This is a genomic window from Streptomyces sp. NPDC050448 (assembly GCF_040655295.1).
Lineage (GTDB): Bacteria > Actinomycetota > Actinomycetes > Streptomycetales > Streptomycetaceae > Streptomyces.
This window is the reverse complement of the sequence record NZ_JBFAJR010000023.1, coordinates 1-54,436: the sequence shown is the minus strand read 5'-3', so window position 1 is coordinate 54,436 and position 54,436 is coordinate 1. Positions and strand designations below refer to the sequence as shown.

The window sequence follows — 54,436 nt, the reverse complement described above, 5'->3', positions numbered from 1 at the left end:
GGGCCGGTTGGCGGGCATATGCTCGCCCCGACAACCGCAGACATGAGACGGCCCCCGGCGGGACTGGCATCCCGGTCGAGGGCCTGACCATCTAAGGAAGTGACTGCTTCCCCATGGCTCCTCAGCACCCTAGCGCGCCCTCGCGCGCCTCGTCCCGAGTTCGTACCGGGACCCCCCGATCCGGTGTCATCCACGTCAACACGTGGCACGCCAGTCACTACACCGTGATCGGCAACCACCTCCTCCAGCACCGCGAGCTGTCGGCGACGGCCATCGGGGTCGCGGCGTACATCCAGTCGCTGCCCGACGGGGCGCCGGTCGGCGTCAAGGCGCTCACCGAGCGGTTCCCGGAGGGCGAGCGCCGGATCGGTTCCGCCCTGCGGGAGCTGGAGCGGCACGGGTACCTGGAGCGGCGCCTCGAGCGGCTGGAGGCCGGGCGGGTGGTGACCCGGACGTACTCGTACAACAAGCCGCTGACCACCCCGGACGGCCCGCCTCCGCCGGAGCCGGACCGGGAGCCGGATCCGGACCGGGAGCCCGTACCGGAGCCGCCGCCGGACCGGGAGCCCGTACCGGGCCCGGACCGGGATCGCGACCCGGACCCGGAATCCGATCCGGAGCCGGGCCCGGAGCCCGATCCGGAGCCGGAGCCCGATCCGGAGCCGGACCCGGCTCCGGAGGCCGGTGCGCAGCGGGTCCCCGAGCCCGAGCCCGCGCCGCGGCAGCTGCACCCCGGGGCCGCCGATCTGCTCGCCGGGCTGCGGCGGTACGACCCGCGGCTGCTGCTGGCCGAGCGGGACGTACAGCGGCTCGCGCCGAAGGCGTCGGCCTGGCTGGAGCGCGGGGTCGATCCCGAGGCCGTCGCGCTGGCCCTGACCGGGAACCTGCCCGAGCCGATGCGCAGCCCCGCCTCCGTACTCGCCTACCGGCTGGAGGCGCTGCTGCCGCCGCACCTGCCGGCGCCCCCAGCGGCCAGGCCGGTCAAACGGCCGCACCCGTTCCAGACCTGCGACGGCTGTGAACGCGCCTTCCGGGCCCCGCAACCGGGCCGCTGCGGTGACTGCCCGCTGCCCGGCGGCCTCTCCGCGGCTGCCTAGGGGACGTCCCGTAAATGATCACCGAGTTGCTCCGGGTGCGGTCGAGTGCGGACTGGCTGCTCGTCTACCGGGAGAGGGGAAGACGCCACGGCCGGCTCCTGCGCACCGCGTCCACGCCGAGTGGCGACATCGGGCTGGTGAGGGGACTCGGCGACGCGGTGACGCGTGCGGACGAGCGTCCGGAGCATCGCCGCGCCCGCCACCACGGCGCAGAGATGCAGGAGCACCGCGACGACGGGGTTCTCAGGCGGCCTGGCGCCGACCGGCTCCGCCCACGCTATGTACAACGTGATGGGCAGCTTCCAGCCGCTCCACGCGAACAGCGAGCCCGACCCGACCCACCCGAACACCAGAGGCAGCCAGCGGGGCAACCGGGCAGGTCGCGCCCAGGCGGCCATCGCGACGGCGGCGGATCCGGCGAGCGCCCAGAAACCGGAGATGGCTCCCAGCGCGTACCAGTCGGTGATCCGCTCGGCCGGGTGCGTGATTCCCGCGGTGCCGCCGACCGCCCAGTAGAGCCAGACCAGCCCGACCACCGCACCGACGGCAGCCGCCCATGGCGGTGCCGTGCGCGGGCCGTCGCCGACTCGCCCAGCGAACCCTTCTGGCCAGCGGCGCCTCAGATACGCGGGAACCGCAAGGGCCAGCCCCAGCCCCATCCCCAGAAAGCTGAACTGGACCAGTACGCCTTCCCAGAACGGCATGGCCGGATCCTCGCCGCCGCCCTGTGAGCCGCCGCCCGCATCCAGGAGTGCACCGAGCACGGCGAACGGCAGTATCGAGACGAGGAACCCCGACCCCACCCAGGCGCAGAACACGACCAGCGCCCCTGGTATCCGCATCCCCCACGGCCGCACCAGAGCGAGCGCCAACGCGATCCCGATCGCGGCCATACCGATCGTGACGGTGTTGAGGACCACCCACTCCGCCATGCCGAACCCGTTGCCGACCGGCAGCAACCCCATGAGCGAGCCGGCCACCCACGAAACCTTGAGCAGCAAGTACGGCGACAGCGCCAAAGCAGCCCCATAAGCCGCTCTCCGCCCGACCCGATCCCACCGTTGCATCCGGACTCCCCTTCCACCAGCAGGAATCCCATCCTGGAAGGTCACCCCGACCGGCCACATCCCCCGCTGGCCGCACCCGCCTCCCCCGTCCGGGGGAGGCGACTGAATACCACGAGGCCACCACGACGAGCCCTTGCGCAGCCGTGATCGAGCCCTACGGCGAGTGCCGCGCCGGTGGGGGTGTCCGTGCACGCCGCCTCGGTGCCGGGTGGCGCACGCCGGATCTCGGCGCCGACTGCACTCTCGATGCCGACCCGCAGGTCGTCCGGCACCTGCGCGGCACCGTCCACCGCACCCTGCGCGCCACGGACCGACCCCGCTTCCGCGCTCCGTCGCAGCGGGGCGAATGGGTGAGATGGTGCTAGTGTCATTGGCATCATGTTGCTGAGGCTGAACACCGCAGACAGCCGGCCCCTGCACGAGCAGGTGGCGGGCGCCATCCGGCGTGCCATCGCCGAGGGGGAGTGCGGTCCGGGGGACCGGCTGCCATCCGCGCGCGAGCTCGCGCAGGCGCTGGACGTGAACGCCAACACCGTCCTGCGCGGGCTGCGCGCCCTGCGCGACGAGGGGCTGCTCGAGTTCCGGCGGGGCCGCGGCGTGTCGGTGGCCGTCGGGGCGGAGGCGCGGTCGGTGCTGGTGGAGCGCGTGCGCGAGCTGGTGGCGGATGCGGCGCGCCGGGGGTACAGCAAGGCGGATCTCATAGAAATGATCAAGGAGGCGCCGTGAACGGCCGTGCGGGGGCAAGGGGTGGATCGGTGTGGGGGGCGGCCGGCTGGGTGGCCGGGGTCCTCGTCCTACTCGTGGCGCTGCCCCTGGCGGCGAGCGGGCGGCTGCCGGACCGCCTGGCGACCCACTTCGACGACGCCGGAAGGCCCGACGGCTCCATGCCGCTGTGGGCGGCCGTGCTGTTTCCGGCGCTGATCTGGGCCGGGCTCGCCGCGGGCTCCGTCTACCTGCGGCGCGGGGCGGCGGCGGGGCTGCTGTGCGGTGGGGTGTTCCTGGCCGGAGCCCAGGTGTCGATCGTGCGGGCGAACCTGGACCACGCGGACTGGCGGGACGCGGACTCGGTGAACGCCGGGGTCGCGGTGACCTTCGCGGTGGCGGCGCTGGCGGGTCTCGGCGGGTGGCTGGTGAGCCGCCGGCTCCCGTCGCCGGTGGGGGAGTCGGCGCACGAGGAGCCCGTCATGGACATCCCGGCCGGTGAGCGGCGCGTATGGCTCTCCCGTGCGTCGAATCCGTGGCTCCAGCTGACGGCGGCCGCCACGGGGATCGTGGTGCTGGCCGCCGTCCTGGCCGCTGTGGGCGGTCTGATCGACCTCCCGTGGACGCTGGTCGTCCCCTTCTCCCTCGTGTCGGTCGCGGCGCTGACCTGCTCGTCGGTCCGGGCCCGGGTCACCGCGGAGGGCCTGGAGGTGGCCTTCGGCCCGCTCGGCCTGCCCGTACGCCGCTGGGCCGCCGAGGACGTCGAATGGGCCCGCGCCGAACACCGCACCCCGGCGCAGGCCGGCGGCTGGGGCTACCGGGTCGGCCGGACGGGCACGACGGTGATGCTGCGGAGCGGCACCTGCCTGGTCGTCCGGTCCGGGGGGAAGGACTTCGCGATATCGGTGGACGACGCAGCCCGCGGCGCAGCCCTCCTGAACACCCTGGCCCCGCGCCGCCCGCGCTGAAGCCCCGCGGGTCGGTGGTGCGGGTGGTGTGGAGGAGTCGGGTGGGTTCGGGCTTGCCTGGTCGGAGGGGTGGTCAGCGGGAATACCCGTGCGTAGATTACCGGCGGTAACTCCCGAGTCGAGCCGAGGAGAGCGCCGTGGAAGCCGTGGGAGCCGAGCCGAGGCCGGTACCGCCCGTGTTGACCGTCGTCGACGGGGTGGTGCGGGAGGTGGAGGTGCCCGCGCTGGTCGGGGTGCCGGGGAGCGGATCGCTCGGGGACATCCCGTTCCAGAACGCCCGGGAGGCCCCCGGCGAGGTGGTGCTCGCCCGCAAGGAGCGGGACGGCAGCTGGCGGGACGTCACCGCCGCCGAGTTCGCGGGCGAGGTGATGGCCGTCGCCAAGGGGCTGATCGCCGAGGGGCTGCGCGAGGGGGACCGGCTGGCGATCATGGCCCGGACCACCTACGAGTGGACCCTGCTGGACTTCGCGGGCTGGGCCGCCGGGCTGGTCACCGTCCCCATCTACCCGACCTCCTCCGCGCTCCAGGCCCGCTGGATCATCCAGGACTCCGGCGCCGTGGCCTGCGCCGTCGAGGACACCGCGCAGGCCCGCATCATCAGCGCCGAGCGGGCCCACCTGCCCTGGCTGGCGCACCTGTGGGAATTCGACACCGGCGCGGTGTCGCGGCTGGTCAAGGCCGGCGAGGACCTGCCCGACGCCGTGGTGCACGCGCGCCGGTCCCTCCGTACGCCGGACTCCGCGGCCACCCTCATCTACACCTCCGGCACGACCGGACAGCCCAAGGGCTGCGTGATCACGCACGCCAACTTCTTCGCCGAGGCCGACAACGCGGTCGAACTGCTGCACCCCGTCTTCAAATCCGTCAGCAAGGACCCCGCCTCCACCCTGCTCTTCCTGCCGCTCTCGCACGTCTTCGGGCGGATGGTGGCCGTGGGCTGCATGCGGGCGCGGGTGAAGCTCGGGCATGCGCCGAGCATTCAGACCGAGGACCTCCTCGCCGATCTCGCCGGCTTCCAGCCGACGTTCCTGCTGGCCATCCCGTACGTGCTGGAGAAGGTGTACAACACCGCGCGGGCCACCGCCGAGCGGATGGGCCGGGCCTCGTCCTTCGACCGGGCGGCGCGGATCGCGCAGCGGTACGGGGAGATCGTCGAGGGCAGGACACCGGGCCTGGGCCTGCGGGCGGCACGGGCGCTGTACGACCCGCTCGTCTACCGGCGGATCCGGGCGGCGCTCGGCGGGCGCGTGCGGTACATCCTGAGCGGGGGCTCGCCGCTCGGGCGACGGCTCGCGGCCTTCTACACCGGCGCCGGGATCGAGGTCTTCGAGGGGTACGGGCTCACGGAGACGACCGGGGCCAGCACCGTGACCCCGCCGCTGAAGCCGAGGCTCGGGACGGTGGGGTGGCCGCTGCCGGGCACGGCGGTGCGGATCGCGGACGACGGGGAGGTCCTGCTGCGGGGGCGGCACGTGTTCGCGGGGTACTGGAACACGGCGTACGGGGCCGTGGGGGACGGGGGCTGGCTCGCCACCGGGGACATCGGGGAGCTGGACGGGGAGGGGTACCTGACGATCACGGGCCGGAAGAAGGACCTGATCATCACCTCCGGGGGCAAGAACGTGGCCCCGGCCCCGCTGGAGGACTGGCTGCGGGCCCACCCGCTGGTCGGCCAGTGCATGGTGATCGGCGACAACCGGCCGTACGTCACGGCCCTGATCACCCTGGAGCCGGAGGGGCTGGCGCACTGGCGGCAGATGCGGAAGAAGGTGGGGGTGCCGATCAGGGAGCTGGTGCGGGATGAGGAACTGCGGGCGGATATCCAGCGGGCGGTGGACGAGGCGAACCGGCTGGTGTCGCGGGCGGAGTCGATCCGGCGGTTCGCGGTGCTGGCGGGGGAGTTCACGGAGGCGCGGGGGCATGTGACGCCGTCGATGAAGCTGAAGCGGGGGGTGATTGCGCGGGACTACGAGCGGGAGATCGAGGATCTGTACCGCAAGGACTGACCCCCAAGCGAGCGGCGGCGGCAACGACCGCATGTTCGGCGGCGACGGCGACGACGAGCACATGACCGGCGACAGCGTCGCCCTCGGGGGCGACGCCACGGGCGGCGGCAACGACCTGCTGGAGGGCGGCAACGGCGACGACGGCCTGCTCGGCGACTCGGCGGCGCCCTTCCGGGGCACGGGAACCGGCGCGGGCAACGACATCCTGCGCGCCGGCCTGGGCACCGGAGACAACATCATCGGCGACAGCGAGGGCTCGCGGGGGCCGTCGGCAGCGGCGGCAACGACCTGCTCGACATGGGGGCCGACGGCGGCGTCTTCGCCCTGGGCGACCACAACATCGGCGACCCCGACGGCGGGCAGGCCCGGGGCGCGGGCAACGACACGATCATCGGCGGTTCCGCTGCCGAGTTCCTCGTCGGCGACAGCTCCGTCGGGGACGCCTCCGTCACCTCGGCCGGCAACGACCAGATCGACGGCGGGGGCGGCGACGACTTCCTCTTCGGCGACAACGCCAACTTCGACGTGGACGCGAGCGCCGGCACCGCGGGCGGCCGGGACCGGCTCCGCGGCCAGGCCGGCAACGACTCGATCTTCGCCGGACCCGCCGACGACTTCCTCGACGGCGGCCCGAACACCGACGCCTGCGACGGCCAGGCCGGCACCGACATCGCCGTCAACTGCGAGTCGACCGCCAACATCCCGTAGGCCGCCCGCCCGACGCGGCCGAGGGGCGTTGTCAGTGGGGCCCGTTACGGTGCCGCCATGGCGAACTACGTGCTCATCGCAGGGGCATGGCTCGGCTCGTGGGCGTGGGAGGAGGTGGCCGCGCACCTGCGCGCGGCAGGGCACAGCACCCACCCGCTGACGCTGTCCGGCCTGGCCGAGCGGCAGGGCGTACCGGCGGGGCAGCAGACCCACGTCCGGGACATCGTGGACGAGGTCGAGCGCCTCGACCTCCGCGACGTGGTCCTGGTCGGCCACAGCTACTCGGGCATCCCGGTCGGCCAGGCGGCCCAGCGGATCGGCGACCGGCTGGCCCGGGTCGTATTCGTGGACGCCAACGTCCCGGTGGACGGCGGGTCGTTCGTATCGGGCTGGCCGGACGGCCGGGCGATGGTGGAAGGCGCGATCGCCGCCCACGACGGCTTCTGGCCACCGCTGACCGCGGCCGACTACGCGGGCCAGGGCCTGGACGCGGAGCAGATCAGCCGCATCGTGGCGGGCTCGACCCCCCACCCGGGCGCCACCCTGACGGAACCGGCGGAGCTCACCGGCCCGCTCTCCGAGCTCCCGGCGGTGTACGTGAAGTGCCTGCTGGACGGTGAGGACCCGGGCCCGGAGGCGGCCGCGCTCCTGAAGGGCGAGCGGTGGAGCCTGGTGCGGATGCAGACGGGCCACTGGCCGATGTTCTCGCAGCCGGCGGAGCTGGCGCAGGTGCTGGCGGGCTGAGGCCTCAGCCGCGTGCGTAGGACCCGAGGCCGACGAGGCAGTACACGTACTGGTTGATGGTGACCCCGCCCCGGCTGTAGCGGTACGAGAAGGCGTACTGCGTCTTCGGATTGTCGTTGCAGCGGTTCAGGTCAGACGTCAGCGGGATGCTCTCGATCACCTTGTAGTGCGCGTCGGACGCCGAGCAGGAGACCTCCTCCACGCCGGTGACCTTCTGTGCGGTGGTCGAGTCCGGCAGGGTCCCGTTGAGGCAGGTGCCCCGGTCGAACGGGCTGGGGGCCGCCTCGGTGGGAGAGGCGACGGGATCGGTCGCGCTGCCCACCGGGGGCGGGGCCGGGGCAGGCGACCAGGAACTGTACGAGGGCGTGGGCGTGGGGGCGGCGGTCTTGCCCTTGTCGTCGTCCCCGCTGTTCAGCAGGATCGCGCCGATGACCACGGCGACGACCACCCCGAGCGCCACCAGGCATCCCCGCGAGCTCGAAGCGGGCGCCGGCCCCGGGGCGACCCGGATGCGCAGCAGCACCTCGTCCTCGCCGAGACGGGCCCGCACGAGGTCGCCGTCGCGGGCGGGCGGGATCCTGAGCCGGGCCGTGCCGGTGGGCAGCGGCACGGTCAGAATCACGCCGTGGGCGGCCTGCTGCGGGGTGATCGTGATCGGGATCTCCTGAGATTCCACCGGCTGCTCCCTGGTTGCCTGATGAATCGTCATGAAGTGTGCAGTAAGCCCAAGTCGGGACGCAGCGGTTCCGCCGGATGGCTCGGAGGCAAAGCCTCCACATCAAGATCGAAGTCTGAGGAACCCCTGAGCCGGAAGGATTTCGTCCGCTGGTTGACGGGCCGCACCAAGCCACCCCCCAACCCGGGAGGGCTAGTTAGGGCTCGCCATCGAGGTCGACAAGCGGCACCAGGCCAAGGCCGACGCCTACGGGTTCAAGAGCGGCTACCTGGAGAACATCCAAGCCCCGAGGGGCCTGTGGCTCGGCCCCGGCTCCGATATCCCCCCGGCCGGAACACGAACCTCCCGGCCATCCTTCGGGGGCTTCCCGACAGTCTTCGTCTTTCCGGGGCGGGCCGGGCAGTCAAGGGTGGAGCGCAGCGACATCGCGAAGCGACGCGACGAAGGAGCGCCCTTGACGGCCCGGACCGACACGGAAGGACAGTGGACTGACGGGACGCCCCCGGACACTCCTCCGACGCTGCGTACGGGAATCCCGCTAGCGGGATACCCCGCCCAGGAACGAGGCCCAGGCCTGCGGCGAGACGGCCAACTCGGGGCCGGCCGTCAGCTTCGAGTCCCGGACGTGGACGGTGTCGGTGCAGGTGGCCACCTCGACGCACTGGCCGCCTTCGCCGGAGCTGTAGCTCGACTTCCGCCAGGTGTAGGCGACTTCGAGGCACTGGCCGCCCTCGCCGTCGCTGTAGCTGCTCTTGAACCAGGCCAGGTTCGTGGTGTTCATCTCTCTCCCAGCGTCTTCTCGATCAAGGTCAGGGACTCGTCCGGCGTGAGCGCCTGTGCCCGGATGATCCCATAGCGTTCGGCGAAGATCCTTACCTGTTCAGGGTCGGTGATAGGCTCGGGCGGGCATAGGCCTCGTGGTAGGCCACCTGTTGGCGGCCCTTTGGGTGGAGCAGGCTGAACGACCCGCCCATGGCGGCGTGTTCACCCCGACTGAAGGGCATCACCTGGAGTTCCACGGTCCGCAGGCTGCCGATCTCGATGAGGCGGCGCAGCTGCTCCTCGTGCACCGCTCGGCCGCCCACGGGGCGCATCAGCAGGCTGTGGTCGAGGACGAAGCTGAAGGTGGGCGAGGGCCAGCGTTCGAAGATCTGTTGGCGGGCCATCCGGTCGGCCACCCGCTTCTCGATCGTCGCCTCGTCTAGCAGCGGTCGGCGTTTGGCGAAAACGGCCCGTGCGTGCCCCTCCGTCTGGAGGAGGCCCATGATGCCCTGGTAGCTGTAGTCGTGGATCGCGTTGGAGGCCGCCTCCGCCTTCGCGTAATCCTGGAACCAATCGGGATGGCGCGTCCTGGCCCGCTTCAGGGCCTCCTTGACGTCCGGGATCGCCGCCCTCAGGACGCCACCGGCGCCCAGCGCGCGGTCGGCGTTCTCCAGGAAGTCCGGCTGGGGGATGCGTACCCCTCGTTCGATCGAGGACACCAGGTCCTCGCCCACATGCACCAGCGCGGCCAGCTCCTTCTGCTGAAGGCCCGCCGCTTCTCTCAGCACCTTGATGATTTTGCCGAGCGCCTTGAAGAGGTACGCGGTGCCGTCGACCTCCACGGGTCGCTCCGGCTGTTCCTCGCGGTCTGACAGGTCGTTCATAGGCTGAACCGCCCTCGTCCGTACGGGCCGTACACGCAACTGGGGCCGGCCCTACGGGACTCCGCCGTAGCGCCGCGCTCCCGGCAAGCCTACGACGCTCCGGACACGCTCGGTGAGGTGACGACCGAAATCAGTGACATTGCATGCGAGCGGCACGAGACCCGGAAGCTACCGCCAACGCCGTGGTGCACGGGCACGTTCCCGGGCGGGGTTTCGGGGTCCTGCTGAGCTTCGACGGGCGGCGGGTGCGGTTGGAGGTCGGCGACGCGCGGGGCGAGCAGCGGCCGCCGGAGGTGCCCGCGCCCCGGCCGATCCGTGGTCGGCCGAGGGCGGGCGCGGGCTCGTGCTGGTGAAAGCCGTGGCCCGGGACTGGGGGGTGCGGGGCCGTCCGCCGGGGCATCCGCGGAAGGCGGTGTGGGTCTGCTTGTGACGACCGCGGGCCGCCGGTCAGGACTTCAGGCTGAAGCCGCCCTTGACGACCTCACTGGAGGGCGCCGGGGCCATGCACTTCGACAGAGTCTTGTCCGCCACCCCGGAGAGTCCGACCCGCGACGGGCCGCCGCCCTTGCCGGCGACGTAGAAGCTCATGCCCAGGCGGACGTGGTCCTTCAGCATCGACTGGAAGGGGTCGGCCGGAAAGGTGGCGTCCGCGGGATTGTTGCTGGCGGCCACGATCCGCCCGGTCACGGTCGCGTTGGGGCCGCCCTTGGTCATGCAGTCGACCTCCATGTACGCCCAGTAGGTCCGCGAGGCCCCGTCCGGCCCGGTCATCTTGTGGGAGAGGCGGAGGGTGCCCTCGGAACGGGTGGGAAACGCGCCGTCCTTGGCGAAGGTGGCGCGGGCGTCGACGGCGACCTGGATGTCATTGCCGGCGATCGGGTAGTCCAGGCGGCCCCAGCCCTTGATGGAGGCGGTGGTCTCCGCGGCCGGAGGCGGCGGCTGGGTCGCGGCCGAGGCGGCGGCCATCGGGACGGTCAGGGCGGTGGCCAGGGCGAGCAAGGCGGCGATCCGCAGGGTCCTGTTGCGCATGGCGGTGATGCTCCGATCGAGGAGAGGCCGGTCCGTGTGTCGGCCGTGTGCTTCCCCTCGATCCTTGCGAGCGGCGGCGCCGCGCACGTCGCCCTCGGGAGCGAGGTGCCTCCCCCATCCGGTGGAGACGGCAGCGACCAACGGCGGAGTCCTCGGCGAGTCCTCGGCGGAGGCCGTCGGCCGGGGTCCTCGGCGAGTCCCTGGCGGAGACCGTCAGCCGGAGTCCTCGGCGGCGCCGCGCACGTCGCCCTCGCCCGCGTCCTCGCCCGCGTCCTCGGCCGCGTCCTCGGCGGAGACGCCGAGGACCTCGTCCTGGTTCGCCAGGACCTGCTGCCAGGCCGACTCGTGGTTGTCGCGGGCGGCCTCGTCGTAGAACCCGGCGTGGGTCAGCCGCAGGTGCGTGCCGATCGGGTGGGGGAGGAGCTCGACGGTGACCACCGTCTCGTCGCCCGCCGTGCCGGCCCGGCCCGTCACCCAGGTCAGTTCCACCAGCCGGTCGGGCACCAGCCTCAGGAAGCGCCCGTAGTGCGGATGCCTGGTCAGGGGAGCCCCCGGCTCCTTCGTGAACTCCGTTTCGAAGAAGAACGGGGCGTTCACCTCGGCCGTCATCACGACCGAGCCCGGCGCCGCGAACCAGCGGTCGAACTCCTCGGTCCACGCCGTGTACAGCGTGTGCTCGCAGGCCAGCATCGTGCGGTCGACGATCAGCCGGTGGGGGCGCTCCGTCAGGTCGGGGACGCGGATCGGATCGGTGCTCATGGCACTTCACCCTAGTGACCGCGAGCCCGGGTGCCCGGGTGCAACGCGTGGCGGTGGGCGGCCGTGCTCAGTACGACTGGAGCTCCCACAGGTTGCCCTCGGGGTCGCGGACATGGGCGCTGCGCAGGGTCGGGCCCCATTCCGGGCGGTCGGCCGGCGGGCCCGCCGGGGTGGTGCCGCGGGCCAGGCAGGCGGCGTAGGCGGCGTCCACGTCCGGGACGCGGCTGACCAGCATGGTCCGTTCATCGGGGCCGGCAAGGCCATCAGAGCCAGCAAGGCCAGCAAGGCCAGCAAGGCCGGCAGGGCCATCAGGGCCGGCGGGGCCTGCAGAGGTAGCAGGGCCATCAGGGCCGACCGGGTTCCGTGACGCCACCGTGGCGGCCATCGCCGTGCGGTCGAACAGCGCCAGTACGCCCTGGCCGTTCACGTCCCACGAGGCGTACGGGCCCTGCTCGGCGCCGCGCGTGCGCGTCGCGCCGAGCAGGGCCGGGAGCAGGGCGTCGTAGAAGCGGAAGGTCTCGCCGAAGCGGGCGACGAGCAGGCGGGGGTGCAGGGCGTCCATGCGGGCTCCGTTCAACGCAATCAATAGGGTAATACCAATGATTGGTGTCACCCTACAATGTGCCCATGGTTGCGCCCTCGACGCCCCGACTGACCGCCCTCACCCCCTACTTGCTCTCCAGGGTGGGCAAGGCCGCCCGCACCCTCGTCGGCGACCGGCTCGCCGCGCGCGGTCTGCGGCTGTGGGACATGGCCGTGCTCGCCGCCCTCGCCGATCACGGACCGCAGCCGCAGCGCGATCTCGCCGAGCGGCTCGACGTGCACCCGAGCGACGTGGTCAAGGTCCTCGACGGCCTCGACCGGCTCGGATGCGTCGACCGGGAGCGCGACACGGCCGACCGGCGCCGGGTTCTCGCGAGCATCACCGAGCCGGGCCGGCGGCTCCTGGACGAGCTGACCGCGGAGGCCGGGGCCGTCCGCGACGAGCTGCTCGCCCCTCTCGGCGAGGCCGAACAGGCCACCCTGCACGCGCTTCTGCTCCGCGTGCACACGCACGCGGCGAGCCGGTGACTCAGGGCCTGGGCGGCAGGGCCTTGAGCACGGTCAGTTCCTCGGTGTGGCGGCGCGCGGCCAGGGCCACGGTGCCCGAGGTGTACTGGAAGACGCCGACGGTCGCGAGGGGCAGGGAGACCACGAGCAGGCCGAGCAGGTCGGCCGAGTCCCGCGCGACGGCGCAGCGGTCGCCCTCGGCTTCGGCGTAGCCGTGCTTCCCGGAGCTTCCTTCGTCGTAGAACACGGGGGAGGCGCACGTCGTGCTGCTGTGCGAGCCGTAGTCGAGGCTGAAGGGCGCGAACAACTCGTAGGCGAGCCAGAGCCAGATGCCGCCCGCCGCGATGAGCAGGAGGACCCCCAGGGTCCGCTTGCGTTCCGCCCGCTCGCGGAAGGCCATCTCGTATTCCTCGGCATTCATGGGCGCCGAATCTAGCAGCGTGATCCGCTCGCCGGTCCGGCTGTTCCGCGCGGGCCTCGCGCATCGGCGTGTGCGAGGGGCTTCAGCGGTGGCAGGAAGCAAGAACGGTCAAACTAGAGGACATTGGGGCTTTTCCGGCATGTGCTCAGGGTCTTTGTTCGTTCGGTCGTGAGGGCCCGGTGAAGCTGAGACGAATGGTGTGTCACATCTCCCGGGGTCGCGGCGAGTCGCATCCGAATACCTGATAGACAGTGAATATCCACGGCTTGACTCGCCGTACACCCTGTCGGCCGCCTTGGGGGGATCGCCGCACTGTGAAGCCGCTTCACCGTCACCTCGTCAACACCTCGCGCAAGGTCCTGTGCACGGCCGCGCTCGCGGCCAGCCTGACGACCGCCGCCGTGGTGACCAACACGTCCACCGCCGACGCGGGCGAGTCCGAGCCCACCCCGGACAGCCCCCAGGCCACCGACCGCGGCGACGCACGCCTCGACCTGCCCGGCCCGGTCGCGGACCCGGCCGTACCGCCCGCCGCCGGTGCGGGTGAGGGGGCCGGCGGGGCCAGCGGCATACCCGGGACCGCCCTCGACGCCTACAAGCGCGCCGAGACCGCGGTGGCCGCCGCGCTCCCCGGCTGCAAGCTGCCCTGGCAACTGCTCGCCGGCATAGGCCGGGTCGAGTCCGTGCACGCCTCCGGCTACGGGCTCAAGGCCGACGGCTACACCGAGAAGCCGATCCGCGGACCGCGCCTCGACGGCAACGGCTTCGCCGAGGTCAAGGACACCGACAAGGGCGAGTTCGACGGGGACGCCGTCTACGACCGCGCCGTCGGCCCGCTGCAGTTCATCCCCTCCACCTGGGCCAGGTGGGGCGCCGACGGCAACGGCGACGGCAAGCGCGACCCGAACAACATCTACGACGCGGCGCTGGGCGCGGGCCTCTACCTGTGCGCGGGCGACCGGAACCTCTCGGACCAGGCGCAGCTCGACCGGGCGATCCTCAGCTACAACAGCTCCCGCGAGTACGTGAACACCGTGATCGGGTACATGCACCAGTACCAGAACGGTGCTACCGGGGTGCCGAACCCGCCCGTCGGGAACTACCCGACGCCGCCCACGACGACGCTGCCCACGCCGAGCCCGACCACGCCGACGCACACGTCGAAGCCGACGCCCACCCCGTCGAAGCCGGCCGAGCCGCAGAAGCCGACGCCGGCCCCGACCCTGGCCAAGCTGGAGCTGCTCGGCAGCCCGGAACTCAAGGCCGAGGCCGGGTCCGCGTTCACCACGGTCCCGCGGATCAAGGCGGTGCTCAGCGACGGCAAGCCGGCCGCCGCCAAGCCGATCCTCTTCGAGCTCAAGGACGACACCACGGGCACCTTCATCGGTGCGGAGGGCAAGACCTTCCTCGTGGTCGAGACCGACTCCGAGGGCGTCGCGGCCCTGCCCGGCCTGAAGGCCGGTGCCAAGACGGGCGGGTTCACCCTGCGGGTGGCGGCCTACAACACCGAGGCCCAGCTCACGGTGAACTTCACCGGCACCGTCACGGCGAAGCCGGCCCCGGTCGCGGACAAGATCACCCGTACCGACGCCGACGCGGCCAAGCCGCTGGAGGTCGTGGCGGGGACCAGCTTCAAGGGTGTGGAACTGACGGCCACCGCCCAGGGCAAGGCGGTGGAGGGTACGCAGGTCACCGCCGGGCTGGTCGAGCAGAACAAGGCCGGCGAGTGGGTGCCGGTGGACCCGGCGACGGCCAAGGGGCCGTGGTTCAAGGACAAGGACGGCGCGAAGGCGACCAGCCTGCTCCTGGCCCCGACCGGCGCCGACGGCAAGATCGCGCTGCCTGAGCTGTTCACCACGGACGTCGCCCCGGGCACGTACCGCCTCCGCCTGATCACGAAGGACAACGTGGTCCTGATCCTGGACCTCAAGATCACGGCAGCCCCGACGACGCCCCCGACGACGCCTCCGACCACGCCCCCGGCGACGCCCAAGCCGTAACCGTCCGGCCCCGCGGGCCCACCCGCAAACGCCGCCGCCCCGGTCACCGTGTCAACGGTGCCCGGGGCGGCGGCGTTTGCCCCGTCCCCCACCCGGGAGGGGTGCAACGTCCAGACAAAAGGCAGGAGCCCCGCTTCCTCCGCTCGCACGGAGGAGGCAGGGCTCCTTGGGTACTGCTATCCAACCGCGATGTGGTTGGCCCAGGCGACTAGGCCGGGGTGACGTTCTCCGCCTGCGGGCCCTTCGGACCCTGCGTGACGTCGAAGTTCACCATCTGGTTCTCCTCGAGGGAGCGGAAGCCAGAGGCGTTGATCGCGGAGTAGTGGACGAAGACATCCGGGCCGCCGCCGTCCTGGGCGATGAAGCCGAAGCCCTTTTCAGCGTTGAACCACTTCACGGTTCCGGTAGCCATGAGCCCTCCTATGGGCCAAAGGGTCGCCCTGCTCCAGAACCTGCTAAGAAGTCTGAAAACTACAAAAGCCTGCGGGTCACATTCTCCGCAGGCCTCGTACTGCAAGGGAAACCAAACTGCAACTTGCGTCGAGCCTAGCACGCACCGTGCGGCGGAGACCAGAGGGAAAGATCACGTCACCCGGACGTTTGAGGCCCGCCCGAAGGCTGACGGAGACCCGGGGGCTAGTCTCGCGATGTGGACGCCTATCGCAGCCGGCCCCGTGTCGGCCACATTCAGTTCCTGAACTGCCTTCCCCTCTACTGGGGACTGGCCAGAACCGGCACGCTGCTGGACCTGGAGCTGACCAAGGACACCCCCGAGAAGCTCAGCGAGCGGCTCGTCCAGGGGGACCTGGACATGGGCCCGATCACCCTCGTGGAGTTCCTCCGCAACGCCGACCAGCTCGTCGCGTTCCCCGATCTCGCGGTCGGCTGCGACGGCCCGGTCATGTCCTGCGTGATCGTCTCGCAGGTGCCGCTGGGGCAGTTGGACGGGGCCCGGGTCGCCCTCGGCTCGACCTCCCGTACGTCCGTACGCCTCGCCCAGCTGCTGCTTTCCGAGCGGTACGGGGTCCAGCCGGACTACTACACCTGCCCGCCCGACCTGGGTCTGATGATGCAGGAGGCCGACGCGGCCGTGCTGATCGGCGACACCGCGCTGCGCGCCTCGCTGCACGATGCGCCCCGGCTCGGCCTCGACGTGCACGACCTGGGGCTGATGTGGAAGGAGTGGACCGGACTGCCGTTCGTCTTCGCCGTCTGGGCCGCCCGCAAGGACTACCTCGCCCGCGAGCCGCTCGTCGTGCGCAAGGTCCACGAGGCCTTCCTCGACTCCCGCGACCTCTCCCTCGAAGAGGTCGCCAAGGTCGCCGAGCAGGCGGCCCGCTGGGAGGCCTTCGACGCCGATCTGCTCCGGCGGTACTTCACGACGCTCGACTTCCGCTTCGGGCCCGAACAGTTGGCCGGTGTAAGGGAATTCGCCCGGCGTACGGGACCGACCACGGGCTATCCCGCGGATGTCGCCGTGGAGCTGCTGAACGGGGACGGCGCCCGCCTCTGATCCATCCGGTGATCGGTTTTACCGGGCGGTAGCCCGGGTTCCGGTCAGGGGGATATGCCGTTTCCCGGGAATTCCCCCTCTTTTCGCTTTCCTGTTCGCCGCACGGGAATGCGCGGAGCCCGAATCGCGAGGCCCCCGCGCACATGCGGGGCCGCGGCGGGCAGGCCCTCGAGCGGACGCGCGCCGGGTCCGGGGCCCACGGGATCCGCCCCGGCGGGCCGGTGCCCCCTCTAAGGTGCTTCTGGCGATCAGGACCAAACGGGGGAGGGGGACGCGATGCAGCCGCTCGAAACCGGCGAACCGCGGACCATAGGTGCGTACCGGCTGCTCGGCCGGCTCGGCTCGGGTGGCATGGGGCGGGTCTACCTGGGCCGCAGCGCGGGCGGCCGGACGGTGGCCGTCAAGATCGTGCACCCGCATTTCGCCTCCGACGAGGAGTTCCGCGCCCGGTTCCGCCGCGAGGTCGAGGCCGCACGGCGGGTCGGCGGCGAGTGGACCGCGCCCGTACTGGACGCCGACCCGGAGGCGCCGGTGCCGTGGGTGGCCACCGGGTATGTGGCGGGCCCCTCCCTGGGCGGCGCGGTCGCCGCGCACGGGCCCCTTCCGGAGGCCTCCGTACGGGCCGTCGGCGAAGGCCTGGCCCGCGCGCTGGTGGCCGTGCACGGGCTGGGGCTCGTCCACCGGGACGTGAAGCCGTCGAACGTGATGCTGAGCCTCGACGGCCCGCGGCTGATCGACTTCGGCATCGCGCGGGCCACGGACGGGACCGCCTCGCTCACCTCCACCGGCGTCTCCATAGGTTCGCCCGGCTACATGTCCCCCGAGCAGATCCTCGGCAAGGGGATCACCGGAGCGGCCGACGTCTTCTCGCTCGGCGCCGTGCTGGCCTTCGCGGCGACCGGGCGGCCGCCGTTCAGCGGGGACAACTCGGCGACCCTCCTCTACAAGGTGGTCCACGAACCACCGGACCTCGACGCGGTCCCGGCCGGCGGGCTGCGCGAGCTGATCGCCGCCTGCCTGGCCAAGGCCGCCGCCGACCGGCCCGTCCCGGCGGCGATTGCGCAGGCGCTCGCGGGCGCCCTGCACGCCCCCGGATGGCTGCCCGCGCCCCTGGTCGAGGAGGCCAGCCGCGCGGCGGTGGCCCTGCTGGACCTGGAGGCCGCACCCGCCGGTCCCTCCAGGGACGCCGCGGAGGCCTCGTCGGGCCCCGCGCCCTTCACGAACCCGTCGTACGGGGGCGGTCCGGCGGGCGGCTTCGGCCCGGCGGGTTCCGGCTCCGTCGCCGCCGACACGCCGTACCCGCCGACGGGTTCGCCGGCGGGCGGGTCATACGGGCCGTACGGGCCGTACGGTTCGGCCGCCGGCCGGCATGCGGGCGCCGGCTTCCCGACCCCGGGCTCCGACACCTTCGGCGCCGCCCGGGCGCAGACCCCGTACGGTCCCTACGGGGCGCCGCCCGCCGCCGTCCACGGGAGTCCCACCGAGACCGCCGGCGCCGGTGTGCCGCAGCCGCGGACCGCCCCCGACCAGGCGCGCCAGGTCGCCTTCAGCGCGTCCGGGCGGCGCTTCAGCTGCTCGCTGGTCCTCGCGACGGCGGCCGTACTCGCCGTGCTGTCGGGCGGCGGGCTGTACGGGATGGGGCTGCTGCCGGGCCTGGGCGGCGACCAGGACCGGCCGTCGGGGGCCGCCGCCACGCCCCCGAAGAGCTCGGCCGCACCCCCGGCGGCGACGCCGAACGGCACCCCGACCCCGACCGCCACGGACGGTTCGGCTCCGCCCCAGGGCAACCGGGGTGACGTTCCCAAGGAGTTCACCGGCACCTGGAAGGGCACGCTCATCACCGCCCGCGCGGGGGTCTCCAGCGAGTTCGAGATCACCATCAAGGGCGGCAAGGTCGGCGAGGTCGTCGCCCGGGACAAATCGATCCTCCCGCTCTTCGGCACCGACTGCAGCGGCGACTGGAAGCTCGCCTCCGCCACCGACCGCTCCCTCGTCCTGAACTCCGCGGGCGGCCCCAACCCGGCCCCCGGCATCTGCTCCAACGGGTCGGCCAACGAGCGCTTCACCCTCAACGCCAACGGGACGCTCCACTACAAGTCGGGCGACGGCCCGGCCGGAAACCCCGAAGGCGACCTGACCCGTATCCCCTGAAATCCGTGGACGGCCCCTGGCGTAGGCTGGATCGGTCCGTACCTCTTGACACACCGCCGAAAGGTGACGCACCGGTGACCGACCAGGCCGTTCTCCAGTCTGTCCTCGACCGCGCCGCCGCAGGGGGCCGGATCACCAAGGAAGAGGCGCTCGACCTCTACCGGCACGCCCCGCTGCACGCGCTCGGCCAGGCGGCCGACGCGGTGCGCCGCCGCCGCTACGCCGGTACCGAGCACATCGCGACGTACATCATCGAGCGCAACATCAACTACACCAACGTGTGCGTCACGGCATGCAAGTTCTGCGCCTTCTACGCGGCCCCGAAGGACACCAAGAAGGGCTGGTCCCGCGACCTCGACGACATCCTGCGCCGCTGCGCGGAGACCGTGGAACTCGGCGGCACGCAGATCATGTTCCAGGGCGGGCACCACCCGGACTACGGCGTGGAGTACTACGAGGAGCACTTCTCCGCCATCAAGAAGGCGTTCCCGCAGCTGGTCATCCACTCCCTCGGCGCGTCCGAGGTCGACCACATGGCCCGCATCTCCGGCGTCTCCGCGGAAGAGGCCATCCGCCGCATCCACGCGGCCGGCCTCGACTCGTTCGCGGGCGCCGGCGCCGAACTCCTGCCGGAGCGGCCGCGCAAGGCGATCGCCCCGCTGAAGGAGTCGGGCGAGCGCTGGCTGGAAATCATGGAGATCGCCCACAAGCTGGGCGTGGAGTCCACCTCCACCATGCTGATGGGCACCGGCGAGACCAACGCCGAGCGCATCGAGCACATCGCGATGATCCGCGACACGCAGGACCGCACGGGCGGCTTCCGCGCCTTCATCCCGTACACGTACCAGCCCGAGAACAACCACCTCAAGGGCCGGACCCAGGCGACGGTCTTCGAGTACCTGCGCATGATCGCGATCGCGCGGCTCTTCCTCGACAACATCGCCCACATCCAGGGCTCCTGGCTCACCGTGGGCAAGGAGGCGGGCCAGCTCTCGCTGCACTACGGCGCGGACGACCTCGGCTCCATCATGCTCGAGGAGAACGTGGTCTCCTCGGCCGGCGCCAGGCACCGCTCCAACCGCCAGGAGATCATCGACCTGATCCGCAAGGCGGGCCGCGTCCCCGCGCAGCGGGCGACGACGTACGAGCACCTCCTCGTGCACGACGACCCGGCGAACGACCCGGTCGACGACCGCGTGGTCTCGCACATCTCCTCCACCGCGATCGAGGGCGGCACGGCGCACCCCGAGCTGAAGCTCATCTCGACCAAGTGACCGCGCCTTGCTGACGCTCCACACCGCCGAACTCCTCCTCGCCGGGCCGGGGGCCGCGCCGCAGCCCGGCGGGGCGGTGCTCGTCGAGGGCGACCGGATCAGCCGCGTGGGCCCGCACGCGGAGCTCGGCGCGGACTTCCCGCACGCGCGGGTGCGGCGCTGGCCCGGGGTGCTGACCCCGGGACTGCTGGTGCGCGGGGCGGACGTGCTGCTGGAGCGCACGTACTACCCGGACGACCCGTACGAGACCATCGAGCTCGGGGCCGAGCCCATCAGCGGGGCCGAGGCTCTGGCCGCCCTGAAGATGACCGAGTCCCGCTGGGGCAACAGCGCCCGCCGGGCCACGCAGAAGCTGCTGGCCCGCGGGGTGGTGGCGGTGGCCGGGCGGCTCACGGTCCCGGCGGTGCGCACGGCGGTGGTCCGCTCGGGGCTGACGCTGCTCCCGGCGGCGGCCACGCCTTCGGACCCGCCGTCCCTGGACCCGTTCGCCGGGCGGGACGCGGCCGAGCAGGCCTTCTTCGGCATCCTGGAACCGGGCGTTCCGGCCCGCTTCGCGGTGTTCGCGGTGCCCGACGCCCGGGCGCTGCTCGATCAGGGCGCAACCAGCTGCGTGGCCACGGTCATCGGAGGCCGGCTCCTGCACCGGCGCCGCTGACGGGTTCTGAGACAAGCCTGGGCCCGGGGTGTCCCGGTAGGCCTTGTCGGGCCGTACGAGCCGGTCAACGCGGATGCACGGGCCCCGCGTCACTGTCCTGCGGGCCGGTTGTGCCCCCGGCGGTGGGGCGTGGAGGCGCCTGCGAGAATGGCCCGGTATCCGCCCACCCGTACCGCACCGCACCTGAGGGGCCAACGCCAGTGACCCGCGCTTCCCTGGACAAGCAGCCGCACGAAGTCGCCTCCATGTTCGACGGTGTCGCGGCGAACTACGACCTCACCAACGACGTGCTCTCCCTCGGCCAGGCCCGCCTGTGGCGCAAGGAGGTCGCCAAGGCGGTCGGTGCGCGCCCCGGGCACAAGGTGCTGGACCTGGCCGCCGGAACCGCGACCTCCTCACTGCCGTTCGCCGCGACCGGCGCGTACGTCGTCCCCTGCGACTTCTCCCTCGGCATGCTCCGCGAGGGCAAGAAGCGCCACGCCTGGCTGCCGCTGACCGCCGGCGACGCGACGAAGCTGCCGTTCAAGGACGACGTCTTCGACACCGTGACGATCTCCTTCGGCCTGCGCAACGTGCACGACACCGAGGCCGCGCTGCGCGAGCTGTACCGGGTGACCAAGCCCGGCGGCCAGGTCGTCATCTGCGAGTTCTCGCAGCCCACCTGGGCGCCGTTCCGTACCGTCTACACGGAGTACCTGATGCGCGCCCTGCCGCCGGTGGCCCGCGCCGTGTCCTCCAACCCCGACGCGTACGTGTACCTCGCCGAGTCGATCCGCGCGTGGCCGGACCAGCCGGAGCTGGCCGGGCTGCTCCGGAAGGCCGGCTGGTCCAAGGTGGCCTGGCGCAACCTGAGCGGCGGCATCGTCGCGCTGCACCGCGGCTTCAAGGCCTAGGAAGCAGTGGACTACCAGGAGCTGCTGGAGCAGATCGCGGCGGACATCGCCCCCCTGACGGGCAGCGGCACGCCCGCCGAGTACATCCCGGCGCTCGCGTCCGTGGACCCCGGGCAGTTCGGGATGGCCGTCGCCGATCTCGACGGCAATGTCTTCGGGGTGGGGGACTGGCAGGTTCCGTTCTCCGTCCAGTCCATCACCAAGGTCTTCGCCCTGGCCATGGCGCTGGCCGAGGGCGGCGACAGCCTGTGGGACCGGGTCGGCCGGGAGCCCTCCGGGAACCCGTTCAACTCCCTCGTGCAGCTGGAGTACGAGAACGGCATTCCGCGCAATCCGTTCATCAACGCGGGCGCGCTCGTGGTCACCGACCGGCTGCAGACCCTGACGGGCGACGCGAGCAGCGAGCTGCTGGAGTTCCTGCGCCAGGAGAGCGGGAACGCGGAGATCGGTTTCGACGCGGAGGTCGCGGCCTCCGAGCACGAGCACGGCGACCGCAATGCCGCGCTCGCCCATTTCATGGCCTCGTACGGGAACATCGACAACCCCGTGCCGACGCTGCTGGACCACTACTTCTGGCAGTGCTCCATCGAGATGAGCTGTGCCGATCTGGCCCGCGCCGCACGGTTCCTGGCCCGGCACGGGCTGCGCGCGGACGGCTCGCGGCTGCTGACGCGGAGCGAGGCGAAACAGGTCAATGCGGTCATGCTGACCTGCGGGACGTACGACGCGGCAGGCGAGTTCGCCTACCGCGTCGGCCTCCCCGGCAAGAGCGGGGTGGGCGGCGGGATCGTGGCGGTCGTCCCGGGCCGCTGCACGCTGGCCGCGTGGAGCCCGGGCCTCGACCTCCACGGCAACTCCGTCGCCGCCGTAGCCGCCCTCGACCGTTTCACGACCCTGACGGGCCTGTCCGTCTTCTGACGCGCCACTCGCGCGGCCCGGTGCCGGGGGCGCCTCCCCGGCTTCGTGCCGCTGCGCTGGGGGCACCTCCCAGCGGTAGCTGGGGGAGACTCCGTCCGCCGGCCCGGGGCGGCGGACCAGGGGGCAGGTCCGGGCGGCGGCCGGCTACGCGGGGCGGAGCTGCAGGCTGTAGCGGCGCCCCGGGTTGCCGCCCGGAGTCAGGAACTCCTCGGCCAGGTCCATGCCGAGCCGCTCCGCCACCGCCACCGAACGGGAGTTCCTGGCGTGGATCATCGCCACCACCCGCGGAACCCCCGCCTCCCGTATCCGCTCCAGCGTCGCCAGCGCAGCGGCATACGCGTACCCCTTCCCCCAGGCGGAGCGCCCCAGCCGCCAGCCGATCTCGATCTCGCCGACCGGCCCCCACTCCTTCTGCGGCCACGGCTGCGCGCCGGTGAACCCGAGCACCGTGCCCTCCGCGTCCAGCAGCGTCCACAGGCAGTAGCCGAGCTGTGCATCGTGCAGCCGCTGCCGCGCGGTGAACTCCTCGTACAGGGACAGCTCGGCGGGACCGCCGAGGAACTCCATGACATCGGGGTCGTCGAAGACGCCGTGCCAGGCCCGGGCGTCCTCATCGGTGGGCACGCGCAGCTGTACGACGGGGAGCGAGGTGGGCGAGGTGGGCGAGGTGGTCATCGGGGCAGCCCTTCGGGTTCGTGATCTCTCTCGCTGCATAGACTGCACATGTCCTGTGCCGTTGGGCACCCCTTATCGAGCCTTCGGGAGACCCCGCAGTGACCGAGCCCCTCTCCGAACACTCCGCGGATGTGATCGTCGTCGGAGCCGGGCCCGCCGGCTCGACCACCGCCTACTACCTCGCCAAGGCCGGACTGGACGTCCTGCTGCTGGAGAAGACGGCGTTCCCGCGCGAGAAGGTCTGCGGCGACGGCCTGACCCCGCGCGCCACCAAGCAGCTGGTGGCGATGGGCATCGACATCTCCGAAGAGGCCGGCTGGCTCCGCAACAAGGGCCTGCGGATCATCGGCGGCGGCCAGCGGCTCCAGCTGGACTGGCCGGAACTCGCCTCCTTCCCGGACTACGGACTCGTCCGCAAGCGCGACGACTTCGACGAGACCCTGGCCCGCCAGGCCCAGAAGGCCGGCGCGCGCCTGTACGAGCGCTGCAACGTCGGCGAGCCCGTCCGCGACCCCCGCACCGGCCACATCACCGGCGTGCAGGCGAAGCTGGGCGAGGAGAAGACCCCGGTCACCTTCAGCGCCCCCCTCGTCGTGGCCGCCGACGGCAACTCCTCCCGCCTCTCCCTGGCGATGGGCCTGCACCGGCGCGAGGACCGCCCGATGGGCGTCGCGGTCCGTACGTACTTCACCTCGCCCCGGCACGACGACGACTACCTGGAGTCCTGGCTGGAGCTGTGGGACCGGCGCGGCGCGCAGGACCGGCTGCTGCCCGGCTACGGCTGGATCTTCGGCATGGGCGACGGCACGTCCAACGTCGGCCTCGGCATCCTCAACTCCTCCTCCGCCTTCAAGGAGCTGGACTGGCGCGAGGTCCTCAAGGCCTGGTGCGCGTCCATGCCGGAGGACTGGGGCTACAGCCCCGAGAACATGACGCAGCCGATCCGCGGCGCGGCCCTGCCGATGGCCTTCAACCGGCAGCCGCACTACACCAAGGGCCTGCTTCTGGTCGGCGACGCGGGCGGGCTCGTCAACCCGTTCAACGGCGAGGGCATCGCCTACGCGATGGAATCGGGCCGGATCGCGGCCGACGTCGTCGTCCAGGCGCACTCCCGCGCCACCCCCGCACTGCGCGAACTGACCCTGCACAGCTACCCGAAGGTGCTCAAGGAGACCTACGGCGGCTATTACACGCTCGGCCGCGCCTTCGTGAAGCTGATCGGCAACCCGAAGGTCATGAAGGTCGCCACCCAGCGCGGCCTGACGCACCCGGTGCTGATGAAGTTCACGCTGAAGATGCTGGCCAACCTGACCGACCCGGCGGGCGGCGACGCGATGGACCGCATCATCAACGGCCTCTCGAAGGTAGCTCCGCGTTCGTGATCATTCAACCGGGATGGCGGAACCGCCGCTGATCTGTGGTGCCACAGCCTACGGCGCGAGTCCTTTCGCGCCGTAGACATGACTCCGCCCGCCGAGCGCGTGCTGCGCCGGCGGGCGGAGTCATGTCGGCCCGCCTACGGGTTCCCCTGTCACTGGAGGCGGTAGCTGGCCCATTGCTCCGCGGCGGCGGCGAGGTCTTGTTTCCATGCGACCTTGGGCGAGTCGGCCGCAATGCTGGCCCATAGGCGCTGCTGCGCCGTGGCGAAGACGTCGAGCGCGCGGGCGGGTGCGGTGGCCCATGCGGGGGTCTTTGCTGCCCATAGCTCGGCGTCTGCTGGCGCGTGGCCGGCGGCCACGAGCCAGACGACCCAACAGGCTGCGTCGATCCATGCCGCGCCGCGGGTGGGCCATGCCCAGTCAACGACGCGGGCAGTGTCGTCGACGATCAGGACGTTGTCGGGTGTCCAGTCGGTATGCAGCAGCGTGTCACCTCGGAACAGCGCGGCGTCGTCGGGGTTGTCGACGTAGTCCGCGAAGCGCTGCTCGATCTGCTTGAGCTCGATGTCGGCGGGGGCGCGCACGGTGGAAAGGGTGATGATCGCCTCGGCGACGAGGGGCAGGTCGTTGGTTCCGGGGCGGTAGTCGGCGGGGCGGCCGTCGAGGTGCTCGAAGCCAAGCAGGTTCCACTCGTCGGCTTCGATGGTCCAGAGCAGGCGGGGGGCGAGCGGGGCGACGTATGGGTTGATGGAGGCTTCGCGCTTTTGTGTCCACACGCGGGGGTGGTCGCGGCGCAGTCCCTTGACGAAGATGCGGCCGGTGCGGGTGTCGAGGGTGGCGGCGATCTGGCTATTCAGGCCGCTGTCTGCGGTCGAGGCGGCGTAGATCGGCCCGGTGCGGGCGGCGACGGCGTCGCGGGTGGCGGTCGGTAGGTCTTCCCAGTGCATTCTCATGGTCACCACGGCGGGAGTGTAGGGCTGAAACGATGCCGGGGCCGCCCGCGCAGTGCGGGCGGCCCCGGGTGTGACGTGACGTGGCGGCCTAGTACGGGTTGTCTTCCCCGCAGCCGCGCATCACCTCGTTGCCGGCGACGGCGTCGAGGTCGGCGACGAATTCGATCTCCTCGTCGACGGCCGGACGCTTGGTGATCTGTACGGCGACAGCAATGCTCATGGGTTCACCTCCTTTCAGGCGTGTTGGCAGTAGCGGTCCAGAGACGAGCCGGCCTTGCGGTACAGCTTCACGAGCGGCATACAGGTGGTGCAGCTCTTTTGGAGGCTGCACCCGGTGCAGCCGCCTTGACGCTGTAGTGCTTGGTCGGCGATGCCTCCGAGCCGGGACAGACCCGCGACCCCGTCCCGCAGGAGCGGAATCGTCTGGTCGCGGGAGATTTTGCAGACGCTCGCCATGCCGAACGGGGACACGTTCAAGGACGTGTGGCCGGCGTCGCATCCGGTGAAGGGGGTACGGGCGTGCAGGTACTCGGGGGCCTGCTGTGCGAGCGGCTCGACGTCGCCGGCGAAGCTCGGCGACATGTGGCTGTACTCGCGGACGCGGGGCGCGTACCGCGCGGCGAGTGCGCGCATGGCGGGTGCCTCGTGCGCGTTCTCCCGTGTGATGACCACGCTGAGGGACAGCGGCAGGTCGGCCTCGCGTGCCGCGGACAGTCCCCGCATGAACTTCTTGAACGCGCCGCGGCGCTGTGTGAACCCGTCGAATGTTGCTTCGGTGGCCCCGTAGACGCTCATGGTGATGCGGTACGGGCGACGGGCGGTGAGCAGGTCGAGCATGTGCGGCCGGAACAGCGTCGAGCCGTTGGTGAGGATCTCCACCATCATGCCGAGGTCGTAGGCGAGCTCGTACGTCTCGGGAAAGTGGCGGTCGATGGTGCACTCGCCGCCGCCGAGCTCGATCCACAGCACGCCGGCGTCGCGCAGGATGTGCAGCAGCTTCTGCCGCGGCTCCCAGGGGAGGCCCTCGTGCCGCTTGTCGCCGTAGATGCAGTGAGGACACGCCCAGTTGCACCCGTTGTTGACCTCGTACGAGGCGCGGCCGTGCCCGTGGGGAGAGTAGTCGCGTACGAGTAGGGCGCTGCTCGACGGCTTTCCGCCGAGGTCGAGGCCCCACTGCTTCCGCGCGGCGGTGTGCAGCCATGTGGGGATGGGGCTGCTGTCCGCGGCGCTCTGGCGCAGTTCGAGGTAGTGATGCCCCTTGATCTTGACGCCTCTGGCGTCCCCGGGGCGTAACACGAGGAACTGATCGAGGAACGGGGCGACGATCAGTTCATGAGTAGGTACCGGCATGGGCCCCCCACGTGAGAGTGAACAGGGTCAGGGTGTGGAGCTCGACGCGGTCCGGCGCCCATGAGCGCCAGAGGGCGACGAATGCGGCGTCGTCCTTGGGCAGGTCCAGATCGGGCTGTGCCCGTTGGGCGCGGGTACGTAGAGCGCGGTCTGCGTGGGGGTACAGGGAGAAGTCGCCGGTGTAGTCGGCGACCGCCGCGGCGGCCGTCCACTCGCCGAGTCGGCGAACCTCGCAAAGGGCTTTGAAGAGGCGATCAGGTTCGAGGGCCTGCCACTCCTTGGCGTTGTCGAGGTAGGCCCGTGCCGCTGCTCGCAGCAGTGGCTTGTAGAAGCGGAGACGGATCGCGTCGAACCCTTGGTCGCTGAGGTGCAGCACCGTGGGGGCTGTGGGGGGCATGGCCAGGGGGCCGGCGAACGTTTCGTGCGAGCGGCCGAACGTTGCGCACCACCTGCGGTAGAGGGCGGCGCCCTGCTTGGCCCGTCCGAAATGATGGAAGATCGCCGCGGTGATCGAGTCCCACAGATCCGGCGTGGTGAGTCGGGCGACCGTGCCGAGCTGCGCGAGGGTATGCGCGAGGCGGTCCTGCTCGCGCTGGCGGGGAAGCATGATCGCCGAGGTGTAGGTGATCGTGGGGGCCTCGGCGTCATCGGTTCCCAGGGGGCGCAGTACGAGGCCGGCGCCCTGCCAGTGCGCGAGCCAGGGAACGCCCTTGTACTCGACGACTCGCAGCGCTTCCCCGTTAAGACTCTGGGGCATCACCCATGCCGGGTGATCAGTTACGAGGGTGGTGCTCAACGGCGTAAATCCCTACGTGCGGTGGGGTGCTGAGTGGGGAGCCCGGTCGGAGTAGCGGGGTACACGTTCACGGGGCGTATGACCCATTCGAGGTACTCGCCCCGGGGGAGCTTCACCCTGAATCCGCACGGCTCATTCCGCGCGAGAGCGCCGAGGGCGTGCACCCATCCGTCTTCCAACCACGCAGCAGCTCGGGCGAGTTCATCGACGTCGAGGCCGAACGGTGCGTTCTGCCGTAGCTGTAGGCGTAGCAGGCGAATCGCCGACATCGGATCGGGCAGCAGGCTCAACGACCGCGGGTCGGGCAGCAGATCCACATCGGCGTGGTGCAGCAGGGCCTCACACCAATAGCCGCGTTCGGCGGCGAGCACGAGTTCGGTCTGCCGTTCCGGTCTTGCGAGTTGAGCGAGCATGGCTTGCCTCCTCCGCAGCGGTGGGGCTTCCCTCCCAAAGGCCAAGCCGGGGAGGGCGCCCGTCCAGCACTCCCTAACCAGCGCACAGCAAGGGAGAGTTGCAGCCGACGGGGCCTTGCGGCTGCCGGTGCAACATCGGGACCGTAGCGCCATTGGGACGCGCGTCGCAATGGTGGGCCGTCCCAAAGTTGCACCGGCATATGCCAAGCGCCCCCCACCTGCGCAGATGGGGGGCGCTTGATGTTGAAACTCGTCAGATCAGGTGGTCGAACTCGCCTGCCTTCACGCCGAGGATGAACGCGCGGAGCTTGTCCACCGACGTCGTCACGACGACGTCGGGATCGTCGCTCTCCCGCATCTTGATCGCGCCATCGACGGGGGCAAGCTCGACACAGCTTTGATTGTTGTCGGCCCCCGAGAACGAACTCTTCTGCCAATTGATACGGTCGGTCATGCCCCTTGACTCACATTTCCTGAGCGATTCGGTGAATGAATTTTCTCGACTCTTCGGGATTGAGCGAGATCGCTTCGACTGACGCGAACAATTCCCGGTATGTGGCGAGCTGAGCCTCTGCGTCCAGAAAGCCGCTGTCGAATGCGCTGTCAATCTGGACGGTGTCGAGTGCCGGAATCTCCGCCCCTGCGTACAGGACGGAATGTACTGATCCGGTGATCTGGCGATCGAACGGAATGACACGAATGGTCACGGATGGCCACTCCGAGGCTTCGCAGAGAAATTCGAGCTGCTCGGTCATCGTGGCGGCATCGCAGTACCTCATGCGCAGCGCAGCCTCATGGATGAAAGCCTCGAAGGGGGTCGGGTGTGGTCGGTCGAAGATCGTGCGACGTCGCATCCGGTGCTCGACTCGGGTGTTCACCTCGCTTGCCGGAAGATCGGAAACGCCACTCCGGATCAGACCTTCCGCGTACGCCGGCGTCTGAAATTGGCCGGGAACGTGAAGCATCTGAATGTCTCTGAGGTGCTTGGCCCAGTATTCGAGTTCTGCCACATCCAAGAACCCCGGAGAAAGTATTCCGCGGTAGTCGTCCCACCAACCCTTTGAGCGCTCCTCGGCCATTCTCGCGAGGGCGTCGACGAGGTGCCGGTCGGTGGCGGCGTAGTGGGCAGCGAGTCGGCGAACGCGCTCGTCACTCACGCCGTAGCGTCCCGACTCGATGTGGCTGATCTGGGCACGTTCCCCGCCCAGGAACGCGGCGGCCGTGGCTCCGCTCATGCCGGCCCGCTCCCGCAGCTTGCGCAGCTCGGCGCCCAATCTCCTCTGCCGGGCGGTCGGGTAACTCCTCGGCGGCATGGGCCCCCCTCTCTTCCGCGTAAGAGTGTGCCGTCCCGACGGCGTCGCGGTCCACCTGTCTTGATGCGACGGCCGTCCCACTGTTGCGCCGTCCCTATGTTGTGCCCTAGCTTCGAGGCGGCGCCTCACTGTGTGTGGCGGTCCGAAGTGCAGCCACCTGTACGCCCGTTGAGGGCGCCCCGGGCCGGTGGCCAGGGACACGGATCGTCGCCCTTGCGCGCCCCGACCGCGTTGGGAGACGACGAAATGACGACTAGCGCTTTACCTCCCGCACCGCCGCCCGAACTGGGCGTTAGCTACAGGTTCGTCGCGCCTCGCGCCGCGACGACGCCGAAGATCCTTCGCGACCTGGTCGCCGTTTTGGTGGTCGCCTTTGGGCACGAGGCCATCGTCGAGCAGCTCCGGCTGTGCGTGTCCGAGGTGGTCACGAACGCCTACCACCACACGCGTACCAACCTGATCACGGTGGATGTGTCTCTGGGCTCGGACAGCGTCACCGTTTGGGTGAACGACGACCGCCCCCAGTGGCTGCCCCGGGTTCCAAGCACCGCGCCGCCGTGGCGAGCAGAACACGGCCGAGGACTCTTCCTCGTGTCGAGGCTCGCAGACCGATGGGATGTCGGCGCCAACGGCGCAGGTTCGAAGCGTTTCGGATTCAGCATCGGCTATGAGGGGGCGGCGTGAGGAGCGAGCCGAACATCGGTGCCGTTCTCCGGCCGGGAGATGACAGCGAAACGCCTGCCGTATGGCTGATCGACGACAACCACACCCCCATCTGTGAGGTGCCCGAGGGCGACGCCCGCGGCCTCGTCTTCGAACTTGCCGAGTTACTTGGCCTGTTCGTCTGCGACCGCGGCGCAGTGAGCGAGGCGGCCGAATGAGCCTCGACCCGGTGTTCGTCGGCGTGATCTCGATCGGGGTAAGCCTCGGTCTGCTCGCCCTCACGGCGGTGTGGGCCTCGCTCCCGAGCGCGCAGCGGGCAGTCACGCCCGCGCCGGACCGCCCCGGAAAGCGGTACCGGTGCTACTGCTGGAAAGAGCCTGTCGTCGTATTCGTCGAGGCGCCGCCCGCTCCGAGGGTCGAGGCGCCGCTCCCTCCGAGGGTGGAGGCGCCGCCCGCCCCGACGGTTGAGGCACCACCTGCCCCGAGCTACGGGGCGCCGCCCGCCCCGAGGATCTCGCCACCAGCGCCGCGCGGGCGCCACGCCAAACCGCGCGGCACAGACCACGCCGCCCGCCCGGATAGAGCCTCCCTCGCGGGGGCGGGCGGCGGTGGAAGGGGAGCACCTCCCGTGCACGCGGTCGTGTAGATCGCGCACACGGTGACCCCGAGCAGTGGGCCCTCGGCGAGTGCACCGTCGAGGGCCCTCTCGCCTGTCTCCAAAACGAGAAAAGGCGCCCCCGCCACCGGCACGAGGCCGGGGCGGGGGCGCGCTGCGTTCAGTGGGCTGCGGTCTGCCAGAGGGTGAGGGCGAGGCCGATCACGGCGACCACGGCGAGGACGCTCGGGAGCGGCCACCGGCCCTTTTCGAGCGCGTCGAGGCGGGCCTCGTGGTCGGCGAGCTGTCGGTCGACTTGGTCGGATCGTTGCACGAGGAGAGCGAGCGAGCCGTCGATCCGGGCGAAACCCGCCTCGACGACGCCGCGCAGCCGCTCAAGTTCGAGGGCGACGTCGGACGGGGAAGGGTCGGTCACCGGCGCCCGCCGCTCTTTCGGTCGAGAGCGAGCAGCTCGGCGTCGGCGCTCGGGACGGTACGCAGCCACGCGGGCAGCAGGGCCTCGACCACGGGCAGCGCCATGACGCGGGTTACGCCACCTGCGACGGCGAGGGCGAGGCCGACGCCGGCGGCAGTCTGCGGGATGCCCGCGGCGTCGATGATCAGGGGCAGGCCGGCGGCGAGGGCGAGCACGGTCTGCACGAGGGTCCGTACGGTGCGGCGGGTTGCGTCGGTCATAGGTGATTCCTTTTCCACAGTGTGGGGACGGCCCGCCCGCGGTTGCGGGCGGGCCATGGGCGGGGGTTAGACCTTGGGGACCTTGAGCGCGGCCCATGAGGACGGGCCGGGCCATCCGTCGGCGTCGTCGCCGGAGTAGCCGAGGTGCCGCTGCCATGCGGCGTAGGACTGGCGATCGGACTCCGTCCACTGGGGGCCCGGTCCCTGCGAGTAGCGGCTGCACCCGACGGCGACGAGTCGGCGCCCCATTGCGGTGATGAGCGGCGAGCGGGGGTTCTGCTTGAACCACGCGACGCCGGGGAACGGCGCGAACTGCGGGGCCGGGGGCTCGGTGGGCTTGGGCTGCTCGGGCGCGCGGCCGAGGCGGCGATCGATCCGCTCCCGCATGTCGTCCATGGACCAGCCGCGCGGGTCGCTCTTCCAGTCGCTCCACTCCTTGTGGCCGATGACGGATGCGGCCGACCATCCGTACGCGCGGCAGATCGCCGCCGAGGTCCGCTCGATCGCGTCGAGCTGCTCGGCCGGCCACGGGTCGGCGCCGTCGCCGAGGTTGACGCACTCGAACCCGTAGAAGTGGGCGTTACCGTCGACCGCCCCCGACGCGCCCTCGTGCTTGCTCGTTGCGGGCAGGGACTGCTCGGCGACCACCGCGGCGAGCACGCGGCCGTCGCCGCCCCCTGCATGGTTCGCGCGGCCCGAGCTGATCAGGTAAACGGTTCCGTCCTTGGCGATCACGCCGTGACACAGCGGACCGGGCAGCTCGTCGTATCCGTCGTAGCAGAGCCGCACCGACGACTCGATACCCGAGCTCACCGTGTGGTGGATCATCACGCCGTTGATCGGTCCGAAGGCGCCGCGGTGGTTGCGGTTGTGGGTGCGCCACTCGTCGACCTCGACGACGCGCACGCCCTCGGCGCGCAGGATCGAGACGAGTCGGTCAGGGCTGAAAGGGACTGCCATGTGTGGTGTCTCCAGACATGAAAAAAGCCCCGGCCAGAGCGGCACGGGGCTTACGAGGAAAGGGAGTTAAGACAACGCGACCCAGAAGCGATTGGCGCCGTTCTCCATCGAGGCGACGGCGATCGTTGCGGGGGCCGTGGCGGCGCCGGCGGTGTAGACGCCGAAGCGGCGCACCGCGGACTGCCCGAATACGTTGGGCGGGGCGCCCGCGCCGCTTTCCGAGGCGAGGAGCATCGGCCCGTCGCCGGTGGTCGTGTTGTATTGCCAGCGCGAGGCGACGTAGTAGACGCCGGCGGGCGCCGAGTAGGACGCCGTCAGAGGCGAGCTGATCGTCGCCCCGCCGTCCGTGTGGACCTCGGCCGGTTCGTAGGTGGCGGTGGACATGTCGCCGGTCTGTGCGACGCGGTTACCGGCTGAGTCGTAGATCGCGGCCCATGAGCCGGTGGTGAGTCCGCCCGCGTATCCGGTGGCGAACCACACGATGCGGGTCACGGTGGCGGTGGCGCGCAGGATCACGGCGGTTACCCGTATTGGTCCGCTGCCGGGGTAGAGCGCGGTCGACTGGCCGAGTGCGGGATCGAAAGCCCACGTCAGCAGCCCGTGATCGGAGGGCAGCCACTCGCCGCCCCCGAGCGCGTCAACGTACGACTTGCGGGTGAGGTGATTCGAGGTGGTCGGCGAGGCCGAGCTCGACGGAACGCTGCTGAACGTTTTCGAGCCGGCGACGGTCTGCGTTCCGGTGAGCAGGACAGCGGTCCCGGCGGCCTCGGCGCCGACGTCGGCGGCGACGAGGGTTACGGCGCCGGTTTTGCCAGCGACGGACTGTACGGGGATCGCCGCGGGCTGTACGTAGCGTGCATCGGCGGCGCCCTGGTCGAGGGCGCCGACGTCCGCCGCGGCGAGCACGACGGCGCCTGTCTTGCCGTTGACCGAGGCGACGGCGCCGCCGGACGCGGGGAGTTGCGCGGCGGGGACCTTGCCGGACGCGTCGAGCTGCGCGACGCCGTTCGCTGCGCCGGCCGCGGTGGTCGCGAGGGCGCCGACGTCGGCCGCGGTGAGGGTTACCGCGGCGGCGCTCTTGCCGTTGACGGACTGGACGACGCCGCCGGGACCAGTGGCCCCGGTCGCCCCGGTTGCTCCGGTGTCTCCCTTCGGTCCCTTGAGGTTGCCGAGCGTCGGCCCCCAACTCGACGTGCCACGCTGCCAGATGTCCCCGGTATCGGTGCGCAGCAGCAGATCACCGGGGCGGGTCGACGTGCTCGGCGTGCTCGCGTTGTTCAGGTACCACGCAGCGCCGCGGACGTCGCCGCCGAGTTGCGCCCATGCTCCGGCCGTGCGCTGCCACGTCGATACGGTCGTGCTGGTCACGTTCAGGAACGTCGAGGTCTCGTAGCGCACGTACACGTCGCCGTCGACGCCGAGGCCGGCGGCGGGCGCGGTTGTGCCGCTGTAGATGCGGGAGCCGGGGGCGCCGGTCGGTCCGCGGTCGCCCTGCGGTCCGGGTACCCCCACGTAGTTGGGCTTGCTCGGGTCGGTGGGGGCGATGTCGGCGAGGTCGACCTCGGGCTGCGCCTGGGGCAACAGCACGTTGTACGAGCGGCCTACGGGGATGCCCGAGAGCTGCTCGGTCACGATGTACGCCCACCCGGTCGGGTCCATGTCGGGGGCGTCGGTGGCGGGCAGGGTGACCTCGATCGCGCCCTGCGCGTCGAGCGGTACGGATACGGGGCCGCCGAGGATGACGTCGGCCTGCGGAAAGGTCAGGGTCGCGGGGGCTCGGAAGACGAGCGCCCCCGACAGCGGCGTGCCGTCGGGGGCGAGGAACCGCGCGCGCACGGTCACGGTGGGTATGGACGGGGGCAGCAGGGCAGGACCCTCCTTAGTCGTCGATCGTGCGCAGCCCTGATGTGGTGCGCACGGAGTCGAGCCGCTTGGGTTCGGCCGGCGTCTCGGTCACCGCGGGGCCTGTGCCCTGTTGGGCGGTGGCCGTGGGCGTCGGGGTGCGGGTCGGCACGCGGGGGGCCTCGTCGGGGGTGTAGGTGTGGCGGTAGAGCGCCGAGTAGAGGCGGGTCTCGATGTCCCGGCCTGCTTCCTTGTTGCGGTGCTCGACCGTCCACTCGACCCACTGCATGAACTCGACGTCGTGCATGGGCTGCGTAATGAATCGATTCGTCCACGTGCCGGCCGGACAGTCGTACTCGGCGACCGTGATCGAGGTTCCGCCCTCGGGCTTCATGCTGACCTTGACCTGCCCGCCCCCGGTGTTGGCGTAGGTATACAGCTCGATCTCGGCGACCGCGTGCGTTGCCGGCCCTGACCCCCACCACGCCGGTTGATAGGTGGTCTGGGGGGTGTTCTGCCGCTCGGTGGGGTGGAGCTGCATCGGCAGCATGGGCCGGCCGAGGAACCGGTCGGAGAACGCGTCATCCATGAGGATTGGGGTCGGGCGCTCTTTGTCGCGGCTCCAGATGCGGATCATCTGATCGTCTTCGAGGATGTCGTCGCCGACCGTAAGGGCCCGCGTTCCAGAGGCCCGACGGACGAACACGCCCCAGTCACCTTGGGGGGTCTGGCCGACCTTGAAAGTCGCGACGCCCTCGGGCGTCTGGGCGATGAGCTGTCCGCCCTCGCCGATGGTGATGTCGCCGTGCAGGATCTGATCGAGGGCGGGGCGCATGTTGGCGCGGCCGGTGAGTTCGCGAACCTTGCGTTCGAGTTCGCGGATGCGGTCGAGCAGGTCGAGGGGGATCGCTGCCACTAGGCGGCCTCCAGGAAGAGTTTCGCGGTCTCGGGCCGGCCGCGTAGGGGTGGACTGATGGCGAGGCCGACGACGCGGTACCGCTGGTCGAGCCCTTCGGCCCACCACAGATCACGGATGCGTACGCGGACGGTGGCGCCGAGCAGCGCGGGCGAGAGCGGGACGCGGTCGAGGACGACCGTCAGCTCGGGAATCGGCCGCGGGGTGAGCGCGGCGGCGAGGTCGGCGCGGGCGTGCGCGGCGAGCGTCGCGGGGTCGGTCACGGTGGTGTAATCCGAGGTCCCGTCGAGGCGCGGCCATCCGGCGTCGAGCTGGTCGTCGTCGACGAGCAGCTCGGTCATCATCGGCAGGGACTCGGCGGTTTGGTTCCTGTTGTCTGACGCTCCCCTGCTCTGCCAGACGTTGGCGCGCACGGTCGCGTCGAGGGGCCAGTCGTAGGAGAGGATCGGCCCGGGGTGGTCGAGGACGATCTCGGACTCGCCCGTACGGATCACGGGCGCCCCGAGCTGCAACTGCTTGATGCGCCGGCCGCTGCCCGTGTCGCGGTAGCTCGCGATCCGCCACTCGAACCCGCCCTCGACCGCGGCGAGTTGGTCGATGACCTCGCGTATGCGCGGCTGGTCGTAGCGGCGGTACGTACGGTCGCGCAGGACCCCCGAGAGTTGCTCGGCGTCGTACTCGATGCCGATGTCGCCGCCGGTCAGACTCGCGCTGTAGTCGATCAGGCCCCGGACGATGTCGAACTGATCGACACCGACGGCCTGCTGTGTATCGAAGATCGCGCGGTGGTCGAGGTAGGAAGCCCACCCGCCGGCCTGTATCCGCAGGCCGAGGTCGCCGCGCTCATTGCTGGTGAGGTTGGCGGTCCATGGGATGCCGCCCCACCAGATGTCAGGGCCGCGCTCGATCCACATCGCAGTACGGCCGAGTCCGAGAGCGTCGCGGACGCGCGCGGCGATCTGCCGGTTCGGCAGGGGCACGGTCGCCGCGGCCGAGCCGATCTTGCCGATGTAGTCGTCGAGCGACACGTCGCTCACGGGCAGGATGTCGAGCACCTGATCGGTGCGCAGGTCGCACAGGACAACTCGGTACGCGGGGGCGATCAGACGATCACCCCCTTACGCGTCGAGGGGGTACTGCACCCCGGAGAGTGCGGCCCACGTGGTCAGTCCCGCGCTGGAGATAAGCCGTAGCTGCCCGCTGGTCTGCGCGTCCAACTTGATGGCGGCGCCGCCCGCTGCGATCGGTACGGACGTGAGGGCAGCGGGACGGCAGTTCGCCGGCAGCATGACGGCGAGCAGGTTGCCGGTGTTCGGGGGTGAGCCCGAGGTCGCCCACGAGACGCCGCCTCGCAGCTGTAGGAAGGGGACGCCGGCGACGATGATCCGGCGGTACTTGATGTCGCCCTGCGCGTTGCCGTTGTTGGTGTAGCCCGCGGCGAGGGTGAGCGGCGCCCATCCGACCGTGGGTTCGAGGGGCTGCCACGCGGCGCCGTCCCACCGGTCCAGCCCGGTTCCGTTGTCGCGGTACTGACCCGCGTACGCGCCGGGGAAGGACAGTCCCCACCCGCGGGGGATGATCCCGCCGTACGCCGCGGTGTAGCGGCGGCGGTCCGCGAGGGCCGAGGCCCAGGTGATCCCGCCCGTTCCGGCTGAGGTGCCGGCCGGAACGGTGATCTCCCAGAGCCGCAGCGCGGCCGAGGGGAGTGAGGGCGGGGTCGGCGTCGCGGTCTCGGCGCCGCGGATGATTTCGACGCGGGCGAGGGTCTGACCGCTGGTGTCGTACAAGGAGTCGTAGACGCGCAGCACTACGGCGTCGATCCGCGCGTACTGTGCGTGTCCGTCGCCGATGGTGATTGTCTCGGGGGCGGTCACGGCCACCGGGTAGGCGCCTTGAGCGTCGGTGCCTTGCACGAGGGCGCGGCCGACGCCGATCTGCACCTGCATGGCGCCGGCCCCGGTCGCGTTCAGCGCGGTTCCGCCAGCGATCACGCCGTCGCGGGACGTCATCGCGGACTCGGGCGCCATGGTGCCCAGTGGCGCTAGGCGGGTGTCCTCGCGGGTCTGCCCGGTAGGGAGCAGCCATCCGGCACGCACGGTCAAGTCGGGTCCTCCTTACCAGTGGGCGGAGCGCCATCGCAGGGAGCACGAGGCGCGGGGGTCGGTGCTGCCGGGGGCCGCGCGGAACAGGAGCGAGGTCGTACCGGGCGGCAGGGTGAATACCTGCTCGGGAGCGCTGCGGGCGGTCGCGGTGTAGAGCCGCGCCGCGGTCCGGTTGAGCGTCACCGTGCCCTCGCGGGTGTCGATCACGAGCTCGTCGTCGAGCGCGAGGTCGAGGTCGTACTCGATCGCCTCACCCGTCGCGAGGTTGGTCACCGACGGGAGAGAGACCGGGCCCCGGATCGCGATCACGGGATGACTCGGGGCGTCGCCGTCGTTGACGGCGAGCAGCGACCCCGTACTGCCAGGGCTCCCGAACTGGAGCGGGTAGAGCAGCCGTTCCGGCCCCGGGGACACCTGCCAGTCGAGGCCAGGCTCGGCCGCTGGCAGCCCGGTCTCGGCCTGCTGCTCGACGAGGCTGTACCGGCGGGGGTCGGTCGCCTCGAATTGGAGCGCCGCCCCCTGCACGACGCCGATCGCGTACCCGCCTACTCCGACGGGGATCGAGCGGCGCAGGCAGCGGGCGAAGCACAGCAGGGGCGGCTCGTCGTCGAGCATCACGACGAGCGGCTGCTCGTCGTCGCGGAGCGCGGTCGCCGCGCGCAGGGTGCGCACGGCGGTGCCCATCCGGCGCGGCTCGGTACGGATCACGACGTCGTCGAGCGTGATTGTCCGGGGTTGAGCGAGCAGCCGGCCGGGGTAGGCGCCGTGCGCGTCCGACCGCGGGACGGTGCCCGAGTCGAGACCGGGGGAGTCCTCCCACCCGGCGAGGGTCCGCCACCGGTAGGCGGTGCCGGGGCCGAGCAGCAGCTCGTCGCCGAACTGCACGTGCCCGGGACGGGTGACCATGTCGCCCGCTGCCATGGTCACCCCCTGCCCTTGGCGTGCCAGGCGAGCGCTGCCGCGGTCTGATCCGCGGTCGCGCTGCCTGCGTTCCAGTTCTCGATGTGGACTGCCGGACCGCCCCAACCCCCTCCCGAGCGCGCACCGTTGGCGGGCGCGCCTGCGGTGGCGAACTGCGGTTCGGGAACGGGGACGAGGCTGCGCATGGTGCGGTCGATTGCGGGGGCGCCCGCTTTGATGCCCTCGACGATTCCCGCGGGGATAAATTTTCCGATCTTGTCGCGCATGAGGCGACTCGGAGAGTGAATTCCGAGCGCCTTTGCGATGGGCCCCGGAATGAGATTCTTGGCCCAAGACATCAGGGTTGATCGCAGCCAACTGCCCATGCCGCGGATGCCGTTCCACAATCCGTAGATCAGATCACGGCCGCTGTCGTAGAGCATCGAGCCAAAATTGCCGAAGTATCCGGCGATCATTCCGGGCAGACCGCGCACCCAATCGAGCATTTCACCGGCCTTGCGGACGGTTCCGGACTTGATCGAATCCCAATGCTTGATGATGAGCCCGACGAGCGTCCAGTTCAGGAAGAAATCGACGATGCGGCCCGGGATGCCGCGGACCCATTCAACGGTGGCATTCCATGCGGATACGGTGCCACTCTTGATGGCATCCCAGTGTTTGATGATCAGCCCGACTAGCGTCCAGTTCAGGAAGAAATCGAGGATCATCTGACCGACCCACTTGAGCTTGCCCCACACCCAATCCCAAGCGGCCGACGTCGCCGAAACGATCGTGTCCCAGTTGGCGACAACAAGCGCGACGATGCCGACTACAGCGGCGATGATGAGCCCTACCGGGCCCATGGCGATAAGCCAGGCAGCGGCCATGCGGGCGCCTTGAATCAGGCTCTGTGTGCCCATGAGGACCCACGCGCCGACCACGCGCAGCGCGGCAGCAGCCGCACCCGCGCCCTGTGACACCCAACCGGCGAGCATCATCACGTTGAGCGCGACGAACCGCGCCGCTGCAACGGCGCCGGCCGCGGTCTGCGTGGCCCAACCTGTCACAACGGCCGTGGTGGTTGTCCATGCGGTGATGCCGAGCGCGACGAGCGTCGGGATCATCAGGACCGTGATCACGCCGGCGGCGATCGAGAGCGCCGTCGAGTGCTCGCCGATCCACCCCACCGACGCGCGCAGCGCACCGCCGAGGCCACCCTCGCCGATCCAGTCGGCCGCCGTTTCGAGCGCGGGAACGACGTTGTTCCCGAGGACGGTAACGACTTTGTCGATCGCCGCCCGCTTGAAAGCCTCGAATTTCGTCGCGGCGTTATCGCGCATTGCGTCGCCCGCCGCATCCGTTGCGCCCTTGACATTGCCGAGGGCGGCGACTGCGGTTTTCGGGTCGAGTTTAAAAAGGGCTTGCTGTAGATCCTCGGCCTTGGTTCCGAATAGCGCGACTGCCGTTGCATTTCGCTCGGCGGGGTCCTTGATTGCCTTGATGCGGGTAAGGACTTCCCCGAGGGCTTTCGATGCTTCCGGTCCACCCTTGGTGAACGTCTTCGCCATTACGTCCGCGTTGAGCCCGATGGACTGGAAAGCCTCTACGCTCCCCTTGCTCATGTCCTTCGAGCGGATCGCGAACTCTTTCAGCGCGTCCGCGACGGTATCCGCGTCACGTGCACCGCCTTGCAGGCCCTGCTGCATGAGGCCCATTGCGGTCTGTGCGTCGAGCCCTAGATCGCGGAATTGCGTCGGGTATTCCGCGAAAGTGTCGAGCAAATCCTCGGCGGCATTTGTGCCCGACTGGCTGCCCTTTACGAGGACGTCCATTGCTTCTTCGGCGTTTTTCGCGATGCCGGATTTCAGCATCACGCCGACGGCGCGGGACACCTTGCCGACGTCCTCGCCCATGACCGAGGCCGTGTCGGCGACGCGGGTCGCCATCTGCTTGATCTGGCCCTGCGTCGCTTCGGGCGGCAGCAGGCCCTGCTGTGCGATCCCTTTCAGGATGTCTGCGCCGTCGGCGACCGACTCGACGATCGCGCCTGAGTAGAGGGCGCCGGCGACCTTGCCGTATTCCTTGGCGACGGGGCCCGAGGTACCGAGCTGCGCTTGCAGCTTGCCGGCGACCTTGCCCCGGTCCATGGCTTCGGCGATGCCGCCCATGAGCGCGGTACCGATCGCCCCGCCAACCGCGGCGGCGGCGAAACCTTTCAGCGCGGCCCCCATGCCGGAGGACGCGCGCTCGCCGCCGTCGGCCGCGCCCTCGGCGAGACCGTCGCCGAGCGCGTCGCCCGCTTCCTGCCCTGCCTGATCGGCCGCGGCGGCGATCTGGTCGCCGCCCGCCTGCACCGCGGCGCGGGCGCGCGCCATTCCGGCATCTGCGCCCGAGTCGTCGATCGTGATTGTGGCGGCGAGTTCGCCCACCATGAGGGCCACGGGCTCACCTCCTGGCGGGTGCACCTCCCGTCGGGGAGGCATCGGGCGGAGGGGTGAGCACCCGAGCAAGGCGAGACTCGGCCGAGAGAAGAGCGAGGATGCGCACGCGCAGCCATCGCCAGGAACGGGCTTGCAGCAGCCCGGGGTCGCCTACGTCGATGCCGTAGACCTCGTGCAAGTCAGCCTCGACGAGCGGCCACTCGGCGAGGATCGCCGCCCACGTCAGTGACGCTTGCGGCCCTTCTTGCCCGCGCCGCGGGCGGGCGCCGGGCGGGTACTCGTACCACTCGTAGAGCCCCGACTCGGCGTCGAACTCGCCGCACCCGACTGGTGCCGGCGGGCCGCCCGGTTCGGGGCCAGCCGAGAAGGGTCGCCGGCCGCGGTCCAGTATCGTTCGGCGGCCGTCTTGTCCTGCGCGATCCACACCATGGCGGTGATCGCGCAGTGTTTGAGCGTCGGCCACTTCACGCCGTCGGCGATCATCTCGTCGTGAGCGGAGCCGAGTACGTCTCGGTAGAGGTCGCGCTCGGCGGCGTCGCCGAGCACCTGCTCGTCGGCGCGCCCACCATCGGCGGCGACTGCGGCGGCGTGGATGAGCGCCTGTGTCCGCAGGCCGATCTCGGCCGACGGCGCGGGCACGGTGTAGAGGCGGCCGGCGACGGGCAGCTCGATTGACTCGTCGAGCAGTTCGCCGAGTTCCTCGAACGCCACTACGCGTCACCCCCCTTGGCGGCGAAGGTTCCGCCACCGGCCGCGGGGTTGGTGATCTCGGCGAGCGGGCCCGAACCGGTCAAGGTGACCTTGATCGTGTCGACCTCGTCGGGTCCGCCCCCGTCTGGTTCCCACGTCACCAGGGCGAGGCCCTGCTGCGCGTCGTCGGCGCCGTTGCGGTCGTAGTAGCGGACGCTCACGTATGACTTGGCGCCGAAGCTGCGGGATGCCTTGCGCAGGGCCTCTTGGGCGCTGTTGAACTTGCCGGTCACGGGGTGCGCGCGGTGGGCGATCGTGGTCTCGATGGACCACGCGAGCATGGTCACGGCCTGCTCGCTCCACCCTTCGGCGTCGTAGGTCGTCACCTCCTGCTGAGTCGGTTCGATCTTCGGCGTGAACTCGGTGACTCCCGGAACGAGGGTCCATATCGGGGTTCCGGGCGTCGTGCCCATGTCCAGCTCAAGGCGGTAGCGGCGGGCGAGCGCGGTTACGGTCTCGGCCGGGGGCGTCGGGGTACTCAAGTGGGCGCCTCCTTATTCGAGGTGGGGGTGCGCCCGATGGGCGCGAACGTGGAAGTTGGCGGAGCGCTCCCAGCGGCCGGCCGAGTCGGCGCCGATCGGGGCGGCCGAGACGCGAAAGACGAGCTGCACCGGGACGGCGCCGAAGCGGTGCGGGCCGGACGCGTGCAACACCTCGTGCACCTGGTCGTCGAGGGCGTCGACCTCGCGGGGGTCGGCCCCCGCGCGGGTGCGCGCCTGAATCCCGGTGGTCGTGTCGGTGAGCACGGGGGAGTCGGTGACCGGGTAGGCGGCGAGGCAGATCACGCGGTCGGGGACCGGGGGAAGAGCGGCGATGGTGATCGCGGTCTCGCCCGCGGCGTACACGCCGTCGGGGCGGTAGATGCCGACCCCCTGCTCGTGCAGCAGGCGGGCGAGACCGTCGAGCAGGTCGACGGTGTAGGTCATGAGCGCAGCGCCCGCCGGATCTGCGCGGCGATCAGGGCCTGCACCTCGCCGGCGGTCTCGGGCAGTACCGACTCGACGTACTTCGCGGAGCGGCCGGGGGAGTGCCGGGCGGTCATGTCCTCGTGGACCCGCGCGGCGTACGGGGTGTCGTAGCTGACGGCGGCCGTCATGGTGGCCTCGTCAACCGAGGTCGCGCCGGAGCGTTCAAGGGTGCCCTCGGCGATCGGTACGCGCTGCCTGCTCGCCCCGAGCACGTGCTCGGCACTGAGCAGCAGTCCGCGGGTGGCGGCCTGCTTGATCGCGGCGGTGGCGGCGTCGCCGGTCCAGCGCAGTCGGGCGCGGCTCATTCGCACATCACCTCCGAGCAGGCCGGCACGGGCAGGCCCGGGGCGGTGTGGCGGGTGATCGAGAGCGCGGTCGCCGTCCGGCCGTCGGGCAGGGTGACCCGCGATCCGGGCGGACAGTCGAGATCGGGGGCGGCGATGACCTGCGCGCTGCTGGTGACCTCGCGCCCGTCGGGCGTGCGCACCATGCGAACGGCGGGCGAGACGAGGGCGGGCACGGCGGGGACGGCGGCGCCATACCGGGGCCCGTATGCGCCGTCGCCGAGGTAGGGCTCGATCCGGATGCGGTGGCGCAGCAGCACCTCGGGAATACGGCTCACCATCCGATCACCCGCCCCGGGGTCAGACCCGCGCGGCGCAGCGCCCGATCGGCGCGCGGAGCGAGTTCAACGCCGGCCGCCGCGGTGCGCGAGCTGCGCCCCGACAGGCTCACGGGGCCGATGCTGACCGAGTCCCACTGTCCGCCGGCGCCGGTCCCGTCGTCGCCGCCGGCGAGCTGGAACTCGACCTGCGCGCATGTGGCGTTGGCGAGGGCGGCGCGCACCTCGGGGTCGAGGGGGTCGCCGTCCTCGTCGACGGGATAGACCGCGGTGAGCAGGGCCGAGTCGATGTCCTCGCCGGCCCGTGCGAGGAGTCGCTCGGCGTCCGCGGGGGCCGGTTGCCCGGTCCATGCGGCGAGTTGCTCGGGGGTCGCGTAGGGCTGGCGGGCCACGATCACCCCCTCTTGCTGCGGGCAGCAGAACGGCCCGTCGACGTGGTGTCGGCCGGGCCGTCCTGCTCGCTGTGCTGCTCGGTATCCGGCGGATCGTCGCCGAGGGGCTCGACCGTGTAGCCGGCACCCTGGCAGTAGCCGATCACGGCCGGATCGCTCGTGGTTGCGGCGCCGTCGACGAACGGAATCCCGCCGGGCCCGTCCCCGGTGAAGTCGGAGACCGGGGCAGTGATGCGCATGATCACGGGCATCACGCGCTCTTGATGTTGCGCAGTACCGCAGCGGCCTTGGTCGCCTTGAGAACAGGCGCCACGGGCCCCATTTCGACTTCACCGGTCTTGACGGCGCCGGAGCGGTCGAACTCGGGGAGCCACGTCGACACGAGCGGCGAGCCGCCCCCGACCGAGGCACCGTGGAAACCGTCGAGCCCGTACCGGACGGCGAACAGGTCGCCGAGACCGGTCACGTTCCCGCCCCCGCCCGCGCCGTCCGGGTCGCGGGTCACGAGGCCGATCACATCGGCATTGCTCCCCGCCTTGCTCTTGAGGTCGATCAACGGGATGCCGTTGTACGCGGTGACCGGGCGGCCGAACGCGTCGGTCGTCTTGTCGAGCTGCTCGGTCCATGCCGCAATCCGCTTGAAGAGCGACAGGGTCTTGCGGTTGCCGTAGATCACATCGGGCGCGTCATCCATGGCGGCGAGCCAGTTGTCGATGTGCGTCTGCGCGGCGAGCGCCGCAGCCTTGTCGTTGATCGCGGTCCAGTCCAGGAATCCCGCGGCAACGCCGTTCGCGAGCGGCAGGTACTCGGTCGAGCTGCCGGTGAGGATCTTCGAGAGACCGTCGAACCCGTTCGTCTCGACGGCCTTATCGCCGTTGATCACGGCATCGGCGAACCGCGCCCGCGATGCCTTGATGAGCTGCTGCATGTTGAGGGTGACGGCGCCCGAGGCGGCCGGCCCGATGCGGGCGATCACCCGGTCGATCTGGAACGAGCCGCCGAGCGGCACGAGATCGACTGTGTAGCGCTGCGTCTGGACCTCGGCCGGGGTGTACTCCGAGTTCAGGGCGCGGAAGTCGGCCGAGCGCTGCGTGATCAGACGCCGGTATCCGTAAGTGAGGGTGTCGCCGCCGGTCGGCGACACGACGTTGTCGAAGGTGAGGCGGTCGAGGATGTCGGACGACTTCCGGAACTCGTCGATCACCATCGTGTCGACGTCGTCCTGCGCGTTGTTCCGCGCCTCGGCAAGGGAGGTAGGCAAAGCGGTTTCTCCTGGGGTTAGGCGCCGCTCATGCGGGCGGCGACGGCGTCGTGCAGCGTGGCGGCGCGGCGTTCGCCGCCCGGGGCGCCGTGGAATTCGGCGCCGCCGCGGGGTGGCCCTGCGGGTGCGGCGCGGTAGAGGTCGGGGTCGGCAGTGACTGCCGTGGTGATCGCGGCGGCGAGCTTGGTGTCGAACTCGGCCGCGGTCGGGTCGAGGTCGGCGACCGAGGCAAGGAAGCTGCGCGAGTTCAGCAGGCGGTCGCCGCGGGCGCCCTGGTCGGCGGCGGCGCGGGCGACGGCGAGTTCGACTCGGGCCGAGCGCAGTTCGCCGGCGTGCTCGGCGAGCAGCCGGTCGCGCTCGGCGACCGCGGCGGCGAGCTTGGTCGGGTCCTGCTCGGCCTCGCCCCCGTTGGGGTTGAGCGCCCGGGTCACGGCATCAAGCGCCGTCCGCAGCTCGTCGCGCTCGGCTGCGGCCTGCTCGGCTCGGGTCGTTGCCTCGGCGAGCTGCTGCTCGGCGGCGGGATTCGCGGCCGGCGGTGCGGCGGGGTCGGTGTTGGGGGCGGTGGCCGGGTCCGCGGCGGGCGGGGTGCCCGGGTCGCCGCCTTCACCCGAGCCGCCCTTGATGGGCCAGATCGGGCGGCCGTCGCGGCGGAAGCTGAGGGCGCTCTCGCCCGTGCGGGGGTGGATCGGCAGTGGGCCGTCGAGGGTGTTCTCGGGCATGGTGGGTCGGCCCTCCGGGGCTCGTGCGGGCATGAAGGAAGGGCCACCGGATCGGCGGCCATATCGAGGGGAGAGCGGCTACGGCTCGGGTGTTTCGAGCTGCTGCTCGGCGGCGACGTACCCGCGCACCCATGCGGAGCGCAGCAGCGGCTCGTCGCCGCGGTGCGGGCACTCGGTCGCCGGTCGGCCGGCGACCGCGGCGGCGGCGCCGGCCTCGCGGGCGCGCACGGCGTCCTCACGGAACCCCAAGCGATCACCCCCTAGAACTTGTTGCGTTGGTCCTCGCGGGCGGCGCGTGCGGTGTCTCCTGCGGCGGTCCGGGCGCCGGTCACCTGCTCGGTGAACTCGGTCAGCGTGACGCGGGGCGAGACCTCTTCCCAGAAGCGGATCAGGTCCTCACTCGCCCTCGCGTAGGCGACGTGTGCGGGGCCACTGAACAGAGAGAAGGGATCGACGCCGGCGGCGCGCGCCTTGCGGTTCAGCATGAATCCGCGGGTGTAGTCCTCGGCGGCGAGCACCTGCAAATAGACGTGCTCGCGGTACATCTCCCGGATCTCCTCGCGGCTGTACGCCTCGCGCGCCGCGCGTGCTTCGAGTTCCCGCTCGTACGCCCACCGTTCGACGGCGGACATGTGCTCGGTCCCGTCGGGGCCCTTTTCGAGGTCGCGTCCGTAGGCGCCCCACTCGTCGGGGTCGGCCGGCGGCGCGTCGTCGAGGCGTACGGGCTGCATGGCCTCGTCGAGGGCGGCCCGGGTGGCGAGGGTGTCGGCGACCCGTGCGCCCGCGGGGGCGGGCGGGGGCGGGGCGGGGTATCGGCGGTCGATCTCGGCAGCGATCCGGGCGGCGTCCTCGGGGGAGGCGTAGCGCACACCCCACACGAGCAGGTCGTCGCCGAGGGCGGACAAATCGGCGGCGAGCCTACCGGCCGGTAACAAATTCTCGAGCGCGGCTCTGCGGTGAAATTCAGCGCCGATCGCCGCCCGGTCCTCTGGAACGCTGCGGGCGCGGGCGGCGAGGTCGCGTTCGGACATGCCGACGAAGTCCGGTCGGATACCGGGCATTGCCGCGTCGATGTCGCGCCGGTCCATCTCGCCCATGATTCGCAGCATGTCGTCGTCGCCCAGATGGACGGCGACGGCGGCGAGCTCGTCGTCGGAGAACTGCGAGAGGTTCTCAACGAGCTGGCCCTGCGGGCGGATGCGGTCGAGCAGCACCTGATCGTCGCGCCGTTTGGCCTCGCCGCGGATGCGGTCGAGGTCGCGCTGATCGAGTACCCCGGGCCGGATGGCGGCGCCGAGCTGCTCGTCGGTCATCTCGGGCAGGGTGCGCTCGTCGCCGGAGCGGACCCGCGCAGCCTCGAACGCGTCCTGCGGCGGGCGCGGCGCCGTGGTCGGCAGGTTGCCGGCCCCGGGCTGCTCGCGCTCGCGGCGCCGAATGAGTTCGGGGTGCTCGGCGAGGTGGGCGCGCTGCTTGGCCTGCCACTGCCGCACCTTGGCCTCGGCCGCCCGACGGGCCTCGGGGCTCGTCGCCGCGGCGGCGCGGTTCTTGTACTTCCTGATCCCGCGCTCGATCGCGCGCTGCTTCTGTGTGGCCTCGTACCCGTCGGGGTCGTCGGAGTGCTCGACCGGTGCCCGGGTCACCCCGGGCAGGAACGCGGCAACGGAGTGTCGGCAATTGGGGTGCTGGAATCCGTGCTGCCGGGCCTCGTCGAGGCTGCCGGCGATGTCCACGCGGACGCTGCGCCCGTCCTCGATGGCGTGCTCGACCTCGATCGAACGGGCGCCGCCCGGTCCGTCGAGCGAGAGCACCTTGCCCTCGAACGGCTTGCACACGGGGCATTCGTGCGGGGCGTTGCTGACGATCACGAGGTCGAGGCCGGCGGCGCGTAGCTTGTCGCCGTGTGCCTCGACCGCGGCCCTGCCGGTCGCCGTCCGTACGGCCATCTCGGCGTAGCTCGTCATCTGCCACGCGCGCCCGCCGCGGTCGACGAACGTCCGCAGGCCCCGATCGGCAAACCGGTCCATGGCCGATTGGGTGGCCTGCCGGCGGGTGTCGATGCCGAGCAGGGGAGTTGCCGACACCTCGGCGATCACCTGCCGGTACCCGTCCTCGACGCCGCGGAGAATCCCGCGGTGCGTGGCCGTGACGAGATCGACGGTCTCGGCGGCGAGGCGGTCAACGGCGCGCGTGTTCGGAGTGGTGTCGGCGATCCGGCGCAGATCGTTGTCGTGCAGCGCGCCGAGTTCGGCGAGGCCCGAGCGGGCGCCAACGTTGTACGCCTCGGCGACCGCGTCGAACACCTCCAACCGTGTGGCCTCGGCGAGGGCGTCGACGACCCCCTGCGCACCGCGGCGCAGGGCCTGTACGTCGCGCAGTTTGTTCGTTGCCCACCCTGGGGCCTCGAACCCGTCGGCGAGCTGCCGAGCAACGATGCCGAGCAGCCGCTGCTCGGCGTCCGCGTAGAGGTCACGGACGCCGGCCGAGAGATCCTCGACCATTCCGGGGTGTATGGGCATGGCACCCCCCGTACGCGCACGGACGCGTTGTCAGTGGTACCCCGTACGGTCGAGGGCATGACCTCTGAGCAGATCAACCTCGGTGATATCCGCACCCGCGCCGAACTGAAGGAGGTGTTCGGTGGCAGCTTGCAGGGCGGCATCATCCCGTCCACCACGACTGACAACGTCCTGATCTATTCGGACCACGACAGCGGCAAGGACTACGGATACCAGGATGGTTGGCTTGCCGAGGAAGACGAAAAGGGCCCGATCTTCGAGTACACCGGTCAAGGTGTCGAGGGCAACCAGACCCTGAAGGGCTTCAACGGGTCGGTACTGAACCACGCAGCAGACGATCGCACGCTGCGCCTGTTCATCTGTGTCGGGTACGTAAACGGCAAGAACGGAACCAAGCTGCACCGCTACGTCGGTGAGTTCAAGGTCGACGACGACGAGCCGTTCGTAAGGCGACAGGCGCTCGACCAGAACAAGGACCTCCGATGGGTCTACGTCTTCCGGCTGCGCCCCGTTGCCGAGGCCGAGCAGCTCGCCGAGGACTTCGTTTCCCCAGCGCTCGATGACGACATCGAGACCGTGCCGGCCGTGCCCATCAGCGATCTTCCGTACTTTGCTCTTCAGCCGGCCGAGTCCACCACCGGACAGGCAACCAAGCCGGAGAAGAACACCAAGAAGACCGTGACCCGCAAGGCGAGCGACGCCGTCGAGGTCACGCGACGCGAGGCGGAACTGAGCGACCGGTTCCTCGCCTTCCTTCAGGCGCAGGGCCACACGGTCGATCGCTTCAAGATCCGCGTAAAGGGTCTGACCTCCACGTTCTGGACGGATCTCTACGACGCAACCGACAACGTGCTCTATGAGCTCAAGGGCACCAGTAGCCGCAACGCGGTACGCATGGCCATAGGGCAGTTGCACGACTACCGTCGCCACATCCCGCCGACGGATGCACAACTCGTCGTGCTGCTCCCCGAGCGCCCCGTCGACGACTTGGCCGAGCTCGTCACGTCTGCCGGTATGGCGCTCGTGTACGAGGACGGCGACAAGTTCATTGGATGGCCCGTGGGTTAGGGGCTAAGGCAGTTGCCCGGCCTGCATAGGGTCGGGCACTGCCTGCCCGGTCTCGGTGAGGATGCGGCCAACCTCGCTCCGCACAGCGTCCTCGTCCCACTCGGGGTGGACCATGCGCACTTTGGTGTCGACGCTTACGGCCTGCGCCTGCTGGAACAGCGAGAGCGTCTGTGCGAGGGCGGCAGGGTCCTCGCGCACCGTGCTCCCGAACTCAATCCGGGGACGCTCGGGCACGATGCCGCGACCGAACATGAGGCGGTCGAGCAGCAGCATGACGTGCAGCATCTCGCCGAGCGGCGGCGAGTAGTAGCGGATCTTCTTGCCTCTGGTGGTCATGCTCCGGCGCTGCTGCGCCTTGACTTCGGTCGCCGTGATCGCGGCGCCCTGGTCGTCGATGCCGAAGGTCTGCGCGCTGTATCCGGCGGACCGTACGGCTTGCCGGGTGGCTGCTTCGGACGTCCGCTCGTGCTCGTCGACCCTGATCGCGAACTGCGAAAGGGTGATCCCTCCGCCCTGCTCGGTGGGCGGGATGTTCAGGAGCTGCCAGATTTCCCGGTCGTCGTCGAACGAGGCGCCGCGGCCGGGGCCGTGGTCGCGCAGGTAGGCGTCGGGGATGATCAGGCGGGCGCGGGCGAGGCGGATGTCGCGAATCCAACTCGTCCATGTCGTGTCGAGGGCGTCGAGCAAGTCGTACAGCGGGGCAGCGTAGTCGGAGCGTCCGAAGTCCGAGCCGCGGTGCTTGCGGTTGGGGCCGATGTTGCGGACGTAGGCGGCGGTCAACCGGTCGATGCCGGTCTCGATCGACTCGCCATCGGGGCCGAGGGCGTCGGCGAGCGGTGCGACGGCGGGGTGTTCGGTCAGCGGGATGCGCCGGCCGAGGTTGTCGGGCGTTCCCTGGTAGAGGGCGTGCAGGATGCGCCCACGCTCGTGCCGCTCCAGGTGGCGGAGCACGGTCGCGCCGTCCGAGGCGAGCTCGTGCCAGAAGGTCACGGCGCGCAGGATGCCGAACGAGAACTCGGGTACCGCGCTGTCGGGGTGCACGGTGGTGAGCAGCGGCCGGTCGACGAGCGAGTGATCCCAGGTGATCCGCAGGTACACCCCGCCGAGGGCGGCGGCGACCTCGGCGGATTCGAGCAGGGTGTTCGCGATGCCGTCGGCGTCGGTCAGCTCGTCGAGCCGATCCTGCGTCGGGCGGTCCGTCACGGTGAACGTGGGCGGCTCGCTGAACAGCAGATCGGCGGACGCGGTGGCGATGTCGCCGGCGAGCGGGATGTGCAGGCGGGCGTCGCGCTTGCCGGGCGTTGGTGTCCGGCGGCGCCCCCACAGGCGCGAGCTGCCGTCCTTGCGTGTTGGGCTGTTGCCGTAGACGGCGGTGAGCTTCGCGGGGTCGCCCGAGTACCAAGCGTCATCGATGCGGATCTCGGCGAGGGTTGCGGCGAGGTGCGGCGGGGGCCACGGGGTGTTGGTCTCAGGCAGCGGCACAGCTCACCCCCGTTCGCTTCCGTGCGCGGGCGCGCGCGGCCGTGCGGCACGTGCGGCACTTGCGGGTGCCGTTGCCGGCCCGGTAGGTGTTGGCCTCGTCGAAGGGGTGGCCGTGGATGCACGCGGTCTGTCGGGCGCGGGCGGCGACGTGCGACTCGCCCCGCAGGACGTTGACTCGCTGCGTGACCGGTTCCAGGTGGGCGGGGTTGACGCACCCGCGGTTGCGGCACAGGTGGTCGATCACGAGACCCGCGGGTATCGGCTCGACGAGCGCCTCGTATGAGGCGCGGTGCGCGTACTGGCGCTCGCCGCCGGTGGTGATGCGGGCGTATCCGTTGGGCATGAGGTAGCCGGTCCACTGCCAGCAGCCGGCCGGGGTGTCGGTGATCCGGGCGAGGAATCGGTCGGTCCAGTCGGCGCGCATGGCGGCCCCCCTTGGGCATGGCAAAGCCCCCGCGCCGACTCGGCGGCGGGGGCCGTGGTCGGGTTGGGTTATGCGGCTTGTGCCAGCAGGGGGCGCCACTCGTGCGCCGTTGAATGGATCACGTAGCGCAGGGCGTCGACGCTGTGATCGTCCTTCTTCACCGGCTTGTCTTCACCGCGGGCGGCGGCCTCTTCTGACCACACGTAGTTGGGCAGTTCGCCGAGCAGCCCCTCGCACGAGCGATGGATGCGCAGCAGGTCGGCGTCGAGCGCGTTCGACACGCTGCGGATGCCGTCGATGACGTCGTTTACCGCGCGGGTGACGCCGGGGTGCCCGTCGGCCCAAAGCTGATTGGAGTACGAGGCGGCGCTCGGGTCGATGAACGTCCACTCGGGAGTGACGTCCAGTTCGCCGAGCCAGTCGCGGACGGCGCGGCTGTACTGCGCGTCGGTCATCTGGCGGTGTGCGAGGCGGGAGTCGTGGCGCCACTCGCTCACCACGTACAGCCGGTCGTCGTCGCCGAGGCCGAGCAGCAGTGAGGCGAAAGGGTTCGCCGTGCCGTAGTCGATGCCGACCCAATAGCGGCGCATTGGGGGCAGCTCGTCGACGACGTGCTGCTGCTCGTCGTAGGCGTCGTAGATCGCGCCCTCGGCGACGACCCACTCGCCGAGGATCATGCGCCGGCGCCAAAGGCCGGTGAACTCGGCGGCGAGCGCTGCGACGTACGCCTCGCTCAACGAGGGGTTGTCGGCGAGGCGGAAGTGAAAGGCGGCGAGGTCGAGGTCGCCGGCGCGGTCGAGGTAGTCGGTCCGCAGCCAATGCCGGGGCGAGTCGGGGTTCGTGGTCCCGATCAGCTTCGCCCCGGGGACGGAGAGGCGGGCGAGGAGCTGCCGGAAGAAAGCGGCGGGCAGCAGCGTGACCTCGTCGCAGTAGGCGAGCGAGGCGGTCATGCCGCGCAGGCGTCCCTCGGCGCGCGCGTCCGAGGCGCCAACGAGGTGCACGACACGCCCCAGGATCACGGCGGTGGTGGCGCCGCGGGTGTGGTGGACCTCGGCCGCGACGTCGCCGAACAGGGCCCGGTCGGCTAGGACGTCGAGACAGTTCCGCTCGATCGTCTGGAGCGAGCGACCGCAGATGACGATCAGGCCCGACGCGGGGGCGCGCCGGATCATGAGCAGGAAGCAGACGAGCGAGGCGATCGTCTTTCCCGACCTGACGCTGCCGTGCCAGATGTTGATACGGCGGGTGGCGCCCCGGATCGAGTCGACCTGTTTCGGGGAGAGCGGGGCGAGGGTGGTCACTAACCCCCCTCGTGGTCACCTCCGGCCGGGGGCCCGAGCAGGGCGTCGGCGAGGCGATCGAGCATCGAGCCGCCGCTGCTCCCGTTGCTGCTGTGGCGGGCGAGCTCGGCGACGCGGGCGTGTACCTCGGTGAGGGCGCGGGCGGCGGTGGCGTGATCGCGGGCATCGCGCGCCGACTCGGCGCCGGCCGTCCGGGCGACCTGCCCGAGGGCGCCGTCGAGGGCCTCGTCGGCGAGCTGCTCGCGGCGTGCGGCAGCGTCTGCTCGTCGAGCCTCGGTCGCGGCGGCGACGCGGGCGCCCCCTGCGAAGGTGAGCCCTTCCTCACGGGCGATCTTGCTTACGGTGGCAGCGCTGCGCCCGATCGACCGGGCGATCTCGTTACGGGACTTGCCTTCAGCGTGTAGTCCACGGACCTTGTCGCGGTCACGGTCGGTAATTGGATGGGCCACGGCTGTTCCTCCCCGAATGCAATGAGAGGCGAACGGCCAGATACTGGAGATCACGCACTAGATCAGGTGGATGCCATGGGACAAGATGCATGGATAGCCGCGACACATGCTGCCGGATGGATGGCCACCGTGCTTGACCTGGGGAAACTGGCGGACAAGTGCCAGCCCGGCACGGTCGACGTGGTCAGGATGATTGACCGCGATCCTGACGAGGTAGCCGCGGAACTCGGCCGTAGGTATCTGCTCCATTACGTTCACGAATCAAGGCGCGGTTGCCTTGCTCGGGACGGCGGCTTGAGCGCATGCTATGCGACACCTACTCCGTACAGTCCCGAGGAAGCATCCCAGTATCTCGCCCTGCCAGTGCCGGAGAATCTGCGACGGACGGTCTTTTACATCGACCTGTCGCTCATAAAGCGTCCGATACGTGGACCTGCGCGGGAGCCGTTGGGCGGCGGAGTCCAGTACTACTTGCCGCAGGGCTGTGACCGAGCGGCCATAGAGACCGGCTGGGAGGTGACGATCAGATGACCGAACCATACTGGCTGTCACACGTGCGGGAATACCTTCACGGGGCAAATGTCGAGTCCTACCTGAAGGACCACGACATCGGCCACTACGAGCTCACGGTGAACGGTGCCGATCGGCACGGCGGTGTGGAGTGGACCTACCAGAGCGAGAGCGAGCATCCACGCCGATATGTACGGCTCTCGATCATTCCTGATCCCTCGGGCGCAAGGGGAACGCTGGAGCTCATCGCGGGAGCGAGCGACGGTCACCGGTACGCCACTCGCCGGATCGCACTCATGCAAGTTGAGACGACCGCCCTCGATAAAGAGCTACCCCAACAGTGGCTTTACGGTGCGTTTCATGAGGCCGAACGGATCTCCCTGACTGAGCGTGATGCCCAGTTCCCCGACCTGGTCACCCAACAGCACAAGTAACCCTGCCTTCTGAGGAGCGCCCCGTCATCGATGCTGATGACGGGGCGCAGCTGTTCGGGTTTCCGGGCACGCCGGAGACGCCCCCCAACTTAGATCACGAACTGATAACGGCGCAAGCCTGTTCGGCCTCGACTTCTCCGGCCCCCATGGCGGCGGCGAACCGAGCGAGCAACGGGCCCATGTCGGACCGTTCCCACACGCGGTGTCCGTCGAGGTCGAGCGGTACCGGCGCCGAGCAGCGCGAGCCCCCCATGCAGGTGATGCGCTGCACGTCCCCCGAGGCCGAGTACAGCGTGAGGGGGGACGCGCACCACGGGCACGGGTACCGGCTGCTCGCCGACCGCTCGTCGTGGCGCAGGGTGCGCAGTACGCGGTCGGCGCACTGGCGGGCGACGCGGTGCGCCTCGTGCAGCGCCCACCCGGGCAGGGGAGCGAACAGCGGCTCGGGCCCGTCGGTCTGCTCGCCGAGCACGCGCCCCTCGACGTAGACGCTTGCCCAGTGGGCGCCCTGCGTGCGTGAGCCGTGCCCGTGCTGCGTGCGGTAGTTCCAGCGGTGCAGCTCGTCGAGGGGGGTGTGCTCCTGTGTCACGGCGGCGCAGGTGTCGGAGAGGTCGAACAGCATGTTCTCGACGGCGACCACGGCATCGTGGGCAGTGAGGTTCAGCGGCGCGGGGTGCGCGCGCAGGGCGTACGGCTCCCGGTCCGCGACGAGCAGTGGCCCGTCGGTGGCGACCTTGTCGAGGAACGCGGTCGTCTCCCTCGGCGGCCAGTCGGCCGCGGTGGGCGGCGCCTCGACGGCGGCGAGCAGCGCGCCCCACTTCTCACGCACGAGGCGCAGGGCAGCGACGGTCTGATCTGTGGCTCGGGTGTGGTTCATCGGTCCCCCTCGGTGACGACGTGCTGCTCGCGCAGGGCCTCGGCCTCGGCGAGGGCGACGTCGCGCTCGGCCTCGGTCTCGACGAGGGCCTGCTCGGCGGCCTCGATCCGCTTGTGCAGGCGCATCGCTGCTGTCTGCTGTCCGCCGGCGCTGCGGCGGTGGGTGTCGCTCTCGGCGACCTCGGCCTCGACGTCGGCGCGCAGGGCCGCGCAGTCTTCGGGGGTGAGCACGCCTCGGTCGGCGCGGGCGAGCAGCAGCAGGAAGCGCTCGCGTCGGGTCTCGCGGGTGAGTTCGCGGACGAGGACTCGGCCGCGGCGGGAGTCGGTACGGGTACGGGCGTGCAGCGTCATGCGGGCGTGTCTCCGTTCGAGGCTCGGCGGGCGGCCGACGAG

62 protein-coding genes and 1 pseudogene are annotated in these 54,436 nt (G+C 70.8%); 20 read left to right on the top strand and 43 right to left on the bottom strand.

Annotated features, from left to right (window positions below):
- Positions 1-224 precede the first annotated feature (224 nt).
- Positions 225-1,097: a helix-turn-helix domain-containing protein gene (locus tag AB0I68_RS25105; protein WP_363179604.1), complete on the top strand. Its 873-nt coding sequence runs from the start codon at positions 225-227 to the stop codon at positions 1,095-1,097.
- Here the strand turns inward: AB0I68_RS25105 and AB0I68_RS25100 are convergent.
- Positions 1,094-2,116, bottom strand: coding sequence for a hypothetical protein (locus AB0I68_RS25100; RefSeq protein WP_363179603.1), 1,023 nt, complete (start codon positions 2,114-2,116; stop codon positions 1,094-1,096). The two genes, AB0I68_RS25105 and AB0I68_RS25100, sit on opposite strands and share 4 nt — an antisense overlap.
- A gap of 426 nt (positions 2,117-2,542) precedes the next feature.
- On the opposite strand from AB0I68_RS25100, the gene AB0I68_RS25095 reads away from it, so the two are divergent.
- From AB0I68_RS25095 to AB0I68_RS25075, 5 genes are all read left to right on the top strand, one after another.
- Positions 2,543-2,890: a GntR family transcriptional regulator gene (locus AB0I68_RS25095; protein WP_363179602.1), complete on the top strand. Its 348-nt coding sequence runs from the start codon at positions 2,543-2,545 to the stop codon at positions 2,888-2,890.
- Positions 2,887-3,834 carry a DUF1648 domain-containing protein gene (locus tag AB0I68_RS25090; RefSeq protein ID WP_363179601.1) on the top strand — a complete coding sequence of 316 codons (948 nt, stop codon included), beginning with the start codon at positions 2,887-2,889 and terminating at the stop codon, positions 3,832-3,834. Before AB0I68_RS25095 ends, AB0I68_RS25090 begins: the two co-directional genes overlap by 4 nt.
- 197 nt (positions 3,835-4,031) lie before the next feature.
- A complete protein-coding gene (locus AB0I68_RS25085; RefSeq protein WP_363179672.1) occupies positions 4,032-5,840 on the top strand; it encodes an AMP-dependent synthetase/ligase in 1,809 nt (602 codons plus the stop codon).
- A 297-nt stretch (positions 5,841-6,137) separates the two neighbouring features.
- Complete coding sequence (locus AB0I68_RS25080; protein ID WP_363179600.1) at positions 6,138-6,548, top strand: hypothetical protein; 411 nt, start codon at positions 6,138-6,140, stop codon at positions 6,546-6,548.
- A 57-nt stretch (positions 6,549-6,605) separates the two neighbouring features.
- Positions 6,606-7,292 carry an alpha/beta fold hydrolase gene (locus tag AB0I68_RS25075; RefSeq protein WP_363179599.1) on the top strand — a complete coding sequence of 229 codons (687 nt, stop codon included), beginning with the start codon at positions 6,606-6,608 and terminating at the stop codon, positions 7,290-7,292.
- 4 nt (positions 7,293-7,296) lie between these two features.
- Here the strand turns inward: AB0I68_RS25075 and AB0I68_RS25070 are convergent, their stop codons facing one another.
- From AB0I68_RS25070 to AB0I68_RS25045, 6 genes and pseudogenes are all read right to left on the bottom strand, one after another.
- The gene (locus tag AB0I68_RS25070) at positions 7,297-7,968 is read right to left on the bottom strand and encodes a hypothetical protein (RefSeq protein WP_363179598.1); all 672 of its coding nucleotides are present in this window, start codon (positions 7,966-7,968) and stop codon (positions 7,297-7,299) included.
- 538 nt (positions 7,969-8,506) lie between these two features.
- A complete protein-coding gene (locus AB0I68_RS25065; protein ID WP_363179597.1) occupies positions 8,507-8,749 on the bottom strand; it encodes a DUF397 domain-containing protein in 243 nt (80 codons plus the stop codon).
- Positions 8,746-9,614 (bottom strand): annotated as a pseudogene (locus AB0I68_RS25060) (helix-turn-helix transcriptional regulator). The gene AB0I68_RS25065 and the pseudogene AB0I68_RS25060 overlap by 4 nt, the downstream one beginning before the upstream one ends.
- A gap of 447 nt (positions 9,615-10,061) precedes the next feature.
- Positions 10,062-10,643, bottom strand: a complete 582-nt coding sequence (locus AB0I68_RS25055) for a hypothetical protein (RefSeq protein ID WP_363179596.1) — start codon at positions 10,641-10,643, stop codon at positions 10,062-10,064.
- Between the two features lie 213 nt (positions 10,644-10,856).
- Positions 10,857-11,402 carry an SRPBCC domain-containing protein gene (locus AB0I68_RS25050; protein WP_363179595.1) on the bottom strand — a complete coding sequence of 182 codons (546 nt, stop codon included), beginning with the start codon at positions 11,400-11,402 and terminating at the stop codon, positions 10,857-10,859.
- Between the two features lie 67 nt (positions 11,403-11,469).
- The gene (locus AB0I68_RS25045) at positions 11,470-11,964 is read right to left on the bottom strand and encodes a VOC family protein (RefSeq protein WP_363179594.1); all 495 of its coding nucleotides are present in this window, start codon (positions 11,962-11,964) and stop codon (positions 11,470-11,472) included.
- A gap of 65 nt (positions 11,965-12,029) precedes the next feature.
- On the opposite strand from AB0I68_RS25045, the gene AB0I68_RS25040 reads away from it, so the two are divergent.
- Positions 12,030-12,473: a MarR family transcriptional regulator gene (locus AB0I68_RS25040; RefSeq protein WP_363179593.1), complete on the top strand. Its 444-nt coding sequence runs from the start codon at positions 12,030-12,032 to the stop codon at positions 12,471-12,473.
- 1 nt (position 12,474) lies between these two features.
- On the opposite strand, the gene AB0I68_RS25035 is transcribed toward AB0I68_RS25040, so the two are convergent.
- Positions 12,475-12,873, bottom strand: a complete 399-nt coding sequence (locus AB0I68_RS25035; RefSeq protein WP_363179592.1) for a hypothetical protein — start codon at positions 12,871-12,873, stop codon at positions 12,475-12,477.
- A gap of 314 nt (positions 12,874-13,187) precedes the next feature.
- On the opposite strand from AB0I68_RS25035, the gene AB0I68_RS25030 reads away from it, so the two are divergent.
- Entirely contained in the window at positions 13,188-14,873 is a 1,686-nt protein-coding gene (locus tag AB0I68_RS25030) for a lytic murein transglycosylase (protein WP_363179591.1), read from the top strand.
- A 208-nt stretch (positions 14,874-15,081) separates the two neighbouring features.
- On the opposite strand, the gene AB0I68_RS25025 is transcribed toward AB0I68_RS25030, so the two are convergent.
- The gene (locus AB0I68_RS25025) at positions 15,082-15,285 is read right to left on the bottom strand and encodes a cold-shock protein (RefSeq protein WP_030162033.1); all 204 of its coding nucleotides are present in this window, start codon (positions 15,283-15,285) and stop codon (positions 15,082-15,084) included.
- Positions 15,286-15,522: 237 nt separating this feature from the next.
- On the opposite strand from AB0I68_RS25025, the gene AB0I68_RS25020 reads away from it, so the two are divergent.
- From AB0I68_RS25020 to AB0I68_RS24995, 6 genes are all read left to right on the top strand, one after another.
- On the top strand, positions 15,523-16,386 hold the full coding sequence (locus tag AB0I68_RS25020; RefSeq protein ID WP_363179590.1) for a menaquinone biosynthesis protein: 864 nt from the start codon (positions 15,523-15,525) through the stop codon (positions 16,384-16,386).
- 276 nt (positions 16,387-16,662) lie between these two features.
- Positions 16,663-18,537 (top strand): protein kinase, encoded by a 1,875-nt coding sequence (locus AB0I68_RS25015; RefSeq protein WP_363179589.1) that lies wholly within the window; start codon positions 16,663-16,665, stop codon positions 18,535-18,537.
- Between the two features lie 74 nt (positions 18,538-18,611).
- A complete protein-coding gene (gene mqnC / locus AB0I68_RS25010) occupies positions 18,612-19,811 on the top strand; it encodes a cyclic dehypoxanthinyl futalosine synthase (RefSeq protein ID WP_363179588.1) in 1,200 nt (399 codons plus the stop codon).
- 7 nt (positions 19,812-19,818) lie between these two features.
- Positions 19,819-20,466 carry a hypothetical protein gene (locus AB0I68_RS25005; RefSeq protein WP_363179587.1) on the top strand — a complete coding sequence of 216 codons (648 nt, stop codon included), beginning with the start codon at positions 19,819-19,821 and terminating at the stop codon, positions 20,464-20,466.
- Between the two features lie 200 nt (positions 20,467-20,666).
- On the top strand, positions 20,667-21,359 hold the full coding sequence (locus tag AB0I68_RS25000) for a demethylmenaquinone methyltransferase (protein WP_363179586.1): 693 nt from the start codon (positions 20,667-20,669) through the stop codon (positions 21,357-21,359).
- Positions 21,360-21,365: 6 nt separating this feature from the next.
- The gene (locus tag AB0I68_RS24995) at positions 21,366-22,277 is read left to right on the top strand and encodes a glutaminase (protein ID WP_363179585.1); all 912 of its coding nucleotides are present in this window, start codon (positions 21,366-21,368) and stop codon (positions 22,275-22,277) included.
- 144 nt (positions 22,278-22,421) lie between these two features.
- On the opposite strand, the gene AB0I68_RS24990 is transcribed toward AB0I68_RS24995, so the two are convergent.
- Entirely contained in the window at positions 22,422-22,952 is a 531-nt protein-coding gene (locus tag AB0I68_RS24990) for a GNAT family N-acetyltransferase (protein WP_363179584.1), read from the bottom strand.
- A gap of 98 nt (positions 22,953-23,050) precedes the next feature.
- Between AB0I68_RS24990 and AB0I68_RS24985 the strand changes: the two genes are divergently transcribed.
- A complete protein-coding gene (locus tag AB0I68_RS24985) occupies positions 23,051-24,334 on the top strand; it encodes a geranylgeranyl reductase family protein (RefSeq protein ID WP_363179583.1) in 1,284 nt (427 codons plus the stop codon).
- Positions 24,335-24,483: 149 nt separating this feature from the next.
- Here AB0I68_RS24985 and AB0I68_RS24980 read toward each other — a convergent pair whose 3' ends face one another.
- From AB0I68_RS24980 to AB0I68_RS24950, 7 genes are all read right to left on the bottom strand, one after another.
- Entirely contained in the window at positions 24,484-25,284 is an 801-nt protein-coding gene (locus AB0I68_RS24980) for an aminoglycoside phosphotransferase (protein WP_363179671.1), read from the bottom strand.
- An 88-nt stretch (positions 25,285-25,372) separates the two neighbouring features.
- A complete protein-coding gene (locus tag AB0I68_RS24975) occupies positions 25,373-25,504 on the bottom strand; it encodes a hypothetical protein (RefSeq protein WP_363179581.1) in 132 nt (43 codons plus the stop codon).
- A 14-nt stretch (positions 25,505-25,518) separates the two neighbouring features.
- Positions 25,519-26,634: a radical SAM protein gene (locus AB0I68_RS24970; protein WP_363179580.1), complete on the bottom strand. Its 1,116-nt coding sequence runs from the start codon at positions 26,632-26,634 to the stop codon at positions 25,519-25,521.
- Positions 26,615-27,430, bottom strand: a complete 816-nt coding sequence (locus AB0I68_RS24965) for a hypothetical protein (RefSeq protein ID WP_363179579.1) — start codon at positions 27,428-27,430, stop codon at positions 26,615-26,617. The genes AB0I68_RS24970 and AB0I68_RS24965 overlap by 20 nt, the downstream gene beginning before the upstream one ends.
- The gene (locus AB0I68_RS24960) at positions 27,427-27,843 is read right to left on the bottom strand and encodes a hypothetical protein (protein WP_363179578.1); all 417 of its coding nucleotides are present in this window, start codon (positions 27,841-27,843) and stop codon (positions 27,427-27,429) included. The genes AB0I68_RS24965 and AB0I68_RS24960 overlap by 4 nt, the downstream gene beginning before the upstream one ends.
- 253 nt (positions 27,844-28,096) lie before the next feature.
- Positions 28,097-28,297, bottom strand: a complete 201-nt coding sequence (locus AB0I68_RS24955; protein ID WP_363179577.1) for a DUF397 domain-containing protein — start codon at positions 28,295-28,297, stop codon at positions 28,097-28,099.
- Between the two features lie 10 nt (positions 28,298-28,307).
- Positions 28,308-29,117, bottom strand: coding sequence for a helix-turn-helix transcriptional regulator (locus tag AB0I68_RS24950; protein WP_363179576.1), 810 nt, complete (start codon positions 29,115-29,117; stop codon positions 28,308-28,310).
- A gap of 285 nt (positions 29,118-29,402) precedes the next feature.
- On the opposite strand from AB0I68_RS24950, the gene AB0I68_RS24945 reads away from it, so the two are divergent.
- Positions 29,403-29,840 carry an ATP-binding protein gene (locus AB0I68_RS24945; RefSeq protein ID WP_363179575.1) on the top strand — a complete coding sequence of 146 codons (438 nt, stop codon included), beginning with the start codon at positions 29,403-29,405 and terminating at the stop codon, positions 29,838-29,840.
- Positions 29,837-30,037: a hypothetical protein gene (locus AB0I68_RS24940; RefSeq protein WP_363179574.1), complete on the top strand. Its 201-nt coding sequence runs from the start codon at positions 29,837-29,839 to the stop codon at positions 30,035-30,037. The genes AB0I68_RS24945 and AB0I68_RS24940 overlap by 4 nt, the downstream gene beginning before the upstream one ends.
- Positions 30,038-30,595: 558 nt before the next feature.
- Here AB0I68_RS24940 and AB0I68_RS24935 read toward each other — a convergent pair.
- The 20 genes from AB0I68_RS24935 to AB0I68_RS24840 form a co-directional block, all read right to left on the bottom strand.
- On the bottom strand, positions 30,596-30,850 hold the full coding sequence (locus AB0I68_RS24935) for a hypothetical protein (protein ID WP_363179573.1): 255 nt from the start codon (positions 30,848-30,850) through the stop codon (positions 30,596-30,598).
- On the bottom strand, positions 30,847-31,110 hold the full coding sequence (locus AB0I68_RS24930; protein ID WP_363179572.1) for a hypothetical protein: 264 nt from the start codon (positions 31,108-31,110) through the stop codon (positions 30,847-30,849). The genes AB0I68_RS24935 and AB0I68_RS24930 overlap by 4 nt, the downstream gene beginning before the upstream one ends.
- A gap of 66 nt (positions 31,111-31,176) precedes the next feature.
- The gene (locus AB0I68_RS24925; RefSeq protein WP_363179571.1) at positions 31,177-32,070 is read right to left on the bottom strand and encodes a peptidoglycan-binding protein; all 894 of its coding nucleotides are present in this window, start codon (positions 32,068-32,070) and stop codon (positions 31,177-31,179) included.
- Between the two features lie 66 nt (positions 32,071-32,136).
- On the bottom strand, positions 32,137-33,912 hold the full coding sequence (locus tag AB0I68_RS24920) for a hypothetical protein (protein ID WP_363179570.1): 1,776 nt from the start codon (positions 33,910-33,912) through the stop codon (positions 32,137-32,139).
- A gap of 37 nt (positions 33,913-33,949) precedes the next feature.
- The gene (locus AB0I68_RS24915; RefSeq protein ID WP_363179569.1) at positions 33,950-34,828 is read right to left on the bottom strand and encodes a hypothetical protein; all 879 of its coding nucleotides are present in this window, start codon (positions 34,826-34,828) and stop codon (positions 33,950-33,952) included.
- Entirely contained in the window at positions 34,828-35,865 is a 1,038-nt protein-coding gene (locus AB0I68_RS24910; protein WP_363179568.1) for a hypothetical protein, read from the bottom strand. Before AB0I68_RS24910 ends, AB0I68_RS24915 begins: the two co-directional genes overlap by 1 nt.
- Before the next feature lie 81 nt (positions 35,866-35,946).
- Positions 35,947-36,930, bottom strand: coding sequence for a hypothetical protein (locus AB0I68_RS24905; RefSeq protein WP_363179567.1), 984 nt, complete (start codon positions 36,928-36,930; stop codon positions 35,947-35,949).
- 12 nt (positions 36,931-36,942) lie between these two features.
- The gene (locus AB0I68_RS24900) at positions 36,943-37,851 is read right to left on the bottom strand and encodes a hypothetical protein (protein WP_363179566.1); all 909 of its coding nucleotides are present in this window, start codon (positions 37,849-37,851) and stop codon (positions 36,943-36,945) included.
- A 2-nt stretch (positions 37,852-37,853) separates the two neighbouring features.
- Positions 37,854-40,262: a phage tail tape measure protein gene (locus AB0I68_RS24895; protein WP_363179670.1), complete on the bottom strand. Its 2,409-nt coding sequence runs from the start codon at positions 40,260-40,262 to the stop codon at positions 37,854-37,856.
- Positions 40,263-40,493: 231 nt separating this feature from the next.
- Positions 40,494-40,982 carry a hypothetical protein gene (locus AB0I68_RS24890; protein ID WP_363179565.1) on the bottom strand — a complete coding sequence of 163 codons (489 nt, stop codon included), beginning with the start codon at positions 40,980-40,982 and terminating at the stop codon, positions 40,494-40,496.
- On the bottom strand, positions 40,982-41,503 hold the full coding sequence (locus AB0I68_RS24885; RefSeq protein ID WP_363179564.1) for a hypothetical protein: 522 nt from the start codon (positions 41,501-41,503) through the stop codon (positions 40,982-40,984). Before AB0I68_RS24885 ends, AB0I68_RS24890 begins: the two co-directional genes overlap by 1 nt.
- A gap of 12 nt (positions 41,504-41,515) precedes the next feature.
- On the bottom strand, positions 41,516-41,947 hold the full coding sequence (locus tag AB0I68_RS24880) for a minor capsid protein (RefSeq protein WP_363179563.1): 432 nt from the start codon (positions 41,945-41,947) through the stop codon (positions 41,516-41,518).
- Positions 41,944-42,294 (bottom strand): hypothetical protein, encoded by a 351-nt coding sequence (locus tag AB0I68_RS24875; protein ID WP_363179562.1) that lies wholly within the window; start codon positions 42,292-42,294, stop codon positions 41,944-41,946. The genes AB0I68_RS24880 and AB0I68_RS24875 overlap by 4 nt, the downstream gene beginning before the upstream one ends.
- Entirely contained in the window at positions 42,291-42,614 is a 324-nt protein-coding gene (locus AB0I68_RS24870; protein WP_363179561.1) for a hypothetical protein, read from the bottom strand. The genes AB0I68_RS24875 and AB0I68_RS24870 overlap by 4 nt, the downstream gene beginning before the upstream one ends.
- Positions 42,608-43,003, bottom strand: a complete 396-nt coding sequence (locus AB0I68_RS24865) for a hypothetical protein (protein WP_363179560.1) — start codon at positions 43,001-43,003, stop codon at positions 42,608-42,610. The genes AB0I68_RS24870 and AB0I68_RS24865 overlap by 7 nt, the downstream gene beginning before the upstream one ends.
- Before the next feature lie 2 nt (positions 43,004-43,005).
- Positions 43,006-43,242 carry a hypothetical protein gene (locus AB0I68_RS24860; RefSeq protein ID WP_363179559.1) on the bottom strand — a complete coding sequence of 79 codons (237 nt, stop codon included), beginning with the start codon at positions 43,240-43,242 and terminating at the stop codon, positions 43,006-43,008.
- 11 nt (positions 43,243-43,253) lie between these two features.
- Positions 43,254-44,264, bottom strand: a complete 1,011-nt coding sequence (locus AB0I68_RS24855) for a major capsid protein (RefSeq protein ID WP_363179558.1) — start codon at positions 44,262-44,264, stop codon at positions 43,254-43,256.
- A gap of 17 nt (positions 44,265-44,281) precedes the next feature.
- On the bottom strand, positions 44,282-44,983 hold the full coding sequence (locus tag AB0I68_RS24850; RefSeq protein WP_363179557.1) for a hypothetical protein: 702 nt from the start codon (positions 44,981-44,983) through the stop codon (positions 44,282-44,284).
- Positions 44,984-45,061: 78 nt separating this feature from the next.
- Positions 45,062-45,232, bottom strand: a complete 171-nt coding sequence (locus tag AB0I68_RS24845; protein ID WP_363179556.1) for an Rmf/CrpP fold protein — start codon at positions 45,230-45,232, stop codon at positions 45,062-45,064.
- 11 nt (positions 45,233-45,243) lie between these two features.
- A complete protein-coding gene (locus AB0I68_RS24840) occupies positions 45,244-47,499 on the bottom strand; it encodes a phage minor capsid protein (RefSeq protein WP_363179555.1) in 2,256 nt (751 codons plus the stop codon).
- Between the two features lie 57 nt (positions 47,500-47,556).
- On the opposite strand from AB0I68_RS24840, the gene AB0I68_RS24835 reads away from it, so the two are divergent.
- A complete protein-coding gene (locus tag AB0I68_RS24835; protein ID WP_363179554.1) occupies positions 47,557-48,567 on the top strand; it encodes a hypothetical protein in 1,011 nt (336 codons plus the stop codon).
- 3 nt (positions 48,568-48,570) lie between these two features.
- Here the strand turns inward: AB0I68_RS24835 and AB0I68_RS24830 are convergent, their stop codons facing one another.
- The 4 genes from AB0I68_RS24830 to AB0I68_RS24815 all read right to left on the bottom strand — a co-directional run bounded on the left by AB0I68_RS24830 (position 48,571) and on the right by AB0I68_RS24815 (position 52,223).
- Positions 48,571-50,049: a phage portal protein gene (locus AB0I68_RS24830; protein ID WP_363179553.1), complete on the bottom strand. Its 1,479-nt coding sequence runs from the start codon at positions 50,047-50,049 to the stop codon at positions 48,571-48,573.
- Positions 50,036-50,473 carry an HNH endonuclease signature motif containing protein gene (locus AB0I68_RS24825; protein WP_363179552.1) on the bottom strand — a complete coding sequence of 146 codons (438 nt, stop codon included), beginning with the start codon at positions 50,471-50,473 and terminating at the stop codon, positions 50,036-50,038. The genes AB0I68_RS24830 and AB0I68_RS24825 overlap by 14 nt, the downstream gene beginning before the upstream one ends.
- 68 nt (positions 50,474-50,541) lie before the next feature.
- Positions 50,542-51,774, bottom strand: coding sequence for a PBSX family phage terminase large subunit (locus AB0I68_RS24820; protein ID WP_363179551.1), 1,233 nt, complete (start codon positions 51,772-51,774; stop codon positions 50,542-50,544).
- The gene (locus AB0I68_RS24815; RefSeq protein WP_363179550.1) at positions 51,774-52,223 is read right to left on the bottom strand and encodes a helix-turn-helix domain-containing protein; all 450 of its coding nucleotides are present in this window, start codon (positions 52,221-52,223) and stop codon (positions 51,774-51,776) included. Before AB0I68_RS24815 ends, AB0I68_RS24820 begins: the two co-directional genes overlap by 1 nt.
- A gap of 75 nt (positions 52,224-52,298) precedes the next feature.
- Between AB0I68_RS24815 and AB0I68_RS24810 the strand changes: the two genes are divergently transcribed.
- Positions 52,299-52,754 (top strand): hypothetical protein, encoded by a 456-nt coding sequence (locus AB0I68_RS24810; RefSeq protein WP_363179549.1) that lies wholly within the window; start codon positions 52,299-52,301, stop codon positions 52,752-52,754.
- Entirely contained in the window at positions 52,751-53,167 is a 417-nt protein-coding gene (locus AB0I68_RS24805; RefSeq protein ID WP_363179548.1) for a hypothetical protein, read from the top strand. Before AB0I68_RS24810 ends, AB0I68_RS24805 begins: the two co-directional genes overlap by 4 nt.
- Positions 53,168-53,261: 94 nt before the next feature.
- Here AB0I68_RS24805 and AB0I68_RS24800 read toward each other — a convergent pair whose 3' ends face one another.
- Both AB0I68_RS24800 and AB0I68_RS24795 read right to left on the bottom strand, forming a co-directional pair.
- Entirely contained in the window at positions 53,262-54,044 is a 783-nt protein-coding gene (locus AB0I68_RS24800; RefSeq protein WP_363179546.1) for a hypothetical protein, read from the bottom strand.
- Positions 54,041-54,436 (bottom strand): hypothetical protein (locus AB0I68_RS24795; RefSeq protein ID WP_363179545.1); only part of this gene is annotated, 396 nt, incomplete at its 5' end. The genes AB0I68_RS24795 and AB0I68_RS24800, both read right to left, overlap by 4 nt.

What these genes read in the sequence shown, in the direction of transcription:
- AB0I68_RS24960 (WP_363179578.1), bottom strand. Translation starts at nt 27,843, where the DNA reads ATGCTCGCTCAACTCGCAAGACCGGAACGGCAGACCGAACTCGTGCTC.
- AB0I68_RS24990 (WP_363179584.1), bottom strand. Translation starts at nt 22,952, where the DNA reads ATGACCACCTCGCCCACCTCGCCCACCTCGCTCCCCGTCGTACAGCTG.
- AB0I68_RS24835 (WP_363179554.1), top strand. Translation starts at nt 47,557, where the DNA reads ATGACCTCTGAGCAGATCAACCTCGGTGATATCCGCACCCGCGCCGAA.
- AB0I68_RS24970 (WP_363179580.1), bottom strand. Translation starts at nt 26,634, where the DNA reads ATGCCGGTACCTACTCATGAACTGATCGTCGCCCCGTTCCTCGATCAG.
- AB0I68_RS24840 (WP_363179555.1), bottom strand. Translation starts at nt 47,499, where the DNA reads ATGCCCATACACCCCGGAATGGTCGAGGATCTCTCGGCCGGCGTCCGT.
- AB0I68_RS25075 (WP_363179599.1), top strand. Translation starts at nt 6,606, where the DNA reads ATGGCGAACTACGTGCTCATCGCAGGGGCATGGCTCGGCTCGTGGGCG.
- AB0I68_RS24930 (WP_363179572.1), bottom strand. Translation starts at nt 31,110, where the DNA reads ATGACCGACGCAACCCGCCGCACCGTACGGACCCTCGTGCAGACCGTG.
- AB0I68_RS24805 (WP_363179548.1), top strand. Translation starts at nt 52,751, where the DNA reads ATGACCGAACCATACTGGCTGTCACACGTGCGGGAATACCTTCACGGG.
- AB0I68_RS24980 (WP_363179671.1), bottom strand. Translation starts at nt 25,284, where the DNA reads ATGAGAATGCACTGGGAAGACCTACCGACCGCCACCCGCGACGCCGTC.
- AB0I68_RS25050 (WP_363179595.1), bottom strand. Translation starts at nt 11,402, where the DNA reads ATGAGCACCGATCCGATCCGCGTCCCCGACCTGACGGAGCGCCCCCAC.
- AB0I68_RS24925 (WP_363179571.1), bottom strand. Translation starts at nt 32,070, where the DNA reads ATGGCAGTCCCTTTCAGCCCTGACCGACTCGTCTCGATCCTGCGCGCC.
- AB0I68_RS24870 (WP_363179561.1), bottom strand. Translation starts at nt 42,614, where the DNA reads ATGGTGAGCCGTATTCCCGAGGTGCTGCTGCGCCACCGCATCCGGATC.
- AB0I68_RS24880 (WP_363179563.1), bottom strand. Translation starts at nt 41,947, where the DNA reads ATGACCTACACCGTCGACCTGCTCGACGGTCTCGCCCGCCTGCTGCAC.
- AB0I68_RS24800 (WP_363179546.1), bottom strand. Translation starts at nt 54,044, where the DNA reads ATGAACCACACCCGAGCCACAGATCAGACCGTCGCTGCCCTGCGCCTC.
- AB0I68_RS24900 (WP_363179566.1), bottom strand. Translation starts at nt 37,851, where the DNA reads ATGGCAGCGGGCGACATGGTCACCCGTCCCGGGCACGTGCAGTTCGGC.
- AB0I68_RS24860 (WP_363179559.1), bottom strand. Translation starts at nt 43,242, where the DNA reads ATGCGCATCACTGCCCCGGTCTCCGACTTCACCGGGGACGGGCCCGGC.
- AB0I68_RS24895 (WP_363179670.1), bottom strand. Translation starts at nt 40,262, where the DNA reads ATGGTGGGCGAACTCGCCGCCACAATCACGATCGACGACTCGGGCGCA.
- AB0I68_RS25065 (WP_363179597.1), bottom strand. Translation starts at nt 8,749, where the DNA reads ATGAACACCACGAACCTGGCCTGGTTCAAGAGCAGCTACAGCGACGGC.
- AB0I68_RS25040 (WP_363179593.1), top strand. Translation starts at nt 12,030, where the DNA reads ATGGTTGCGCCCTCGACGCCCCGACTGACCGCCCTCACCCCCTACTTG.
- AB0I68_RS24955 (WP_363179577.1), bottom strand. Translation starts at nt 28,297, where the DNA reads ATGACCGACCGTATCAATTGGCAGAAGAGTTCGTTCTCGGGGGCCGAC.
- AB0I68_RS25080 (WP_363179600.1), top strand. Translation starts at nt 6,138, where the DNA reads ATGGGGGCCGACGGCGGCGTCTTCGCCCTGGGCGACCACAACATCGGC.
- AB0I68_RS24850 (WP_363179557.1), bottom strand. Translation starts at nt 44,983, where the DNA reads ATGCCCGAGAACACCCTCGACGGCCCACTGCCGATCCACCCCCGCACG.
- AB0I68_RS24875 (WP_363179562.1), bottom strand. Translation starts at nt 42,294, where the DNA reads ATGAGCCGCGCCCGACTGCGCTGGACCGGCGACGCCGCCACCGCCGCG.
- AB0I68_RS25095 (WP_363179602.1), top strand. Translation starts at nt 2,543, where the DNA reads ATGTTGCTGAGGCTGAACACCGCAGACAGCCGGCCCCTGCACGAGCAG.
- AB0I68_RS25045 (WP_363179594.1), bottom strand. Translation starts at nt 11,964, where the DNA reads ATGGACGCCCTGCACCCCCGCCTGCTCGTCGCCCGCTTCGGCGAGACC.
- AB0I68_RS25055 (WP_363179596.1), bottom strand. Translation starts at nt 10,643, where the DNA reads ATGCGCAACAGGACCCTGCGGATCGCCGCCTTGCTCGCCCTGGCCACC.
- AB0I68_RS25015 (WP_363179589.1), top strand. Translation starts at nt 16,663, where the DNA reads ATGCAGCCGCTCGAAACCGGCGAACCGCGGACCATAGGTGCGTACCGG.
- AB0I68_RS24975 (WP_363179581.1), bottom strand. Translation starts at nt 25,504, where the DNA reads ATGAGCATTGCTGTCGCCGTACAGATCACCAAGCGTCCGGCCGTCGAC.
- AB0I68_RS25025 (WP_030162033.1), bottom strand. Translation starts at nt 15,285, where the DNA reads ATGGCTACCGGAACCGTGAAGTGGTTCAACGCTGAAAAGGGCTTCGGC.
- AB0I68_RS24945 (WP_363179575.1), top strand. Translation starts at nt 29,403, where the DNA reads ATGACGACTAGCGCTTTACCTCCCGCACCGCCGCCCGAACTGGGCGTT.
- AB0I68_RS25035 (WP_363179592.1), bottom strand. Translation starts at nt 12,873, where the DNA reads ATGAATGCCGAGGAATACGAGATGGCCTTCCGCGAGCGGGCGGAACGC.
- AB0I68_RS24810 (WP_363179549.1), top strand. Translation starts at nt 52,299, where the DNA reads ATGGGACAAGATGCATGGATAGCCGCGACACATGCTGCCGGATGGATG.
- AB0I68_RS24825 (WP_363179552.1), bottom strand. Translation starts at nt 50,473, where the DNA reads ATGCGCGCCGACTGGACCGACCGATTCCTCGCCCGGATCACCGACACC.